Consider the following 57,671-nt stretch of genomic DNA (forward strand, 5'->3'; position numbering starts at 1 on the left):
CTTTAAGCGTCACAGTCCTGGCGGCGCCTTCGCCGGCCGGTTGTGGGTGAGCTGAGGCCGCACCGGCCCCGAGGGAGGCCGCCGCGACCATCGCGAGAACCGAAGTGCCGAGGAGAGTCGTCGTGTTTCGCTTCATCTGAGCTCCTGAGTTGTGACCAGGGAGACGATCTCGCTGGTCTACTGGGAGTTCGTAGCCGCTCGCCGAACGGACTGGAGAGGCGTCGGAACCGGTTTGGCCAGGCACTGCGGCGCCGGGACACAGACGGCCGCATGCTGGGCCGAGTCGACCTCCGACGACAGGCAATCTCACGTGAGGTGATCCGCTCATTTCCCGAACCTCAAGTCCACGAGGCAATGAAGGTGGACTTGGACGACCAAAGCCTGTCCTCGCAGGAATGGCCGCACGCGTCTCGCGGTCCACCGGACCAGCCGACGCCGGACAGTTCCACGCCCTGTTTCAAATGTTCGGAAGGAACGCAAGTACCGGTAGGTCCCGCTTAGTGGAACATCGAATACTCGGCTGTTGAACCGCTGTGCCCGCGCCGCACCCGTTCACCCCGCGGTACCCGGCTCTAGGCGGTTGGAACGCCGCCCCGCCGCTCTCGACCGGTCGAGATTTCCTTTATAAAGCTTGATAAAAATGGGGCGGGTGGGGAGGGGTCCTGTCGCCGGCTCGGTCTCGGACCAGAACGGGTAACCACTCGTGGGCGCCGACCGGATGGCCTGTCCGAGCCGCGGGTGCGCTCGGACCAGATTCGCCATCGCTCGGCTCAGCCGCTCCGCGTCTACCGACCCGTCGAACCGGAAGCAGTGGTCGACGCTGTAGCCATTACCGCCGATGAATTGATCATGCAGCCAAAGGTCACGTTCGTAGGGAGAAAGATAGTTGCGCGCCGGCTCCGTGGCGTCGATCGAGGTGGCCAGGGGCTCGATCACCGGGCGTTCGCCAGCGGCAACTCGGCGATCAGGTCGATGCCGACGGACGGATAAACTCGTTCACGGACGAGCCGCAGGCGATCGACGGTGATCGGCACCTCAAACTGGGCTTGTTCAACCTGATCGAGCAGCTGGTGCGGCGCTGACAACGCGCCGCGGTACCGGCCGAGCGTCAGGTGGGTCAGCTCCGGAACCGGACCGAAATCAAGGCCGAGGGACTTCGTCAACGATCTCCGCAGCTCGACTGTCGGCGGGGAATCCACTGCTACGGCGATCAGCGCGGACCTGGTCGCCACAAGCGAAGTCAGTCGAATCTCATACTGCGAGTGCCGCCTGATCTCAACCTCTGCCAACTCGTGCCAGCGGGCTCCGTTGATCTCCCAGGCGCGTTGCTTGGCGCCCATGTCCGGGTCACGGACCGGCAGCAGATTGAGGACGGACAGGTGGTACGTCATCGGCGGGCAGGCGAGCAGAGCCGGCTCGGACGCCACGATGTCCGACACCACCTCCCAGAGGCGTTGGGCCGGCTCCGGCGCGACGGCGATCTGCAGGTTGTACGCCAGACAGGGTTGAAGCCACAACGGGTCTGCCTCGACCTGGTCCTGCCGTGCCGCCTGTCCGTCGTCGAACAGCCCACGTACTCGGGTTCTACTCAATGTGGATCCCGTCCGAGACGGCCACCGCGGCGACCTTGACGCCGGTCGAGGTCATGGCCCGGGTGACGTAGTCGAGCCGGGCGTCGTCACAGATCGCGAAGCACGATCCACCTCGAATGCGGGCGCCAGAGGTCTTGACTGCCAAGGCGCCCGACCGCATGGCTGCTGCCATAGCGGCCGTCATGACTGGGTCGAACGGTCCCAGGAACTTCTCGGCCAGCCGATGACCTTCGCTGATCAGGTAGGTCAGATCGGCGACCGACGGCAACTCGGGCACGGCTTCGATCAGTTCGTCGCAGGTGCGCCGGTATGACTGCAGGGTCGTGTCCTGTTCGGCGTGACGTCGCAACAGCCCCGGTAGCACCGACTGGAGGAGGCAGGATGTGGGCGACGCACCGACGACGACTCGTAACCCGGGCGGCCAGGCTCCGTGGCCGACGGTCGGAGGAATGCCCTGACAATCGAGCCAGGACAGGCCGCCATGGGTGATGGCGTATTGGTCCATCGGCCCGCAGAGAACCCCGCGATGACGCTCGGCTTCGTAGGCGAGCTGCGCCAGCTGATCCGCACCAGTGCTGCGCTGGCAGACCCTGCCGGAGACCACGGTGACTCTCAACCGTCGCCTCGTGGGGAACACCGCGACTTGGACCGGCCAGGTCACCATCCCCGCCGCCGATGGAGAGCTGCGCCTGTTGATGGTCGAAGATGAGCGGCTGTACGCCGACGGGATGGCGGAGCAGGCGGAGGCGACGATCTCCCGGATCGTCTACGCCGTATCTGTGACGGTCTAAGTACCGTCTCGGCGGAGGTGCCACCAATGGAACGACGAGGGCCCATGCCAGCGCAGCTGATTGATCGCAGGCGAACTGTCTGACTCAGAGAGCCGGCGTCAGCTCCACTAGGGCCACGCCAAACGACGCCGCCAGCTCATGAATTGCAGCTATGACAGCCGCCACCTCAGCCGCCACGGTGCCCGCCGCGAGCACCTCAGGCGCGAGGGCAACCAGAATCGTCAGGATTCCGGCAACCAGGCGAAACTGGTTGAAGTACCGGACGTAGTCACCACGTAAACAAATCCGATAGAGAATCATCCCTGGTGCAGGACGCCGCGGTTCAATGAACACCTCCAGCTGACCGCCGCCGCCTTCGGTGAACGTGAAGCGTCCCAGCAGAATCTCCTTGCTCGGCCGGTAAACTTTCCCGAGACCGTAGGGCAACGTTAGGGCGTAGTTGACCTTGAGCCGGGCAGCCTTCTGCATCCAATCGACCAGACCGCTTGGCGTGAGCGGTTTGGTCTCATACCACGCCTTCTCATCCCCACGATGCCGGATGATGTCGGGCCGTACGCTCGCCGCTACGGCATCGATAGCGGGCCCGGGCACGCCAGGGTTGTGCTGGGTCAGAAACTGCTCGTAGAGAGAGGAGTCGTTGGCCAGATCGAAGAAGTCGAACCCCGTGCACGGCCCGACAAGTTGGCAGTAGTCATCCATAATCTTGGGATCGACCAGCTTGCCCAGGACGCTGGCCACCTGGGGGCCGACGAGCGGCGACAGGGGCAGGCAAAACTCATCTGAGAGCTCGAAAAACTGAAGAATCTTATCGGGGATGCCGAGATCCGGCCGCAACTGATCGAGGCGTCCTGCGATCAGCGGATCCCGCGCCAGCACGGGAGGGTCGGTGAATGCTGGGTCCACTGACGCAAGCTCCACAGCGGCTTGGTCGAGGGCCACGCCTTCCATAAAAGCGACCTCGCGGTCGAGTCTGGTCGTGGTGCCGGGACCAACGACCGGGTCGTTCGGCACGAGCCCGCGGTCGGTCTTGAACGCCACGACCGCGTCACCCGTCTCAGTCCCGAAGCTCCCGTCGGGGCCGCTGTCAGGCAGCGAGTAGCCCAGTACAAGAAGCGCCTGCTGGATGCGCAAGACGGCATCGGACTGCTCCGGGGCCATGATCCTCACGCCGCCCTCACCCGCTTGGACAAGCCGATCGCTGCCGCCGATCAAGCTAGACAAGAGCACGGGCCACCTCAAAACTGCGCTCGGGTAAACCAACCAGGTCGTCCATGTTGTGGACGACACGACAGATCATTTCGTGGCTCGCACGCTACTCCGTCACACAAGGGCCGCCTCGACGTCGACAGGTTCTGGCGCCAGCCCTGACCGCCAGGGCAGTTCGCCCCTATTCGGCGATCTGTGCGGATCTATCCGCCTGGAGTTGCAACACGATACCCGCACGCATCCCGGTGTCGAGCAGCAGCCGGATGATGGCGGTGTCACGACGGTTCTCGAAGGTGTTGCCCTTACAAGTCCCCAGCAAGGCAGCCAGAGCCGCGTCGTCGAGGATCGGTACCGGCTGCTCGGGCACCGACGGCGGTGACATCCGCTCCATCGGCGAGCGGTCGATCTCGCCGTCATCGGTCAGCCACTTGAACAGCTGCTGCAGTGAGCGATAGTGCTTGGCCACTGTCGCAGGCGACAGGCCGCGATCGCGCATATCCGCCAGGGAGTGCTCAACATCCTGGCGCGCGATCTTGCCGGCCTGGGTCGACAAACCTTGCACGGCAAGATAGGCCACGAAGGACTTCCCCACCGTGAGGTAGGACGCGATGGTCGCCGGCGATCGGCCGCTTGCCCGCAGCGAAATCTGCCAGTCCGCCAGCAGGCTCGTTAGGGAGCGAGAGCGTTCGGGTCTGCGGTCCGGGCCTTTGCCATGCATCGAGTGTACTCGTCTGTAACACCTTTATGCGGGACTGTTCCGGCTTGTGGATAGGCTTGCAGCCCCCGTATTTGCTGGGAAAGTGGAGGTGGTGGGACGGTACTCGAACTTTCCACTACCCCTGTTATCCGGGCAAACCGACCGCCTGAATCAAGGCGTGGCCGCATTAGAACTACCCAAATCACCCACACCTCGCATCCATGCCGTCCACCGTCGACTCTCTCCCGACACCATCCAGCAGCTCATCACCGACTACCAAGCCGGCACCCCCTCCACCCAGCTCATGCTCACTTACAACATAGGTAAGGGCACCGTTCTGCGCCTACTGCGCGAGCATGACGTCCATCTTCGCCGCCAACGGATGAGCCCGAACGAGATAACCCAGGCCATCCAGCTGTACGGCCAGGGCCTGTCAATCGCAGCTGTCGGTGCCCAGCTCGGCTATGGCGATGGCACTATCTGGCGGGCCTTGAAGCGAGCCGGCGTATCGCGGCGAGACAGTCACGGGCGGTTCTGCTGACCACGCTGCCGGTGCTTGGGCCCGGGCGCATGGCCATGAGGTGTCCGACCGCGGACGCGTACCAGTCTCCGTCCAAGAAGCCTATAAAGCAGCGCAGGCTGTTCATCACGACCGCTAATTGGGATTTAGCCCGGCCAGGATGAGAGTTTCCAGATGGGACATGCGCGCTCGCATCTTCTCGATTCCGCTGCTTACAGAGCTAAGGTATGGATCGCCGGCCTCTGTTTGGGTATCGATAGGCCGAAGCAGGATTAGCGGCATGGCGAGGTCTGAAATGGCCTGTCTAACCGCTTCGTATGCCTCACTCACCGATTTAACACCAATTCGCACCACAGCGATGTCGATCTGGATGTCTCGGAAAGATTCCCAGAATTCTCGATCCAAGGTTTCAAGATTCTTACCTGCTGGGCCCAGTTCACTTCCGGAACCTGAGATACGTAGAAATACAATTTCATCGGCTCGGTAAGACGCAGATTTCATCCAAGAAAGCAGCGCCTCATAGTCCGGACGAGTGCGCTCTCGGAGCTCTTTCTGGTTGGCCTGCTTACGATCGGCTCGGCCCTTGACGAGATTGAAGAGCTCAGTCAGTACGACACCTGCCACAACACCGACAACGCCTACCCACGCGGCGGCTCCGTCGCTCATAGACGGGATGCTATCGGTCTGTAGATTTTTGATGCGGGCGGGCAGCCGCAGCCGACGGGCGACCCCCCGAACTACTGAGAAACCTGGTCAGTGTCCCAGCAGCAGTCGGCGATACTACCGACGAGCCGGGGCTCGTCAGCATGGGCTCAACCACCCGATCTACCCGGAGGGCCGGTACATAGTGACCGGAGCCCCGTATCGTGTTGACATGCCGTTTTTATCTGCTGACGAGGCTCTCGAAACCTTAGAGACGGGTCTACGCTTGGTCATCAAAGAAGTAGTGGGCGAGGACTGGGTCAGCCAGGTCAAAGATGCCGAGAGCTTAGCCGGGCGTGTCACGACGGAGGAACATCAGCGAGACGGGGTTATAACATCGACAGACCCCATCGACTACACCATGTTCTATCAGCTCCTCGGCATGATCAAGTCTAACTGGCAGAAATTTCAGCCGGTTTTTCTCGACCAAAAGCGTTTCGAAGTTTGGATGAAAGAGGCCGATCACGTACGAAATGCTATAGCTCATCAGCGGCCCTTGGTCAATCATGAGCAGGATTTGATTTCCGGCATCTCGCTGCAAATTCGAAATCTCATAACGCTATTCCGGACGCGACAGATGAGCTCCAACGAGTACTACCCGGTAATCGAATCTGCCAGGGACAATTTTGGCAGGGACGGGCACTCAGATGACGATATTATATACACGAAGGTTAAGGGCGACGCACCACCAATTCGAATTGACGTGGGTCAGACCGTCATCGTTACCTGCGTTGGTTCCGATCCTCGGGAAAGAGATTTGGAGTGGATTTGCCGACCAGACTTCGCATTTAAACCCGTTGAACCAGACAAAGGGTAGCTCTGTATTGGACTCCTACAATCGATGACGTGTCCGAAGATGTGGAATTACGCGTTCAGTTGAGAGTTAAGGACTCGGCTTATCACCGTAAACGCAATCTCATGAACTGGCCCGTAGATGATGCACGGGTCTTTACCTTTGCCGTCAACCCGCCAATCTCACAACAGTGAGCGCTAGACGACAGCACAGTTGCGAAACTGCTGCCCGACATCAAGCTGGTCTGAGCCCGGGTTGTCGTCATAGTCATGTCGACTGGCGGCCACCAGAGGCGTCGTTGAGCTCGATCAGCTCACGTCATCGTGCACTGTGCGATGTAACAGCCGGGCGAGCAGGCGGGACATCATAAACGAGGGTGGCCCTTCGCCACGACGGTGCCAAAGAGGAGACCGCATGTTAGATACCAGCGTGGCACCGATCGGTGAACGGCGGCTGCAGGCCATTCTTGATGAGGTCATCCGTGGTGGTGACGCTGCGGAGACGGACTATCTTGAGGCCAAGAGCGACGTTGACCTTCAAGACCCCCTTGGTTTGGCGAAGGTCGCCAAGTTCATCCTTGGTGCGGCGAATCGTCCACCGGCCAAGGCGCAGCGACACTTCCGCGGACACGCGGTGATGGTTATCGGTGCCCATGCGGGCGCGGCACCCGGCGTCGCCACTGGTTGCGAGTGGCACGAGCTCAGCGACAAGCTCGGAAGGTACCTGGGGCGGCCTGGGCCCGCGTTCGATCTTGCCAGACTGCCAGCCGCTGAGAATCGCGAGGTTCTGTTCATCATCGTCGATCCACCCGAGCAAGGGCAGCTTGGCTTTCCCTGCCACCGCGACTTCAACCCTGCGAACAAGGCCGATAGCAAGCATGCCATGCGCAACGGCGAGCTCTACATTCGCACCGCCACTAGCACCCGCGCTGCGCGGGCCGAGGAGGTGCACGCCCTGTTTCAGCGCGCCCTAGCCACCTCGACGGCAGCGGTCGACCTAGCTGTGTCGGTCAGCGGTAACCCGGCCCGCGTCGACCGGGCTGAGGAGTTTCGCGACAGCGTCATTGCGTGGGCCGCGGAGGAGTACCAAACCCGCTCATCCACCCTGAGCGCCGGCCCACCGTGGCCTTCGGCGGCTATGGGCAAGGTACCTACCTCTCGTCGCTCGCCCGAGGAGATCCAATTGCGGATCGACGCCTTCACCGCTGACATCAAGCAACGGTGGCCCCAGCCAATGAACTACCTCATTGGGTTCATGGCGGGCGGGCTGGGCTTCACCATCATCAATGAGGCCGGCTGGCTGTCCAAACCACGCATTGACCTAACGTTCCACGGCTGCTACGGCGTCGACTGGCAGGATCCTCAGTACCCCGAGTTCGACGAAATCACTCCGCTCGTTGATCCGGTGTGGGACGAGTCTCATGTAAGTGGTCTCAATTTGCCGATGTTCCGCCGCACCCACCCAGTGTCGTGGAAGAACACGGCAGAAGCGCTTCATGTGATTGTGAGCATTCCGGAGCTGCGTCCAGGTGTGCCATGGGTCAGCGATGACAATGACGTGGTCGCCGTCGCACGCGACTTGAACTGCGAGCAGGTCCGGGTGACGTGGGTTGCCACGGCTGAAGGCGTGGGTCAGCAGTACACGGGTGAACTCACCGTGCACACCGGGCCCGTCATTGAAGCCTCTGAGCTATTTCGAACCCTGAAGGCCCAGGAGTAGATGACTAATTCAGTCTTGTTCTGCCCGTAGAGGCTTGCCTGAGTTAGACAAGCAAAACGGTTAACCCAGCTGCGAATGGTCAGTCGGAGACGATGCGAGGCTAGGAGCCATGGTGCCGACACAGAGCGTCGCATCCTGCCCTTGCTCCGCACCGCCCGGAGGAGGGAGATGGAGCCGTCCGCAGGACGCGCTTCACAGAGAGGCTTCCGTTATAGACGTCATGGCTGCCTAAGCGATCGGAATATCGAGCGGTACAGCGATCGTCACCTGGGAGGCGGCGGGGACTGGAACCCACGACCCAGGGATTATGATCTTTCGCTCGCACCGCCGCCAGCCACCTACGCCAATGGCAGAGCCTTAGAGATCTCGGACGTCGGTGGGTCGGCGTGATCCCCGACCGTCGGCGGAGTCGGCCATCAACACTCTCATTGTTGCTAGGCCAGTCGTCCAGCTGCCGTCAGCGTGTTTCTCCCACCCAGTGTCATACCCGTATTCGGTCACATCGGCCAACAGCCGCGTGGCGTCCCGACCAAGAGCATCCATGTTGCACCGTGCCCGAGTATCGATATACAACTCTGCGCGGCCCGTCGGCGTAACGCGCAGCAAGGCGCAAAATCTTAGGTCATTGTCTCGCCGGCGCAGGCGCGGACGCTCATCCCACAGCCGAACGTCCCCGTCGAAGTCCTGGATTTTGATAGGAGCGGGTTGGCGTCTGGCGGTGCTTATCTCGGTGGCGAAGCGCTTGCCGTCGTGATGATCCTTACCGAGCAAGACCACACGCTCCGGATCACCTCCGACGGACGGCGGCATTTCCCACCACGGGGTTACGACCGAGCCATCGGCTCGGTACAGCGTTCGTGCGTCGAAGGCGACGCTGGTGGTTACCACTACGATCTGAGTGCCCGATGCTTGCGAGAGCCTGCCTAACACCCGCCCACCGTGGGGTGGATCCGGCGAAGCGCTCGGTTTCCGCTGAAGAACAATTACGAACTCCGCCGTGCCAGGCCCAGCGGTGGGCGCGCGCCGAGCTTCCACTGATGGCGGAGTTGCAAACAATCCCAACTCTGCATCGGGAAATTCCACCGCGAACAATGGCCGCCACCCGTTGATCCAATAGTCGGGCGATCTCCATCTGTCCAATGCCTGTCGGTCGCCCGGACGAACGTCTGGCCGGACCTTCTCTGTCGGCCCGTACTGAGCGGAACCGTCAGAGTGCAGGCTTACTTTTAGGCGGCCAGCTTGGGATCGCGGCGCGACGTACGCCTCATCGGTCGGGCGACCCGGCCGGCCCGTCCACACGCGCCATTCAGACGACCGTCGGCCGTCGAGCGCGGTTACGACGAAGTAGAGGACTGCAGCGTCTCGCACTGGGTGAATCGCCCCATTTCGCCGATACCGTACAGCAACCACAATAGGGCCGTTTGCCGATTCGACGACGACGGCAACCGCGTAACCGTCAGCTGAGACGCCCTCACCGCACCATACGACGAGATCACCGACGCCTCTTGGCGTCTACTAGGACACAAAGACCTAGCGGCCGGAACCGGTCACTCCGGTGGCGCGCAACGATCATCGAAGCTTGTCACGCGGTATCGTCACAACCCATGGTTTCGCATCGGTCGGAGGCGCCGAACTCTGGCCAAACCTTACAGTCCCCAGCCTAGATTCACTTCACTTCGGGCTAACGGCGTCGAGGTGGGGGACGAAATTGGTATGCAGGGCGCGCTTACCCTTAGCTCGTGACCGCCCCGGCCCGATCTTATGTGCGTTACGAGCGCGATGCCGCGACGCTCGACACCACGAGCTCGTTCTGGATCGCCTGCGACGAATCAGGTCAGGACGGGGAGACCCTGACCTCCACTCGGCCGGTTATGAGCCACGGAGCCGTGCGGCTCGACGACGACGCAGCTGACGCCGTCGTCCAGGACCTGCGCCAACGCCTGCCCACAGTGTGGGCAGGCGAGCTGAAGTTCAGCCGCTTCGACTCCCCGAGAACGGTCAGCGTGCTCACCACGGCCCTGAGGGATCCGCAGCTGCTGGCCACCCGGTGCAGCGCCTACATCGTCGACAAACGCTACATGGCCGTCGCCAAGACCATCGACCTGATCATCGAGGAGTACGAGCACGAACGCGGCAACGACATTTACAGCACCGGAGAGGCGGCAGCCTTAGCGACCGACCTCCTCGTCCGTGGACCGACGGTACTCGACGCCGATCTACTCGACACACTCCTGAGCCGCTTCGTGAGCCTGTTCCGGATGGGTGAGCCTGGTGGCCGGCCCCGCGCCACCGTCGACGAACTGTTCGAATCAGTTGCGGCCGCCAAGACCGCCGCGCGGGACCAGCGGGTGCGGTCCATTCTGAGCCGAATCGCCGCAGGACGCGAGCAGGTCGACTACTTCATCACCCACATTCGCGGCAGCGGCGGGCTTCCTCACCTGCAGCCGCTAATCCCCGCCGTCATCGAAACCATCCGGGACTGGTACCGCCGCGTACCAGGGGTGCTGATGGTGCTGCACGACCGTCAGAATCTACTCAGCGACGAGATGATCGCCGACATACGACGCGGGTTGTGCGAGCCGTCCCCGCTGATCAGCGTGATGCCGGCCCCTGTGGTGCTAGGCACGTTCGTCCGAGGCGATAGCGCCAGCCACAGTTCGATTCAGCTGGCCGACCTAGTCGCCGGTGCCGGGCGGGTGGCCGGCGAGTACGCCATGGGCCGCAGAACCGACCCGGTCGCACATCAGCTTTCGCGGGCGATGCGACCCTATATCACCGAGCACAGCCTGTGGGGCGACCCCAAGACCTGGTCGGTGCTCACCACTCCGCGCTACTGAACCCGAGCCACTCGACACCGCAAGTCTGCGCCCGAGCCAGCAGCTCAGCCACCGACCAGCACCAGCCGGCCTCGCGGGTGATTGCAGCAATGGCGATCACCGCGCTCTATGTTCCTGTCGAGAAAGTTCGGCCGCCGCTGGTGCAGGCGCGGGTTTCCGACATGACCGCGGAAGCAGCTACGGCAGGGGCGTGTACGCCCCTGATGCGGCAACTTCGTTAAGGGGCTGCGATCGGACCTCGTTTGATGGTCAACTACCGACGTCGCAGTGGCCACTAACCGCTCTGAACTCATACGAGTTCGACTTCGCAGCCAATGGCGCACGACGCAATCGGGGTTTAGTTTCCGAAAATGCCACTGCTGTCCATCACGCTGTGGAGTGCGTCACGAGCAGTTCCGGCAACTGATGCAGGTCGTAGATCACGGTGGTCCCGTGGAGTTCGGCGAGTCCTTCCTTGTTTAGGTGGTGCGCCCACTGGCGTTCGGTGACGACTACATCGCAGTAGACGACCGCGCCCGAAAGTGCGTTTACGTCGTTGAGGTCACTGTCGGTCCAGGGCTGCTGGGGATTGCGGTGACGGACTCGGCGCATCTCGCGCACAACCCACTTACTCGGGACTTGCTGCAGGAGCCGCTCGACAACCTTGATGTCCCTGAACTGTTCGGGCTTCAGCAGAAATCCACGTTCAGCGCAGGCGCGGGTGAACAGCGGCATGATGTCCATGAGGTCGAATCTGCTGAGTCCCTCCTCTCTGCGGTGACTCAGCCCCTGCTTCTTGATGCCCTCGGCGTACGACCGCTGACCGTCTGCGAACCTGCGGTCGATCGTGCCCATCTGTGACCGCACCTGAGCGGCGACCTGCTTCGCCCGCTCAGAGGCCTCGGTACGTGCGAGCACCGCCAGTTCCGCGGCGTCAACGAGCCCTCGAAGTACCAGGTCGAGCATTTCAGCGGGCATGTGTACGGCACGGAGTTCTTCGACGTTGACCAGGCCGGTGAAGGTGCCCGGGTCAGCGCCCAGGGCGTGCGCGGCGCCAATGCCGAACGCTTGGACCGGCTGTGTGGGTCGTGAGCCTGGGACGATCTTGGCGACGGCAGCCTCGACCTCAAGCGGCACGAGGGTGTTTGGGCCTGCGATGGCGTGCATGTGCGACAGCTCGGCCATCGTCGCCGCAAGGTTCCACCGGCTCTGCTGATTTACGCGCTTGTTCGTCTCGTAGTAGTGGATGGCCGACAGCGGGAACGACAGCAGACCTCGCTCGACTCCACTCGTGGCGAGATGCCAAACGCCTGCTAGGTCATCGGTAAAGCCGGTCCTACGTGAGCGCGACAGCTCGACCCACTTGTTCTGATCCAGATACACGCGCAGCACAGATTGATTATCCCAGCGCCCGTCCAGCCACTTCGCTCGTGTCAGCACTGACCCAGGTCTCGTCGACTGCTGGACCGCGTCGTGAGAGCCCACGATGCTCCGCACAAATCGCCGCCGGCGACGGCCCGTCCCGCCTCTACCAACACTGCGGGCGACGTCCCACCAACAGCGCTGGAAGCCGCCTACTACCGTCACTACAGCCCTAGCAACCCGCTGAGTTCTCAAACCAGTAAGTCTCCGGACACCCGCTACCGTTCAACAGTCGGCGCAGCTCTTGGGGTTGGAAAATTTGGTATCGAGGCCTCTCGTTGCACTCTCTCGCACCCATCTGCCAGGCCTTGAAGCGGGCCGGTGCGCCGCGGCGAGATAGTCACCGCCAGCAGCGCTAAGGCGCGGCTCATCCCGGCAACTGCCACCTAGGTCGGGTTGGCCTGGCGGGAACCCTCAGGAGGGCCGTGGCTGCACCCCGGTCGGCCCGTACAAGGCCTCGACCCGTTTACCGGGTTTCTTCCTGCCTATCCAGGCATCACCCGCCGAGCTACCCGCGCCCGTCAAGGCCCAACTGGCCGATCTCCGTAGCCGTTTCGGTACCCAAACTTCTATGGGTCCAATGCCGCGAACGAGAGATCATGCCGACTACCACATCGGCTTACTAAGGCCTACGGAAACTGCACAATCGTTCCATCGGGAAACCGGTTCTTTTGCCGCTGATTCGGGCTCGTGACCAGGCTCGCTCGCTGCATCGGCGCGAGTGTCAATTTCTTGACGTGGCTGCTTGTGTACGGGGTGGCAACGATCACGTGGTCAATGATTGCTTGGATAGTGACCGCTTGACCAGCGAAGCGCTGTAATAATTCCTTTTGAAGTGGTTCGGTGTCAACTTCGGTACCGAAGATTACATCTTGCCCGACAAACAAGTCGCGGAAACTGAAATCACCCGACGGCGCAACTTTCCACATCGCCGCTTTCATGCGGTCCAAGCCGATCGGCTCGCGCGTGCAGTAGAACAGGTCATAAACTCGTTTGCCGCGATCATCATACATCGCAAAACTTTGGATGTACGGAAATCGGCAGAGTTCGTGGAGCTGCCGCTGATACAGGTCATGGAGGAATTGACTGCGGTGTGAACCGGAGAGGGTACCCGCGCCCTTGTATTCATCCGTCCCGAAGAGGTCGGTCAGACGCTCGTCAATGATGCCGGCGCCAGACCAACGGACGACTGCATCGTGTGCAAAGTAGACCAGTAGCTCAGCCTTTGGATAGTTGGTGAGCCGTTGCAGAACATTCATTGGCGTGGCCTTGACCCCAACTGGGTCAACGAAAGCGAATGTTGGAGCCAGACGGACACTCCGGCTGTCGAGATCATCGACGATATCGGTCGTCAAGTCGATGAAGGTCGCGTTGCTGACCTCGACTTTGACGTTAGCTGGCCAAGGCTGATGCGCCTGCTTGAACGCTGCTACTTCTAGTTCGAGGTGAGCAGCGCACGCTGCATCCTGCTCGTTCAGGATCATCAGGAACTCGGTACTGGCCATGGAAGTCTGCGCAGCGTGGTTAAGCAACACGTCGAGCGCAATGATCGGCGAGCCGGGTTCTCCGTTCTTGTAACGTCCGGGTCCTGAGAAGGCATCGTAGTAAACCACTCGACCATTGAATTTCGCGATGATGGGGAACCAAGCGCCTAGGTAGCTGCGCAGCAGGGCGTGCTTTGCGCCGGTGTGCGGCGGCTGCTCATGCAACTGGACTGGCTTCAGCTTTGCGGCCACTGGCTCGTTTCCCCGCTTCGTAGATGATCAGCCCATGCATCCTAACAATGCTGGTCGCAAGATGTGAGTTAGCACGTTGGAGGACCTGTGTCGACGAGTGGGGTCGTACCCAGGTCATCGACTGGACGACTGGCGGGGAGTGGCGGATCTGCTGGAATGGTGAGCACCCTCGCCGCTACGGCAGGTTGGCTCACTAGGGTAGTTGGTCTTAGGGGCTGCCCATGGCATGCCTGTGCCAGGTCCACCGACCGCCGGATGAGGCGACAGAGAGCGCGCCGGCCAGGGGAGCATAGTGCAGGGGGCGTTGTGGCCGGCCGAAGAATGAGCACGTCGCCACGCCGCGAGGATGATCTTTCGAACATACATTCGAAGCGCTAACCTGAGACCATGTCGGATAAGAGCGCCATCGAATGGACCGAGGCCACCTGGAACCCGACTACGGGTTGTGACCGCATCTCGGCTGGATGTGACAACTGTTACGCACTGAACCTCTCGAAACGGCTCAAAGCGATGGGAGTCGTTAAGTACCAAGCCGATGGCGATCCTCGCACCAGCGGTCCAGGCTTTGGCGTTGCTATCCACCCGGATGCGCTCGCCGCTCCCTACGCGTGGCGGCGGCCGAGACTGGTGTTCGTAAACTCGATGAGCGACCTGTTCCATGCTCGTGTGCCGACGGCCTTCATCCAGGAGGTGTTCAAGGTGATGCGGGAGACACCCCAGCACACGTACCAGATTCTCACTAAGCGCAGCACGCGGCTAAGGCGCATTGCACATGCTCTGGACTGGCCAGCAAACGTCTGGATGGGTGTGAGCGTTGAATCTGCCGACCAATACGATCGGGTGCGTGACCTCGTGACCGTACCGGCAGCAGTGCGATTCCTATCCTGCGAGCCGTTACTCGGACCCCTGTCTGGAGTACCACTCGATGGAATTGACTGGGTGATAGCCGGCGGAGAGAGCGGCGCCAACGCTCGTCACGTCAATCCGGAATGGATAAGAGAGCTGCGTGATTATTGCGTGGCATCTCGGACGCCGTTCTTCTTCAAGCAGTGGGGCGGGGTTCGCGCCAAGAGCGGCGGCCGAGAACTTGATGGCGAGATCTGGAGCGAGATGCCCCAGATCATGGTCGATGAACCTGAATCCGCACTCCCAGCCAGTAGATGACGGCACGGTGGTCGGCAACAATCACAGCCGGCGACGTGGTCCGATGGCTAGCCGAGGCTAATGGGCCCTACGGAAGGATGACTAATGACGGATGACACGCTCGCCAACACGTGGGCGACCATCGACAGGCCGATTCTTCGTGCCGCAGTTCAGCTCTTCCAAGAGAGTCCTGGCATGCCGCCCGGCGCAGGAGACATCCAGCGAGTTACCGGGCATTCCAACCAAGACCTCACTGCTGCAATGATGCGCCTCGACGGTCCGTACCTTGAGGTCAACTGGTTTAATCATGTTGCCCCAATCTTCAAGGTAATTAACGTCCATGAACGCGCATTGGTCGAACTAGGAGTTTGGCCAAGTGCCGCCTCACTCACTGACGAACTCATGGAACTCATTGAGCAGCGTATAGCTGATTCTCTCAGTTCCGAAGAGCGCAACCACTGGGAGAAAATGCACGATGGCATAGGCGGGGGGGCCAAGGATCTCTTCATTGGTGTGCTCGGAGCGGTAATCAGCCATCAAATTACCGGCAGTTGAGGGTGCCAGGCCCAGAAAAGTGATGACCTAGTCCAGCTGGGCGCTTTGCTCTATTGCCCGCACGACTAAGTGCTCGAGGCCCTCCTCCAACCTGAACCAGGTGCGTGGTACACCTGAACGCAGCTTCTACGACTCCGGAGCGTGATAATTGGCCACCGAGACAACACCCGTTGATCGACGACCTTGACGGCAGCGAGGCTTAGTGCACCTTGACGGCAGCGAGGCTTAGTGCACCGTGACCTTCGCCTGGGACGGTCGAACCTACGAGGTCGACCTGAACAAGAAGAACCCCGGGTCGGTGAAGAACGGCCGAACCATGACCAGGCCGTGCTGGCAGCCCGTGCAGACGCTAATTCCGGTGGGCAGCGCCCGGCCGTTGTACTCAGGAACTCCATGCCAACCTGACAAAACAACTCACCAAACTGGAAGCCCGCGAGGAACGCCTCATCGACTTGGCTGCTGACGGGGCGCTCACCCGGGCCAAGATCCAGCAGCGCAGTAATGCCATCCAACACGAACGGGCCCGTATCCAGAGCCAGCTCAGCGACACCAGTGAGCAACTGGCCCTCGGCGCGCAGCGGCTCCGGGAAGCACTAGACCTGGTAGCCGACCCGGCCCGGCTCTACCGCACCGCCCCAGACGACACCCGCCGACAGCTCAACCAGACCTTCTACCGGCGCTTCTACCTCGACGATGACAACAGGGTGACCGTCACCAGCGACGTCCTGAACCCGCCCTTTGACGAAATACAAGAAGCTTCCTGGGTCTACCAACGACAGAAGGACCTCGCCCTCGGTCCCCAAACCTCAGTAGACCAGCTGCCGGCGAGGACAACCAAGCTCACAAACGAAAACAGGCCCGGTCATAAGACCGGACCCGTTCAAGATCACCAAACACCCGTACTCGCTGACATTTTTCAGGTCAATGGTTCGAGTAAGCGTGTCATGGTGGGGCGGGTGGGGCTCGAACCCACGACCCAGGGATTATGAGTCCCCTGCTCTAACCAGCTGAGCTACCGCCCCTCGCGCCCGTCCGATCATCACCCGGCGCAGACGAGCGGCCGCGCCGGCCGGTGACCCGGCAGGAGCACCGATTGTCACACGCTCACACCCCCGGCTCCGCGCCGAGGTGCCTAGGACGCGCGCCGTCAGCGCCTCACTCGGCGAACCGGTTGAGCGCCCGCAGCGACAGCGCGCTGAGGGCCAGCCCGGTCAAGACAATGGTCAGCACGCAGGCCCCCAACGAGCCCCAGTGGATGTCGGGGTAGAGCACCAGGTCACGCAGGCCGATGATGACGTAGCTGACCGGGTTCAACTGGGCGAGTGTTCTGAGCGGGGTGGCGAGCAGCTCCAGGGGCACGAAGTTCGGGGTCAGGAACAGCAGCGGGAAGAAGATGATGAACGACGCGTTGGTGGTCTGAACGTTCTTGGTCTTCAACGCGATCGCGATGGCGATGCCGGCGTAGGCCACCCCCCACAGCGCGGCCAGCAGGATCAGCAGCACCACGCCGACCAGGCCGGAACGCACCCGGGCGCCGAAGGCGAAGCCGATGAGCAGCACCAGGGTCGACACCGTGACCCCACGCACCAGGTCGGCCGCCAGCCGTCCCCAGAAGATCGCGGTGCGCTTGATCGGGGCCGCGAGCAGTTTGTCGAGGTAGCCGATGTCGATGTCGGTGACCATCGCCAGGCCTGAGGTGGCCGAGCTCACCGCGAACACCAGCGACACCGGCACCTGGAAGGCCACGTAGTGCTGGCCCTCGAGGAACGGCGTGCTGGACGGGAAGATCCGGTTGACCTGCCCGATGTTGACCACCATGAAGAACACCGGGATGAACACCGCCGGCAGGGTCGCGGCAGGCAGCCGCCAGACCTCTCGAACCGCCCGGCGGGCCAGCAGCAGGGTCTCTCTCATGCCGCCGCCTCCGGAGCGCCGCCCTCGATGCGCCGGCCGGTGGAGGCCAGGAAGACGTCATCGAGGGTCGGTCGGGACAGCGCCACCGTGCCCGGCCGGATGCCCGCGTCCACCAGCAACCGCACCACGTCGGCCACCGCGGCCGCGCCGTCCTGCACGTAGACGGCCAGCCCCTCGCTGGCGTCGGTGACGTGGTCCAGCCCTGGCAACGACGCCAGGGCCGCGCGCGCCGCCTGGTGCTCGTCCGGTCGCAGGCCGATGGTGATGACGTCACTGCCCAGCTCTGCCTTGAGGGTGTCCGGAGTGCCGGCTGCCACCAACCGGCCGTCGTCGATGATGGCCAACCTCTCGCACAACTGGTCTGCCTCTTCCAGGTACTGAGTGGTCAGGAAGATGGTGGTGCCGGCGGCGTTGATCCGGCGGACCTCGTCCCAGACCGTGGCCCTGCTGGCCGGGTCGAGCCCGGTGGTCGGCTCGTCGAGGAACAGCACCTCAGGCTCGTGCACCAGAGCCGTCGCCAGGTCGAGCCGGCGTCGCATGCCGCCGGAATAGGTCTTGACGGTGCGGTTGGCAGCCTCGGACAACCCGACCAGCCCGAGCAGCTCCGCGCAGCGGCCGGCCGGATCGGGCACCCGGTACAGCGCGCACTGCAGTTCCAGCAGCTCGCGGCCGGTCTGGGTCGGGTCGAGCCCGACCTCTTGCAGGGCCACCCCGATGTGGCAGCGCACCTCGGCCGGGTCCTGGCGCACGTCCACCCCCGCCACGGTGGCGTGGCCGTCGCTGATCGGCAGCAACGTGCACAGCATCCGCACGGTCGTCGTCTTGCCGGCTCCGTTCGGGCCCAGGAACCCGAACACCTCGCCCCGCCGGACGGCCAGGTCGATGCCGCGGACCGCCTCGATGTCGTCCTGACCGCGGCTGCCGCGGTAGCGCTTGACCAGCCCGCGCACTTCGATCGCCAGCTTGGCATCGACCTGTCTGACCACGTTGCCCCATTCCCCGACACCCACGCCGTGCCGGCTTGGCCGGCTGGCACGCTTGATCGTCGCATCCGGCCCCGACAACCGGCGCGACGGCGCCGACCACGCGCAGAGTCTGGCAGTGCTCGCTCCGGATCACCTCCGAATTGTTGCCGGCCGACGTCGCACGCACCTGGCGCCCACGCCCAGGACGCACCGCCGGGTCCCGGCAGGGTAGAAACATCGGTGTGCAGCCGAACCCGGACGACCAGTCGCAGGAGAGCTGAGCCGTGGACCTCGATTCCGCCGCTGAGGAGCTCTACGGCGTGCCCGCCGACGAGTTCGCCGAGCACCGCACCCGGCTGGCGGCCCAGGCGAAGGCGGCCGGTGACAAGGCACTGGCGGCCAGCATCGGCAAGTTGCGCAAACCGGTGCTGGCGGCGGCGCTGGTGAACGAGCTGGTCCGCGGCGAGCCGGCCGAGCTGCAGGAGCTGACCGAGCTCGGCGAGCAGATGCGCAACGCGCACCGCAACCTGCTCGGGCCTGAGCTGCGAGCCCTGTCCGAGCAGCGCCAGCAGCTGCTGCAACGGCTGACCGAACTGGTGCGCGAGACCGCCGAGCAGACCGGCCGCACCGTCACCGAACCCGTGCTGGCCCAGGTGCGCAGCACCTTCGAGGCCGCCATCGCAGACGAGGCGGCCGAGGCCGCGGTGCTGTCCGGACGGTTGACGGTGGTGCTGTCCTACACCGGTTTCGGTGAGGTGGACGTCACCGACGCGGTGGCGGCGCCGGTTCGCAGGCGGCACCTGCGGTCGGTGCCGGCCGGCGCCGAGGTGTCGGGCAAGGCCGACCCGGAGACCGGCGACGAGGGCACCGCGGAGCCCGCGACGAAGAAGGCCAGCAGCGGACGCGCTGCGACCACCGGCAAGGCAGCCGCCTCCGGCAAGGCAGCCGCCTCCGGCAAGGCAGCAGCCCCCGGCAAGGCAGCCGCCGAGAAGCAGGCCGCTGGACCCGCCGGTTCGGCCGAGCAGGCCCACCAGCGGCGCCTGCAACGCCAGCAGGACCAGTTGCGGCGGGCCGAGGCCGAGCACGCCGACGCCGCCCGGGTGCTGGAACAGGCACAGGACGAGGCCGCCACCGCCAGCCAGCGCCATCAGGAAGCCACCGCGCAGGTGGAGCGGTTGCGCGCGCAGCTGGAGGAGGCCCAGGAGCTGGCCTGGGAGGCAGGTCAGGCCCGCCGGTCCGCCGAACGGGCCCGGCTCACCGCCGAGGAGGAGGCAGATCGGACCGCGGCCGCTGTGCAGGCAGCCCGCCGCCAGCTGGCAAGCCTGGAATCGGACCGGGAGTCGGATTAAAGAGTCGGACTAGGAAATCGGATCAGCTCAGCCGAGCAGCGCCAGCTGCCGGGACTGCGCCACCAGCCGTCCGGTCGAGTCCCAGATCTCGAAGTCCTCCTCGTGGTAACCGTCGATCAGGTAGTTGGTGCTGACCCGGCAGGCCAGCCAGCCCGGCGCCGGCCGGGCCCGGACGTGCACGCTCAGCTCGATCGTCGTCGAGAGGTACTGACCGAGCTCGAAGACCGCCGGCGGCGCCATGTCGACCAGTCCGGGTAGCGCCATGGTGTCGGCCTGCCGGCCACCGGCCAGCCGCATCCAGAACTCGGCCCGCGCCTGCCCGCTCGGCGAGCCCTGACGCCAGCCGGGCAGCTTCGGCGTCCGGCAGTCCAGCCGGCCGGTGATGCCGGGCGCCACCAGCTCCGACTCTCGGGGCAGCTCGCCGCTGAACAGGTCGAGACAGTCCTGCGGAGGAGGCAGCACCGGCGCGCTGCCGGACACGAGGGTCGGGCCGCTCGCCTGGGACAGGTCGGCGAAGCTGGCCACCACCCGGACCAGCTCCTGGCCGTCCTGCAGCAACCGGGCCTCACCGGTGGCCAGCCGCCGGCCGGAACGCCCGGTGTCGACCCGGATCTCGGCCGGGCCGGGCGTAACCCGGCGCTGGAAGAACGCCGAGACCGCCAGCGGGTCGGGCTTGCCCAGCACGCGCTCCAGGGCACGCAGGCAGACGCTCAGCACGTAGCCGCCGTTGGCGTGCGTCTCACCGACCGCCCACCGGTCACTGATGGTGGCCTGGAAGACGGGCTCGGAGCCGGTCACGGCGGTGTCGGCGTCGAACGGATGCTGATCGGTCACGAGCGCCGACGCTGCCCTAGGCGGTACCGGCAGGCAAGGCGATGTCGATGTGGTGTGGCCCACCCTGAAAGGATGTCGGTATGGAGATGACCGGGTGGATCAGCGGACAGGTGTTCTTTCAGACCGTCGACCAGGGTGAGGTCGAGCAGATCAACGCGTTTCTGAATTCGCGTGGGATCATCTCCCAGGTGCTCACCCAGAGCGAGCACATGATGCTCGACCCCGCTGACCCGTCGGTCGGGGTCACCTCCGAGCGGTTCAGCATGGCCATCCAGCTCGGCGGCTTTCCGCAGGTGATCGGGCCGGTGCTCAACGAGCTGATCCAGCGGGCGCACGGCGGCGGTTGGGAAGTCGAGGACAGCGCGGGGCCGGTCGGCGACTGAGCCGGGCGCTGTTCAGCCGCGCGGCGCAGTCGCCGCCCGGTTCGTCCAGACGTCGATGGTGAAATCGGAGTCGGTGACCTGGGTCTGGCGTGGCAGGCCGAGGATGCTGTCGAGAACCCCGTGCAGCGTCTGGGTGTTGAGGATCCGCTCGGCGAACTCGTGCCGGTGGTGACAGGCCAGCACGGTGGCATCGCGCCCCAGGCTGTTGCGGGCCGCGGTCGCCAGCGCCGCCCACGAGGCCAGGTCGAGGCGGTAGCCGACCTGGTGCAGCACGATCAGGTCGAACCTCTCCTCCGTGGGCCACTGCTCGGGCAGCCGCATCCACTGCAGATCGACGTTGGACAGGTGGGCGGTACGGGCCCGCGCCTGCGACAGCGCCGGCCGGTTGTCATCGGCGGCCAGCACCCGGTCGCTGCGCCGGGCCAGGCCGGCTGTCAGCTCACCGGCGGCGCAGCCGGGCTCGAAGGTGTTGCCGTACCGGGGGTGGTTCAGCGCGGCCAGCAGCAGGTCCCGGCGGCGCTCGGCCTGCCAGCCGCTGCGCATGTGCCACGGATCCTCGCTCATGCCGTACAGGTCGTTCAGATGCTCAAGGTCGCTCGGGCTGGTCATCATCAGGGCACCCCGCTGCTCACCGGGTTCGGCAGCGCCTCAACGGCAAGGCTGCCGAGCCCGGACCTGACGGCTTGCTTGCTGAGCCGCTTCGAAACTAACAGGCATTTCCCGATCCGGCCTGCTGTGAGCGTTCAGCCGCGTGGCGAGCGGCGGCGTCCAGCGCCGGCTTGTCAGCCAGTACCCGGCGTCAGCGTAGGTTGAGCCGTGGCACGCCGACGACCTCTGGAGACCACCCATGGCTGTGACCGCTTTTCAGGACCTGCCGCTAGCTGACTCCGACTACTCCTGGGACGGCGCCGCCGCTGAGAAGCGGGTGCGCGCCTGGGCCGGCGCGCAGGACGAGCCCAACCCGCGCTACCGCGACGCCCATGCCTGGTACGACGCGGAGAAGAAGGCAAACTTCACCGCCTACAAGCTGCTGATCGCCGACGTGCTGGACGGCAAGCTGGTCGCGATCCCTCGCGCGGTGCACGCGGCGGCGGCGGTGCTACAGGGCTCGCGTGGCGGAATCAACCTGCCGGACAAGGACATCGCCCGGGTCAAGAGCCACCTCGCCAAGTACTACGCCAAGCTGGCTGAGACCCCACCCTGGCAGTAATCCGCAGTCATGCAGGCAGCGGGGCCAGGCGGTCACCCTGGCGGTGGGCTCCAAGCCGGCTTTGGCGGCGTAAATGATCATCGCCAGCGGCGCTCCATGACCTCTGGGTCATAAACCCCCATGCCCTGGTCTGGAAGGCGGGCCCTCATCCGAGGGAACCAATGACCTCCGCGGATCGAACGCTGAGCAGTGGAGACTCGAAGGTGGTGAGTAGCCGACCCGGGAAGTGCCGGTCATACCACTGCTTCTTCGTCTCCCACCTGTTCTGGTAGGCCGCATCGTCGAGCATGCCGACGTGCTCCCAGTACCACACTTCGCCCCGTGCTGTGATGGTGAAGTCCGGCAGGACGTAGGTGCCGTCGGGAGCATAGAGGGGCATTTCATAGACGAACGGTATGTCGCGTTCGAAAAGCATGTTGGCGATGATCACCTCACTCTTTGAACGAACCATATACGTGGTGAGAGTGGAGTGGATCTTGCCTTCCTCGTACCAACCACCAAGCTTACGTAGCTCTTCGGGAACGGGGTTGAAGCTGAAGAGCGATGCATTCACAGCCAGCAGTCGTGACTGCTCAAGGCGTCGCATCGACAATAGTGGGGAGATATCCTCCTCGATGAGGAGCGTGCAGTGCCTGGCCGCTCGAGTCAACCCCGTGTAGAACAACTCACGCGAGAGCAGGGCCCTTCGATGCTTGGGAACCACGAAGTAGATCCGATCGAACTCACTACCCTGCGCCTTGTGAATCGACACTGCGTAGGCGAGTTCGAGATTTTCCTCGACGGACTCCTGGGGGCGCCACTTGCCGTCCGGCGTCTTGCCGAGATCCTTCCCGTAATCAACTCCGAGATGGGGTTTCGTTGAGAACCCCACGCGGAAATGCTGAGGACGGAACCCGGAAGAGTGCAACTTCTTGGAATCGAAAGGGTGCGGACGGGTGAACCCCATTTCTCCGTTATAAACCTCCACCCGCTCGTTAACCCGTGTCTCCTGGTTGTACGCCCAGATGCTGTCAGATCGCGGCCTGTTCCTGATCTGGATGACTTTGTCGTTGAGCGCGATCCCATCTATCTCGCGAAGGTCCGCGGCAGACCGACCGTGGACGAATTGCTGGAATGCAGCGTTCAGCGCCTCGGTACCGTGCACTTCCCCGCGGTAGGGAGAGAGCACCTGCATCCGCTCGGGCCTCAGGTAGTCGCCGAACGCGGTCTTCCAGAATCGCCACTCCGCCATTCCGTCCTTGACCACACCCGTATCGGTCTCAATATCCGATACGACTTGGTTGACCAGCTTCCCCGTCAGGTCCTCCTGTCCGCTCCAGTACAGGACTCTCAGATCCTTATCGACTTCGCCACCCTCTTGAACGCGGGCCAGGATGTCTTCGGCAGGCGCGGTATCGGCAGCCTCCACCGACATCGCCGGGCTGCGTCGACGGTATGCGTCGGCCAGGTCAAGGATCCCCGTGCCCTGGTCAAGCGCCCGATTCTCCATCTGGCGCATGTTGACGCTGAGTTCACCGACAGCGCCCAGCGGCTGGAGCCAATCGATGATGTCGGCGAACACTCGGCCCCGCCCGATTGGCGGAAGCTGGCTCGGGTCGCCAACAAGCACCAAGCGACGGACTGAGTTCCAGTTGATCGCGCGGAACAGGGTTGCCAGCAAATCCAGGCTCAGCATCGAACACTCGTCGATGACGTAGGTGGTGAACGCGTCCTCACGTGCGCCACCCCGTCGCTTGAAAGTGAAATTAGCGTTCAGCCACCCCTTCTTGGCCAGGAAAGAATGAACCGTGGACGTCTGTTCCCGGCGGCCGGTGCGTTCGCGTAACCTCTCCGCGGCCTTTCCCGTCGGAGCCAACAGTTGCACGCTTGCGCCGGCGCCTTCGGTGCGCTCGATCGCATCCAGCAGAGACTTGACCACCGTGGTCTTGCCAGTGCCCGCCTCGCCCGCGAGCACGCACAGCGCCTTTGGAAAGATGCCGAGGCACACTTCGGCCTGGCCTACTATCGCGGCGTTGTAATCGTCGGCGACGCGTGCTGCTAGAGGGCTGTTCGGGTCACGAAGACTGCCGCGCCAGCGCTCCTCAGTCATCGGCACCTTCAGGACGATGCTGGGCCGCTCCTCAAGCCTGCGCAACTGCTCCTCAAGTAGGCGCTCATCCTGGTAGGCATCTTTGAGGTACACCCATGGCTCCCCTTGCTCCGCTCGGATGATCAGAGCGCCTTCGAGTTCATCTCGGTCCGCTTCAAGGTGCTGAGGAGTGAATTGATGCCGCTTCCAGTCGGGATACCCGCTGAGGCGCTCGTTGACTTCGTGGATCAAATTCGCCCCTGCGATGAACACGTCCGCCTGCTCATTGCGCAGCCGCTCAACGCATAACGATCGCAGCCTCCTCGGGTCGTCAGGATCTGCCAGCGCGGCTCCTCCCAGCTCAGGAGAGGGCAACATCCCGTGGTCGATCTTGGTGAAGCTGATCGTGTCGTCGGCGCCATCCCCGACGAACTGCTCAGCTAGAACGTAAGGATTGGCGGCCACCTCGGCCGCAGTGGCGGTGAGCCCATAGGATTCGGGATCAGTTCCCAGGATCTTTCTGAGTTGTTGCCCCGGCAGGTCAAACCGCACTAGGACGTCGGCCAACATCAGTCGCTGGCTGCTGTCCATGAGGTTCCACCGTCGGCGAACGGCCTTCACCTCCGGATCGCTGAGGTTGGCATCGGCGAGTGACCCTGTCCCGTCAAGGAAGGCGAAGATCGCCGACTTGGCCTGGTTGCCGGTTCCCTTTTCAGCCTCGGCCTTGAACCACGAGATCAAAGCCGGCGCCTGAAGGTGATCCAAAACCCCAGCCATCCCCGGATAGAGCCCCCGTGCGTGCCAAAGGAACCCAACCTGCGAGTGCAGCCACGCGAGCCGCCGAGGCCACTCCTCCGTACTGTCGCCCATCTGCTGCAGTTCGGTCACCGACTCGATCAGGCGCTCGACGATCTCCAACGCCTCGTCATCTCCGAAGAGGCGAGTGGCGTACTTGAAGTTGCGTGGATTCGGTGGAACGACCAGAAAGCGTTCCGCCTTCTCGGGTTGATCCTTGTAGACGTGATACGGCAGGCGCAAACCTTCGTCCGGGTAGTGCGACGTGAGGTCTACTGCCCATACGAAGCCCCCGCCGTAGTCCTTGCGAGCTTCGGGTGTCATGCCGTCGTAGTTCCGGATCCGAGACAGGCGCTTAACGCGGGAGGCACCAACGATGACGTACTTGGGCGAGTCCTCCCGACTGAAGGGGTTGCTGTAGTTGGCGTAATAGAAGACGAGGCTGCTCTCCGGCTGTATCCGGTTCAGATAGTCCTCGGCATACTGCCTTCGTTTGTCGTAGTCGTATTGGCGCTTGCCGCCCCATGCCCGCACTTCTTCTCGGTACATCTCCTCGAACGGCCAGATGCACACCGTCGATGCGGGCATCTCCCAGGTGATCCGTTGCTCAGCCGGGTACCAGGATGGGGGGTCCGAGAAGCCGGTAATCGAGCTGTCACCAAAAGCGTTGATCGAATAGACACAAGGAGGAATGCCGTCCAGGCCATCGCAATGCCTGCCCGCGTTCGACTGCTCCCACGGGAGATCGCGGGACTCTCGGATCGCCTCGCCTGGAAACGAATGGGCTCCCACGCAGTAGGTGTTCGTCGCCGGCTGCTGGCACACCCGCCCGTTCCAGCCGTCCATGTGCCAGGCGATCCGTGCCGACAAATGATTGGTCATCCGTAGTCCTTCGTCGATTGATCCGTGTCATGCAGTGGGACAAAGAAGTCAAACTACAGTCATTTCTCGGAGCCGGCCCGGCCAGACTGGAGTATCAGGAGGTCAGCACTGCGAGCGCATCCACAGCAGGCGGTCTGGCGGCGCCTTCGTCATGAGATCAGGTCGAAAGCGCAGAGACCGCCGCTGGCGGCAGCCAGCTTGGCATCGCAGGTGAGGACCGGAGCCGCCAACCGTTCGGCGAGCGCGACGTAAGCGGCGTCGTAGGCCGTGACGTTGTCCCGAAGCGCCCACATCCGATCGAGCAGTGGAGCCAGCGGCATCCGCCGGACCGGCAGGCGCGCGAGATGTCGCAACGCGGCAGGCGTCGCGCGCTGGAGCGCCGGATTGGCCCGCGCGAGACCGCGGAGAGCTGACACGACCTCGGCATCCAGATGAGCCGGCGCGTACAGCGCATCACCGGCACTGAGCCGAGCGATGACCGCGTCCCGGCGCGGATCCGCGGTCAGGTAGAACACCGCCAGTACAGAGGCGTCGATGATCGCGAGACTCACGAGGCCTCGCGTACCTCACGAACGGCAGTGACCGCGTCCTCCAGCGTGACCTCGCTGCCTTCGGCGGGCCGGTACTCGGACAGGTAATCGCCCATCTGCGCAGCCTGGGCGGCCTCAGTCAACCGGTCGACCACGTAGGCGTTCAAGGACTGACGACTCACGGCCGCCGCCTCGGACAGCGCGGCGTAAACATCGTCAGGGACGTCACGAAGGTTCATTCGCTTCATGGTGCCATATTGGCACCATCGGTAGGACACATCCAACTCAAGCTGTGGAAATTCCCGGGCAATGTTTTCCGATGACGGCGCAAACTGGGACACGACCGCGGCGGTGTCAGCCAGCCGCGACCAGGGCGCGCAGTTCCTCGATGCGGGTGCCGGGATCGATGAAGTGGCCGCCGTCGGGGTCCACGACCACCTTGGCGTCGGGGATGTGCGCACCCAGCCAGGTGCCGTGACCCGGCGAGATTTCAGCGTCCCGGGCGCCGTAGCGGAGGGTGACCGGTACCGCGATCTCGTCGAGGGAGAAGCCCCACTCGGCGAGGACCGCCAGGTTGTCGTCGACCCGGCCCCAGATTCCGGCGGTGAACCCGTCGCGCATCGCGTTCACGAACTCCCGCACGGCATCGGGACGGGCAAGCTCGGCGCCGGCCTGCTCGTCCCGAGCGGCATGCAGGTTCGCCCGGTCCAGCGCCATCCCCGCCAGCTTTTCCTCCGCCAGCCGCATCAGGTTCTCGTGCAGGGCACGCTCACCATCGAGCGCCCAGCCGAATTCCGCGACGCCCTCCGGGCTCATGCCGGCCCACCAGTCCAGACCCTCGGCCCCGAAGGGAGCGGAGCCGCCCTGGCTCTCGGCGGCCGTCACCCGGCCATCGAGGCAGGCAGCCACCGCCAGCGCGTGCGGTCCCCCGCCGCAGAAGCCGGACACCGCGAACCGATCCAGGCCCAGCGCATCGGCGATAGCGGCCACGTCCTGGGCGCAGTCGACCACCCGCCGGCCAGGCTGGCGGTGCGAGACGCCGTAGCCCGGCCGGTCGTAGGTCACCAGCCGCAGCCCCGCGCGTTCGATCGCTTCCTCGTCCCGAGGGCGGACCAGCCGGGAGCCTGGAATGCCGTGCAGGAAGAAGACGGCAGAGCCGTCCGGATCGCCCCACTGCGCCACCCCGAGCGTGCGTCCGTCGGGTGCCGAGACCTCCGTCAACAGCTGCGTCATGCGGAGGATTCTGCCTGACCGTCCGGACCCGGCCCAGCGTCGGAGCGGCGAGTGTGGAAGTGCGGGCACTGCCGCAAGCAGTACAGCGTGCCTCGGTGACCAGCGAGGTACCAGAAACGACTCAGGGCCTCCGCGCGAACGCTGGAGGCCCCGGAATCCTTGCTCCCCCGACTGGACTCGAACCAGTAACCCTTCGATTAACAGTCGAATGCTCTGCCAATTGAGCTACGGGGGATTGGCGAGCCGTCCGGCCGGCCGGGTTGGCCGAACAGGCAGCGGGTAGAAGAATAACTCATCGCCCCAGCCGTCGCGGCGCCCCCCGACGCAGGGCACACTGGGGAGCCAGAGATCACCGCGGGCGAAAGGCAGATGAGGATGAAGTTCCTGCTCGGCATCGCTGTCGGCTACGTGCTGGGCTCACGAGCCGGACGTGAGCGTTATGAGGACATCGTGGCGCTGGGGCGCCGGGTCGCCGGCAGCCAGACGGTCCAGGCCACCGCGGGCGTCCTGCAGGCGCAGGCCGCCGGTGCGGCCGAGCGGGCCAAGAGCCGGATCGGCGGGCGGGTGCTGGCCGGTCAGCGGTCCGGCGCCGGCAGCGGCGTCAACGGCCACCGGCACTGAGCGGTGCCAGCTGGGCACTGAGGCCAGGCCTGCTGGGCGCCGAGCTTAGGTTAAGCCCGGTCGCGCGGAAGCCGGACTCAGATGCTGTCGAGGACCTGTGCCCGTCGGGTCTGGTACTCGTCCGGGGTGATCAGGCCCCGATCCCGCAGGTCGGTGAGGTCGGCCAGCCGGTCGGACGCGGAGCGCACTTCAGGCCGCCCTGCCTGCCCACGCAGGTACCGGACCGCGAGCTGAGAACCCACGGTGCTCGGATCGACGCCGGCCTGCCGCAACACCCGGCGGTTGCGAACCGTCGACACCGCTGCCAGCACGAGGATGCACACCATGACGGCCACCGTTACTCCGACGAACCACAAGAAGGCCGTCGGGATGTCGCCGAAATCGTCGCCTGAGTTCCCCATGCGGCTATTATGCCCGAACCGTCCTGAAGTCAGCGGGTAATTCAGCTCGGAATCGGCTGGTCGGACGTCTGCCGGGCGACCCGGTCCAGATAGTCGAGCAAAGCGGCGCGGGCGGTGTCGGAGTCCGGCGTGCCGGAATCCAGCCGGGCGGTCCAGAGCAGGCCGTCCATGCCGGTCCTGCGCCGGGCCACCACCCGGCCGGTGCCACCCGGCACCCGAACCTGCTCCCAGCGGGCGATGCTCGCCTCGACCCGGGTCTTGACCACCGCCGGCAGGTTGCGCGGCTCGGCCAGCCGCAGGGTCAGCGCCGGCAGGTCGGTGACCACCCCCGCGTCATCCAGCACTCCCTCGATGACCTGCAGGCCGTCCTCACCCCAGGTCGCCTTGACCACGTGCTCCCAGCCGATCCGCCGCCATCCGGGCGCGGCGCTGGCAGGCTCAGCCTGGTCAACGACCGGTTCGACAACCACCGACCCCGGCCCGACCGGTTCAGCAACCACCGACGCCGGCCCGACCGGCAGCCACAGCCCGAACTGGGTGGCCGCCACCGCGGCGGGGCCGTCCTCGGCCATCGCCAGCAGCCGCTCGTCCGGAGCCAGCAGGCCGCGCAGGCCGGCCGGCACTCGCAGCCGCCGACCGAACAGCGCCATCAGGACTCGCCCCCGATCGCCCGGGACCGCAACGCCCGCCGGCGCTGCTCCAGTTGCATCAGTTGGCCGAACAACCTGCCCTGCTCCTCCGCGTCGCCGACGGCGTCAAGCCGCTGCACCTTCGACTTCAACTGTGCCACTTCTCTGGCGACCACCTGCTCGGCCAGGTTGACCACCATCGCCTCGGCGTAGCGGGGTTGGGCGTCGGTGCCCGAGCGCAGCGGCTCGACCGCGAGCGCGTTGACCGCCGCGCGCGCCTCAGAACCCGGCGGCAGGTGCTCCGACACCCGTTCCACCCAGGCCGGCCCGGTCTTGCCCGTGGTGGCGCCGCCGGCCGCCGCGATGGCGTTCTGCAACTGCTGGTGCACGGCGGTCAGGAACGCCTGCGGGCCCAGCTGGTCGAACTGCTCGGCCACCACCTCGGGCAGTTGCAACGCCGCCTTGATGACCTCGCGTTCGGCCTGGCCGACCTTCGGCGGCACCCCTGGCACCGATCCCGGCTGGCCGGCAGGGGTGCCCGGCTGGGGACGCTGGTGGTGGTTCTCAGCCGCCCGGGCCATGCCGCGTACCCGGCTCAGGATCTCGTCCGGATTGGCCACCCCGCTCAGCCGGGCCAGCTCGCGGGCGTACTCGAAGCGGTGCGAGGGGTCCTTGATCTGCGCCACCAGCGGCACGGTGAGGTTCAGCGCCGCCACCCGGCCCTCGACGGTGTCGACGTCGAAGCGCTTGATGATGGTGCCCAGCATGAACCGCAGCATCGGCACGTTGGACTCGATCAGCGCCCGCACCGCCGGATCGCCGCCGGCCTGCCGCAGGTCGCACGGGTCCTTGCCCGCCGGGTCGATCGCGACGAAGGTCTGGGCGAGGAACTTCTGCTCGTCCTTGAAGGCCCGCTCGGCCGCCTTCATGCCGGCCGAGTCGCCGTCGAAGGTGAAGATCACCTTGGTGGTGGCCTGCGCCTCCTCTGCGCTGTTGCTCGACCACAACCGCCTGATCACGTTGACGTGCTCGCCGCCGAACGCCGTGCCGCAGGTGGCCACCGCGGTCGTGACGCCGGCCAGGTGACAGGCCATCACATCGGTGTAGCCCTCGACGATCACCGCCTGGCCCTGCTTGGCGATCTCGCGCTTGGCCACGTCCATGCCGTAGAGCAGCTGGCTCTTCTTGTAGATCGGGGTCTCAGGGGTGTTGAGGTACTTGGCCTCGATCTTGTCGTCCTCGTGGATCCGGCGAGCCCCGAAGCCGACCACCTCACCGCCGAGGTCCTTGATCGGCCACAGCAGCCGGCGGTGGAACCGGTCGATCAGCGAGCCGCGGCCGGACTCCCGGGACAATCCAGCCAAGGTCAGCTCGGCCGAGCTGAAGCCGCGGCCGAGCAGGTGCTTGGTCAGCGAATCCCAGCCCGCCGGGGCGTAGCCGCAGCCGAACTGGTTGCCGGCCGCCGCGTCGAAGCCCCGGCTGGTCAGAAAGTCCCGGGCCGGCTGGGCCTCGGCGGTGGCCAGCTGCTCCTGGTAGAAGGCCGCCGCGAGAGTATGCGCCTCGACCAGCCTGGCCCGCTGCCCGGACGGCCGGTTCGGGCTCGGGCCGCCGTCGGCGTAGCGCAACTGGACGCCGGCCTTGCTGGCCAGGCTCTCGACCGCCTCGCTGAAGGACAGGTGCTCGATGCGCTCGACGAACCGGATCACGTCGCCACCGGCCGAGCAGCCGAAGCAGTGGAACAGCCCGCGGGACGGTGACACCGACAGCGACGGTGACTTCTCGTCGTGGAACGGGCAGATGCCCTTGAGGTTGCCGCCGCCGGCATTGCGCAGCTCGACATGCGCGCCGATCACCTCGGCGATGTCGGAGCGTTCCCGGACGGCGGCGATGTCCTCGTCGCGAATCCGTCCTGCCATGCGGGGAGTCTATGTGTAAGTGTGACAGCCGGGTGGCCCCGCTGAACGTTGCAAGAGCTAGCCGCCGGCCACCAGCCGCCGGTGCCAGGCCAGCGCCGACGAGTCGGTCAGCTGGGCGACCTGGTCGATCACCACCCGCAGCCGTTCGGACTCCCCCTCGGCCTGCCGCCAGCTCTCCCGCAAGGTCTGTGACAGCGCCGGCTCGCCCCGCTTGAGCAGCAGCTCGACCAGCTCGATCAGCACCCGCCGCTGCTCGGACTGCGACTGCTCGACACCGTCCCGGCGCATCACGTAGCGAAACGCGATCGTCTTGAGCAGCGCGCACTCGGCCCGCACCCGGTCCGGCACGATCAGCTCGGCCCGGTAGCGGCCCAGCGGGCCGTCCGGAAACCGGTCCCTAGTGGCCCGGACGGCAGCCGTGACGAACCGGCCGGTCAGCTCGCTGGTGGCCCGCTTGGCCATCGCCTGGGCGGCGTAGGAGCCGTCATAGCCAGCCAGGTCGGCCAGCGCCGGCAGCCGCAGCAGCTCATCGAGCAGCGGCTGGAGCTGCGAGCCGGTCAGCGGCGAGTAGAACTGGCCGGCCTGCTCGCACAGGGCCTGCCGTTCGGCCTCCGTTGCCAGCGTCGCGAGCCGGATGTGCCCGGAGTGCACCCCGTCCTCGACGTCGTGCACCGAGTACGCGACGTCGTCGGCCCAGTCCATCACCTGCGCTTCCAGGCACCGCTCACCGTCCCGGCGGCCCGCGCGCAGCCAGTCATAGGCCGGCCGGTCGCTGGCGTAGACACCGAACTTGGCCCTGCCCTCGGCCGCGGGCCACGGGTACTTGCACACCGCGTCCAGGGTCGCCCGGGCCAGGTTCAGCCCGGCCGAGCTGCCGTCGGAGGTGACCGCCTTGGCCTCCAGCCTGGTCAGGATGCGCAGGGTCTGGGCGTTGCCTTCGAAACCACCGCAGTCCTGCGCGGCCTGGTTCAGGGCGGTCTCGCCGTTGTGGCCGAACGGCGGATGGCCCAGGTCGTGCGCCAGGCCGGCGGCGTCGGTCAGGTCGGGGTCACAACCCAGCGCGGCGCCCATCTCGCGGCTGATCTGGGCGACCTCGAGGGAGTGGGTCAGCCGGGTGCGGGGGAAGTCGTCCTGACCGGGTGAGACGACCTGGGTCTTGTCGGCCAGCCGCCGGAACGAGTAGGAGTGCAGCACCCGGGCCCGGTCGCGCTGAAAGGCGGCCCGGTCCAGCGGCGGCTCGGCCGAGGGCTGGGCGCGCTTGTCGCTCTCGACCAGCCAGCGGGCCCGGTCCTCGCTGCTGTAGGGATAGCAGTCGCTGCCGGCGCTCAGACGTGCTCCTCGGTCCAGTCGGCGAACTGCTGCAGGTTCTGCAACCACATTCCGACCGTGAACTTCAACTGCTGCCGGCTGATCCCGCCCTCGAAGTCGAAGGCCTGCTCGGCGCAGATCCCGACCAGGCCGTCGTCGGGAAGCACCGTGTACGCCTTCGGGAACAGCTTGCTGCGGTTCCAGTCGTCGAGCACCAGGGCCAGCGTCGGGCGCAGCTCTACCTCGAACCTGCGGTTGAGGTAGAGACGGGCCTGCAGCACCTCTTCGTCCTGGCCGTAGTGGAAGAAGTAGATGCTGAAGTTGTCCCAGCGCACCGCCAGGTCGCCGTCGTCGTCGATCACCGAGCGCAGCGAGTACTCCTTCAGGATCGCCTGCAGCACCTTGTTGCTGGGCAGCACCGTGGGGCCCTCGCGCCGGCCGATCGGAGGATCGGCCGACCGGCGCTGCTCCACGCCCGCTTTCGCCGCTGCCACGGCCGAGGCGGCGATGTTACGTAGGCGACCAGGCACGCCTCCGAGGCTACCCGGACTGCCCGCACCGATCAGCGCGAATCCTCACTCGGCGCCCGGTTGGCCCGGCCGGCCTCCAGCCGCGCCACCGGTACCCGGAACGGCGAGCACGAGACGTAGTCCAGGCCCACCTCGTTGAAGAAGTGCACCGACTCCGGATCACCGCCGTGCTCGCCGCAGACCCCGAGCTTCAGGCCGGGCCGCTTGGCCCTGCCCTGCTCGACGGCGATCCGCACCAGCGCGCCGACCCCCTCCCGGTCCAGCGACTCGAACGGCGACACCCCGAAGATGCCCTTCTCCAGGTAGTGGGAGAAGAACGCCGCCTCGACGTCGTCGCGGGAGAAGCCCCAGGTGGTCTGGGTCAGGTCGTTGGTGCCGAAGGAGAAGAACTCGGCCGACTCGGCGATCTGGCCGGCGGTCAGCGCCGCCCGCGGCAGCTCGATCATGGTCCCGACCAGGAACTCCAGGTGCACCCCGGTCTCGGTGCGCACGTCCCGGGCCACCTTGATGATGTCGTCCTTGACCGACTCGAACTCCTGCACGGCCCCGACCAGCGGCACCATGATCTCGACCCGGGGCACGCCGCCGGCCTTGACCCGCTCCGCGGCCGCCTCCAGGATCGCCCGAGCCTGCATCGCGAACAGGCCGGGAATGACCAGGCCGAGCCGGACGCCACGCAGCCCCAGCATCGGGTTCTGCTCGTGCAGCTTGTGCACCGCCTGCAGCATCCGCAGGTCGCCCTCGCGCGGCTCGCCCCGGGCCTCGGCCACCGCCACCCGCACCGACAGCTCGGTGATGTCGGGCAGGAACTCGTGCAGCGGCGGGTCCAGCAGCCGGATGGTCACCGGCAGCCCGTCCATCGCCTCGAACAGGCCCTTGAAGTCCTCGCGCTGCAGCGGCAGCAGCTCGGCCAGTTGCCGGTCGCGCTCGGTGTCGGTGTCGGCCAGGATCAGCGCCTCGACCAGCGACCGGCGGTCGCCCAGGAACATGTGCTCGGTGCGGCACAGCCCGATGCCCTGCGCGCCGAAGCGGCGGGCCCGGGCGGCGTCGGCGTCGGTATCGGCGTTGGCCCGGACCGCCATCGACCGGCCGCCGTCGGCGACCCGCATGAGCCGGTGCACCGCCCGGACGAGATCGCCGTCGTCTTCGGGTCCCACGTTCTCGGGGTCGATCTCGCCCTCGAAGTAACGGACCACCGGCGAGGCCACCACCGGCACCTCGCCGAGAAACACCTCACCGGAGGTGCCGTCGATCGAGATGACGGTGCCCTCTTCATAGACCTGGCCGTCCGGGGTGCTGAAATGCCGGGCCTTGGTGTCGACGCGCAGTTGCTCGGCGCCGCAGACGCAGGTCTTGCCCATTCCCCGGGCCACCACCGCGGCATGGCTGGTCTTGCCGCCCCGGCTGGTCAGGATGCCCTCGGCGGCGATCATGCCGTTGAGGTCATCGGGGTTGGTCTCGCGCCGCACCAGGATGACCTTCTCACCGCTGCGGCTCCACTTCACCGCGGTGTAGGAGTCGAAGACCACCTTGCCGACCGCGGCGCCGGGCGAGGCGTTCATGCCCTGGGCGATCTTGCGGTGCCGCGTGGTGTCGTCGAAGTGCGGGAACATCAGCTGCGCCAGCTGCGCCCCGTTGACCCGCTGCAGCGCCTCCATCTCATCGATCAGGCCCTCGTCGATCAGCTGGGTGGCGATCCGGAAGGCGGCCCCGGCGGTGCGCTTGCCGACCCGGGTCTGCAGCATCCACAGCTTGCCCCGCTCGATGGTGAACTCGATGTCGCACAGGTCGCGGTAGTGCCCCTCGAGCTGGGCCATGATGCCCATCAGCTCGTCATGGCTCTTCTTGTCCAGGGTGGCCAGGTCAGCCAGCGACAGCGTGTTGCGGATGCCGGCCACCACGTCCTCGCCCTGGGCGTTCTGCAGGTAGTCGCCGTACTCGCCCTTGGCGCCCGAGGCCGGGTCGCGGGTGAAGGCCACTCCGGTGCCGGAGTCCTCGGACAGGTTGCCGAACACCATCGAGCAGATGTTGACCGCGGTGCCCAGGTCGGCCGGAATCCGCTCCTGCCGGCGGTACAGGATCGCCCGCGGCGCGTTCCAGGAGTCGAACACCGCCCGGACGGCCAGGTCCATCTGCTCCCGGGGCTCCTGCGGGAACTCCCGGCCGGCGTACTCGACGACCACCTGCTTGAAGGTCTCGACCAGCTTGCGCAGGTCCTCGGCGTCCAGGTCGAGGTCGTTGGTGGTGCCCTTGGCGGTCTTGGCCTCGTCCAGCGCGGACTCGAAGTGCTCGCCCTCGATGCCCAGCACGGTCTTGCCGAACATCTGGATCAGCCGCCGGTAGGAGTCGAAGGCGAAGCGCTCGTTGCCGGACTGGGCAGCCAGCCCGCGTACCGACTGGTCGTTGAGGCCGACGTTGAGGACCGTCTCCATCATGCCGGGCATCGAGAACTTCGCCCCGGAGCGCACCGAGACCAGCAGCGGGTCATCGGTCTGGCCCAGCTTCTTGCCCATCAGTGCCTCGAGGGCGGCCAGGTGCTCGCTGACCTCGGCCGACAGCTCGGCCGGCTCGCGGCCGTTGCTCAGGTAGGCCTTGCACGCCTCGGTGGTGATCGTGAACCCCGGTGGCACCGGAAGCCCCATGTTGGTCATCTCGGCGAGGTTGGCCCCCTTGCCGCCGAGCAGATCTTTGAGGTCTTTACTGCCTTCAGCAAAGTCGTAGACGAACTTTGTCATCGCGCACCACCACACTGTGAGACGGACATACGTTCTGCCGACCATAGGGGGCGTAAGCGATTGCGGTCAGCAGGCACCGCAATCTGGAGGCCAACGCCACACCGGCTCACTCCTTGATCCTCTCCTTGACCTGGCGAACCCGGACCGGCTCACCCGGCATCCCGCCGGGCCGCGACACGTACTCGCCGACCCCGACACAGGTGAACAGCAACGTCACCAGGTCGCCGGACTGGCCGAGCAGGGCCGGCACCTCGCTGTCGGCGAACGTCATGCCGGACGCGGTAGCCCCGAGCGCGTACGCCGCCAGGTGCAGCCGTCCCTCGACCAGGCCGGCCGCCAGCTGGGCGTCCCGGTAGCCGCGGTCGTCCAGTTCGGCGCCGTCGATCGCGCCGATCACCACGTAGCCGGCGTCCGCCGCCAGGTACTGGTCCAAGCCCACCCGCAGCAGCTCGTCGCGCAGCTCGGCCTGCCGCTGCGGGGTGTCGAGATCGGGCCACCGGTAGATGCCCGGGACGGTGTCCTCCACGCCGTGCACCACCACCCAGTGCGGCACCTCGATACCGCGCATCGCCGCGCGCATCGGCCAGTCCAGCAGCCGGCGCGGCAGCTTCACGTTGCGGTCCATCAGCCGCTGCGAGCCACGCCGCAGGATCACCTCGTCCAGCACGGGTGAATCGGGAACGTCGGCCAGTACCGGCCCGACCGGCCACGCCGGGCCGGGTTCGTCGCTGTCACCGGCACGTTGGGCTTGGGTGCACAGCGGGAACTCGACCCCGGGCAGGCTTCCCCGGATGGCCGGAGCGCCGGCTTCGATGGCCGGCGTTCCGTCGCCGAGGGTGAGCAGCGCGAGCGGAAACTCGTGCACGCCGTCGGCGCCCACCAGGCCGGCGACCGCGGCGTCGGCGAACCGCGACTGGAGCCGGGGCCGGGCGCCAGCGCTGTCGGCCGCGGCGATCAGCTGCGACAGCAGGGTTCCGGCGTCCCAGTACAGGTGACGCCAGCCGCGCTCGGCGTAACGCCAACCGGTCCGCCACGGAACCCCGGTGACGACCAGCGTGCTGGCCGCGCCGCCCGCCACCGGCCCGACCTGCACCAGGGCATGCTCGACGGGGTCATACCAGTGCACCCCGTCCGGCACCCCCTCGACGCCTCGGGTGCTGGCATACACCTCCAGCGGAAACCGGGCGCCCGCCGAGCCGGCGGCCCGGAACAGGATCTGGCGTCCGGGGCGCTCACCGGTCCGGACGACACCCGCGCCGAGGTAGAGGATCCGACCGAGCTGCGCCGCGTCCAGCGGCCTGCTCGGGACGGGGCTGCCTGCCAGCACAGCGGTGGCGCTGACCCCGGGATCCGGCAGCTCGCGTGGCAGCGGCGTCACCGGCAGGCCGGCGTCGTACTGCTTGACCGGCGGCGGGAGCGTGGCCAGGTCGTTCGGAATCAGATCGTGCCGGACCCGGGGGTCATCCACCGGCTCGTCCCAGTCCTGATCAGGGGTGTATGAGGTCAGCCGGTGCAGCAGCCCGGCTCCGCTCTCAAGATCCATGCGCAACAGCGTGCCAGGTGCCCGGCCGTGACCGGTACCGATCAGCCGCCGGAATCGGCCAGCTCGGCCCCGAACGGCACCGCGCGGGACTCCCGGTCGGCCAGCCAGCCCTCGGGCAGCGCCACCTTGCGAGCCCCTGAGGTGCGCCCGCGTGGCCGGCCGAGCACCTCGGCGGGAAACGGCTGGCTCTGGTCAAGTTGGCCGAGCAGTTCGGCCAGCTCGGCGAGCCCGGACGCCAGCGCCAGTGCCCTGCGCAGCTCGCTGCCCACCGAGAAGCCCTTGAGGTACCAGGCGACGTGCTTGCGGAAGTCGGTGACGCCACGCTCCTCGCCGAGCCAGTCGGCCAGCAGCTCGGCGTGCCGGTACATCGCCGCGGCCACCTGATCCAGGCCCGGCAGGGTGAGCTCGCGCCGGCCCGCGAACGCCGCCGCCAGGTCGCCGAACAGCCAGGGCCGGCCCAGGCAGCCCCGGCCCACCACCACGCCGGCGCAGCCGGTCTGCTCCACCATCCGGACGGCGTCGGCGGCCTCCCAGATGTCGCCGTTGCCCAGCACCGGGATGTCGAGCAGCGCGGCCAGCTCGGCGATCGGCTCCCAGTCGGCCTGGCCGCCGTAGAAGTCGGCCGCCGTCCGGCCGTGCAGGGCGACGTAGCCGACGCCGGCGTCCTGGGCGCGCAGCGCGGCCTCCCGGTAGGTCAGGTGGTCGGCGTCCACGCCCAGCCGCATCTTGACCGTCACCGGCAGCTGCCCGTCGGCGGCCCGCACCGCCGCGGTCACCAGGTCGGAGAAGAGGTTGATCCGCCAGGGCAGGGCCGAGCCGCCGCCGCGCCGGGTCACCTTGGGCACCGGGCAGCCGAAGTTCAGGTCGACGTGGTCGGCCAGGTCCTCGGCCACGATCATCCGCACCGCCCGGGCCACGATCTCGGGGTCGACCCCGTAGAGCTGGATCGAGCGGGGCGTCTCGTCGGCGGCGAAGCTGACCATCCGCAGCGTCTTGGGGTTGCGCTCCACCAGCGCCCTGGACGTGATCATCTCCGAGATGTAGAGGCCCGCGCCGTACTCGCGGCACAACCTGCGAAACGCCACGTTGGTGATGCCGGCCAGCGGCGCGAGCACCACCGGCGGGTCGACCACAACGGGCCGGCCGGTGCCCCCGCCGATCCGCAGCGGCGCGGTGACCGGTGCCGCGACCGGCGTCAGCACGCTCACGGTGTCAGCAGCCGATCAGCCGGGTCGCCAGGTAGTCCTCGACCTTGTCCAGCGCGACCCGCTCCTGGGTCATCGCGTCCCGTTCGCGGATGGTCACCGCCTGGTCGTCCAGGGTGTCGAAGTCGACGGTGACGCAGAACGGCGTGCCGATCTCGTCCTGGCGGCGGTAGCGCTTGCCGATCGCCTGGGTCTCGTCGTACTCGACGTTCCAGTGCCGGCGCAACGCCCCGGCCAGGCCACGGCCCTTGGGCGAGAGGTCGGCGTGGCGGGACAGCGGCAGCACGGCCACCTTGACCGGGGCCAGCCGCGGGTCCAGGCGCAGCACGGTGCGCTTGTCCATGCCGCCCTTGGTGTTGGGGGCCTCGTCCTCGACGTAGGCGTCCAGCAAGAAGGCCAGCGTCGCCCGGGTCAGGCCGGCGGCCGGCTCGATGACGTAGGGAAGGTAGCGCTCGCCCTTCTCGCCGCGGCTGGCGTCGAAGTAGCTCAGGTCGACCCCGGAGTGCTCGGAGTGCGTCCGCAGGTCGAAGTCGGTGCGGTTGGCGATGCCCTCGAGCTCGTCGAACTCCTTGCCGCCGAAGCCGAACCGGTACTCGATGTCGACGGTGCGCTTGGCGTAGTGCGACAGCTTCTCTTTCGGGTGCTCGTAGAACCGCATGTTGTCCGGGTTCAGCCCGAGGCCGACATAGAAGTCCCAGCGCGCCTGCAGCCAGTACTCGTGCCACTGCTCGTCGGTGCCGGGCTCGACGAAGAACTCCATCTCCATCTGCTCGAACTCCCGGGTCCGGAAGATGAAGTTGCCCGGCGTGATCTCGTTGCGGAACGACTTGCCGGTCTGGGCGATCCCGAACGGCGGCTTCTTGCGCGAGGTGTTCATCACGTTGAGAAAGTTCAGGAAGATGCCCTGCGCGGTCTCGGGCCGCAGGTAGACCAGGCCGGACTCGTCCTCGACCGGGCCCAGATGGGTCTTGAGCATCCCGGAGAACTGCTTGGGCTCGGTCCAGATGTCGCGGTTACCGCAGTTGGGGCAGCTGATGTCGGCCAGGCCGCGCTCGGGCGGCCGGCCCTTCTTGGCCTCGTAGGCCTCTTCGAGGTGGTCGGCGCGGTAGCGCTTGTGGCAGCTGGTGCATTCGGTCAGCGGGTCTGAGAAGGTGGCCAGGTGGCCAGAGGCGTCCCAGACCGCCGGCGGCAGCAGCACCGAGGAGTCCAGGCCGACGATGTCGTCGCGGCCGGTGACCATCGACTTCCACCACTGCCTGCGCAGGTTCTCCTTCAGCTCCACGCCCATCGGGCCGTAGTCCCAGGCCGACCGGGTTCCGCCGTAGATCTCGGCAGCCGGAAAGACGAAGCCACGGCGCTTCGACAGGCTGACGACGGCGTCATTGCGATCAACGGGCACAGCGGAACTCCATCAGGAACGGCTCGGGGACGATCCGTCCAGGGTATCGGTAGCGGCCATCGGCTTCTCGCCAGCGCCGGACGGGACCTCGCGGTGGGAACCGGACTGCTGGCGGTCCGAGCCTGCCTGCCGGCGGCGCTGCCACCAGGCGAAGCCGATCGTCACTGCTGCCGTGACCGCCCAGCCCAGCAGGATGTCGAAGACGTAATGCTCAGCCGAGTACACCAGCGCGAACCCCATCGCCAGCGAGTAGGCGGCCAGCAGCGGTCGCCAGCGGCGGCGGACCCGGGGCCAGAAGAACACCGTGAGCAGCCCCGCGACGGCCGCGTGCAGGGATGGCACCGCCGCGACCTCGTTCACACCGGCCTGGCCCTCGTCGATGAGCGCCTTGGCCTGCGGGATGCCCAGCCCGTTCCAGCCGCGGGTGGCGATCCGCTCGGCGTACGGCGCGGCGCCGCCATGGCGCGGGTCCACCTTGCCCAGCATGCCGCCGGAGGTGATCGTGCCGACCTTCTCGTTGATGCAGCCGGGATTCGACGGGCCGCCCACCACCTCAGCCGCTGTGCACTGCGAGGCTGCCCAGGGCGGCGCTGCCGGATAGGCGATGAAGCAGGTCAGGCCGATGAACGAGATTCCCACGAACTGGACCGCGAACTCGCGCCAGGCCACCCGGTCCCGCAGCCACAGCAGGCCGGCCACCGCCCACGGCAGCAGGAAGTAGGAGACATAGACCAGGCTGACCCCCACTTCCCACCACGGCGGAAAGGGCTCCTTCAACTGCGACTGCAGCCAGACGGTCGGCTGGACGCCGAACATCCAACGGTCGACGTCCAGTGGCAGGTGCCATTCGGTGGGACGGCCCAGCGCGTCCGCAGCGCCCCGGGTGAGGTCATAGACGACGAGGGTCGCGGCGAACGGCAGCCAGTCGCGCAGGACGCTCAGCGCGCCCCGCCGTCCGATGCTGGCAGCGAGCAATCCGCCGCAGACGTAGATGATCAGGGTGTTGCGGTCGAACGTGAGCCCCACCCGATTGATCCAGTAGAGCATCGCCACGGCCCACACCGCGATGGCGGTCCAGCGCACCCTGGCCAGCGTCCGATCGGAGAGCAGTCGGGTTCTGCCCGATGCGCGGCGGCCGTCGCCGGCCGGGTCGGGGTCGGCGCCTGCCGTGGCGGCCGTGCCTGCCGTGGCGGCCACTTCGGACTCGGTTGCCGCCAGGATGCTCACCTCACCGCGCTCGTCAGGCCACCTGGGCCGTTTTCCGTGATCTGCTGCCAGGCGACCAATCTACCGATCCGGCGCCGAACGCGATCCGGCCACGCCAGCGCCGCTCAGTTGCCTGCCAGCCGGCTGCCCCAATCGGCGTCGGCGGCGCGGTCACTGGCTCGGGCCGTCTCCTGGCCGCCCGGCTCGATCCGCAGCAGCTGCTCGTACGCGCTGGGCTGGTCCAGCGCCTGGGACAGCAACGGGGTGGCCCTCAACTTGACCTGGTAGCCGCCCAGGCCGCGGCGGTAGGCGCCGACCGACTCCCACTCGGTCAGCAGCAGCCAGCTGCCGGCGTCATCGGTGGCCCGGCCCAGTGAGCCCCGCACGAAGCCCGGACGCTCGGCCAGCAGCCGCAGCGCCTGCTCGGCCTCGGCCTGAAACCGCTCGGCCTGGAACTCCTCGGCGTCGTCGTCTGGCCGGAACTGCAGCAGCGCGATCACGAGGCGCCGCCAGGGCTGCTGGCGTCGGCATCTCTGGCGCCGGCGTGGCTGCTGCTGCTGCTGGCGTTTCTGGCGTCGGCGTGGCTGCTGCTGGCGTCGATGGCGGCGCCGAACCGGCGGTCCCGGGAGGCGTAGCTGGCGCAGGCCGCCCAGAAGTGCCGGCGGTCGAAGTCCGGCCACGGGGTGTCGAGAAACATCAGCTCAGCGTAGGCCGACTGCCAGAGCAGGAAGTTCGAGGTGCGCTGCTCCCCGGAGGTGCGCACGAACAGGTCGACGTCGGGCAGGTCGGGCTCGTCCAGGTAGCGGGCGAACATCTTCTCATCGATCTTGGCCGGGTCGATCTTGCCGGCCGCGGCCAGCTCGGCCAGGCGGCGGGTGGCGTCGACCACCTCGGCGCGTCCGCCGTAGTTCACGCAGAACTGCAGGGTCAGCCGGTCATTGCGCTCGGTGAACTGCTCGGCGTCCTCGAGCTGGCTGATCACGCTGCGCCACAGCCGCGGCCGGCGGCCGGCCCAACGGATCCGGACGCCGTAACCGTTGAGCTCATCGCGCCGGCGCCGGATCACGTCCTTGTTGAAGCCCATCAGAAACCGGACCTCGTCGGGTGAGCGTCGCCAGTTCTCGGTCGAGAACGCGTAGGCCGACACCACCGGCACGCCGATCTCCATCGCCCCGAACAGCACGTCCATCAGCGCCGCCTCGCCCGCCCGGTGGCCCTCGGTGCGCGGCAGGCCCCGGCTGTTGGCCCACCGGCCGTTGCCGTCCATCACGATCGCGACGTGCCGGGGCAGCAGGTCGGGCGCGATCGCCGGTGGCCGGGCGCCGCTGGGATGCGGCGGCGGGTCCGGCCAGGACGGGCGGCGGGCGGGCATTGGGTCACCGTAGTACGCCGGCTCGGCGCGGTGGCGATGGCTGGCTGGGCGCTCAGCCGGTTAGCGGTCCACCAGCGGCAGCGACCGGATGCCGCGCTCCAGGTGCCACTGCAGGTGGGCGGCGATCAGGCCGCTGGCCTCGCGGCGCAGGTCCAGCGCGGTGGCCTCGGCGCCGGTCCAGTCACCTGACAGCAGCGCCGCCATCAGGCTCAGCGAACCGGCCTGGGGGCGGACTGAGCCCGCCGGGCGGCAGTTCGGGCAGACCGCGCCGCCGGCCGGCACGTTGAAAGCCCCGTGCGGGCCGGTCGCCGAGCAGACCGCGCACTCGGCCAGCGCCGGCTCCCAGCCGGCCAGTGACATCGACCGGATCAGGAACGCGTCCAGGATCAGGGTGGCCTCGTGGTCGCGGTCGGCCAGGGACCGCAGCGCGCCGACCACCAGCAGGTACTGCCGCAGCGCCGGCTCGCCCTCTTCGGGGGTCAGCCGTTCGGCGGTCTCGCAGATCGCCACGGCCGCTGTCCAGCCGGGGTAGTCCGAGGCCAGCCGGGCGCCGTAGTTGTCGACCGACTCGACCTGGGTAACCAGATCCAGCCCGTGGTGTCGCGGGTGCCCGCGCTCGGCGTCCGGCACAGCCGTCCGGGTGTGAAGTTGCACGTCGATGTGGCTGCCGGGCTCGAGCCGGGCGCCGTAGCGCGAGGTGGTGCGCCGCACGCCCTTGCCGACGGCCCGGATCCGGCCGTGCCGGCGGGTGAGCAGGGTGACGATCCGGTCTGCCTCGCCCAGCTTGTGGACGCGCAGCACCACGGCTTCGTCACGGTAGAGCGGCACCCCTCCATCGTCCCAGACTTGTCGACTGCGCGACGGTGGCTGGCCGTCGACCTGATCACGGAGTCAGCATGCCCAACTGCGCGAGTCGGACGCCCGCCGCGAACCGCGAGGTGACTCCCAGCTCGCGGTTGATGTGCGCGACGTCGTAATGCAAGGTACGCAGGCTGATGCGGAGTTCGGCGGCGATTTGCTGATCCGTACGGCCTCGCGCCAGGGACTGGATGACTCGGTGCTGTCGCGGGCTGAAGGCCGGTGCCACCTCCGCCGTCTCGGCCTCGGGCAGCTCGATGGGTGTCGCGGTGCGCTGGACGGTCCGGAAGTACCGCAGCGCTTCAACGAGAACCGCACGGTCGGTGACCGCGATGACCGTGCGCTCCCCGCGCACCGGCGGGATCTCCATCACGACGCAGCGGCGGTCATAGATCTTGAGCTGGACGCGGGAAGAGCAGTAGTAAGAATTGCCCCATCCGCGACGGCGCAACAGCTCGGCGTGCCCATCCTCGTCAGTGCTGTCGTAGTCATAGAGCGAGATCAGCGGAGTGCCTGAGGTGAGGAGCCGGTAGTCAGCGGCGTGGCAAGCGTCGAAGCTCTCGGCGGTGCTATCGGTGCCGATGGACAGCAGTTCGCGGCAGGTCCGGTTTCGTAACGATCGCCGAATGGCGCCCAATCCGATTCCGACGACTTCAACACCGGCCACCGTGGGATGCCCGCGCGCGTTCAGTGACCCAGCGAACTTGCTGCGGGCGGCAAGGAAACCCAATGACGCGTCCAGATTGGCTCGTTGCAGAGTTGCCCAGGCACTTCTCTGGGCGAAGTGGATCGACCTCGGTAATTCTGATTCCAAGTTCGCCACTTTCACCCCCTTAATAAAGAAGTACTGCAACGTGCCCTGTTAATACGCAAAGAACCCAGCAGCTGTTGCATGGGAAAGCGGCGCCGAGCGGGGCCGCGGGAAAGGTGAGGACTCGACGCCCTCGCAGGAAAGGTGAGGACTCGACGCCCTCGCAGGAAGTCGCGAGGCCTCGCTGATCGCTGGTCCTACTGGTCGCTGGCGCGTGCTGCCTGGCTGCGGCGCAGCCGGTTGCGCAGGGCCCGGCGGGCGACCGGGCCGAGGTCATCGAGCACCTCGGTCAGCACCGCGACCTGGGCCAGGGCGTCCAGGGCGTGCTCGGAGGACTCCGGGTCGGCCGCCTCGTACAGCTCCAGGCCGATGAACGCGGCCGCGAGCCCGCGGGCCAGGCCCGGGATGTCCAGGGCGGCCTTGATCGGGCTGTCGCTGAGGATGCGTTGCAGGGTCTGCTCGATCTCGTTGATCCACAGGTTCAGCGCCTGCCTGGCCGCCTCGGCGAGGATGGCGTTCTGCTGCGCGGCGGCCAGCACCTGGGCCAGCACCTGGGTGTTGCCGGCCGCCCGCTCGACCTCGTGCAGGGACCGCCCGACGGTGAGCAGCTCACGCAACGAGGTGACCTCGGCGAACTGGTCGGAGTACAGGGCCACCCGCGCCTGGGTCGCGCTCTGGCAGGCGGCGATGATCAGCTCGTCCACCGATCCGAAGTGGTAGAAGACCAGGGCCTGGTTGACGCCCGCGGCCGCGGCGATTGACCGGGCCGACGTGCCGGCGATGCCCTTGTCCCGCAGCGTCGCGATGGCACCTGCCAGCAGCCGTTCACGGGTGTCACCGCTCACCGGGCGGCGCCGGTGACTGGTGGGACCGAGCCCAAGTGGTCCCGTATCCAGGACCGGCCGAGGTAGGACATGATCGCTAACGGTACCGCTGCCGCGGCACCGCCAGCGATCAGCCGAGCCGGGCACCGGGCTGCTCACCTCGCTCGCGTTGAGTGCCGCCGCCAGACCACCCGTGAAGCCGAGAAGGCCATCCATGGACGACGAGCGGGGTCAGCAGCACCGCGGCGTAGGCGCCCAGCACGGCCAAGGCCTCGGCTTGGGCATGGCCGAGGTGCAGGCCCCACGCCTCGCTGAAGAAATGCGCCTTCACCAGCGGTATCGCCGCCGCGACGCTTGCGGTGATCAACCGCGCTCGGCGCATCCGCTGAACCACGCGCCGGCCGCTGAGGGCCAGCGCCAAGCCGGCCGCCAAGCCGAGCGCTGCTCCGACGACAGCTCCCCACTCCATGGCAACCAAACCTGCGATCGCGAGAAAAGTCACCAGTTGCCCGACATCCCTGCTGGCCGTCGTCGAGGCGAGACCGAAAAGCGCCACCGTGGGCAGGGCGACAAGGACGCCGAGCGTCCCGCCTCCGACGGCGCCCCAGCCCAGTCCCCGGACGATCAGCAGGAAGGGGTTCCACTTCGTGGCCGCCTCGCTCAGGCCGCTGTCCAAGGACGGCATCGGTGCTCCCGGTGGTATTCGAGGCGGCATCGGCACGGGGGCGTTGACGGCCGGCGGAGGCCCGTTGACGATTCGCGGGGTCAGCAGCACCGCGGCCACGACGGCCACCGCGGCCACGCCGGCCGCTATGACGTAGCCCTCCGTCGGGCGGGCCCGGTCCAAGCAGTACGCCAACGGTGCCGCTGCCGCGGCGCTGCCGGTGACCAGCCGAGCGCGGTGCATCCGACGGAGGTCGCTCCGCCCGCTGAGAGCCAGTGCCAGACCGGCCATCAAAGCGACGCTTCCCGCGACCAGACCGCCGATCGCACCGGCGAGCGGGAAGAACATCACCGCCCAGATGAGTCCGCCCAGTACGAACTTGCCGACGTCGGGGGGTCTTCCCAGGTCCGGTTGAGCGAGGACGCCGAAGCCGATCCAGCCGGCCAGGGTGACCTCACCGAGCACCACACCCCAGAGAACGCCCAGGTACAGCCCTCGCCCGATCATCAGGAACCGGTGCCGCAGCGTGCCTATGTCGTCCATGCCGTCCCCCAACCCTGTCTCGGCTCGGGTCAGGCCGGAGCTTTGCCGCCGCCCATATACGGATTCGGCTCCATCGGCGGGTCGTCGCCGGGCTGCTTGTCCGGCGGCGGTGGCAGCGTCTGGCCGTTGTCGTCTGTGGGGTCGGGCTGGATCGGCTCACTCATCAGAGGCTCCTTTGGATTGTGGTGGTCTTCGGACGTGACGTCGGCTCGGATGCTTGGCACCACTTTGAGCGACTGCTCAATTGAACCATTTCTTGAGCACTCGCTCAAGAGGTTCGAGGCATAAATTTGAGCGACTGCTCAGAACGCTCGGCGAGCTGGTCAGGGTCAAGGTCCGGCACGTGCGACGACCACGCGCGTGCCGCGCACGGTCGGCACGGTCGGCACGGTCGGCAATAAGAGCTAGCCGACGAGTACGCGGAGCTGCCCGGCAAGCACCGCCACGCTTGTCCTCAGCTGACCGGAACCGCCGGCGCGTCGGCCACCACGCGGCGCAGCCGGGCCGCCAGCAGCATCGCGAACGCCGCCGAGGCCAGCGCGCAGCCGGCCGGCACCGAGAACGCCAGCCGGGCGCCGTGCTCGTCGGCGATGCCGCCGACCACCGCCGCGCCCAGGCCGTACCCGACCGACAGCCCGGTGCCGATCCAGGTCAGGCCCTCGGTGAGCGAGTTGGCCGGCACGATCGAGTCCACCAGGCTGAACGCGCCGATCAGGGTGGGCGCGATCCCCAGCCCGATCACCCCCGCGATCAGCGCCAGCACTCCCACGCTGGTCGCGGCGAACAGCAGCAGGGGCATCAACCCGAACAGCACGGCGCTGACGGTGAACCTGCGCAGCAGCGACGAGCGCCAGTGCCGGCCGCCGTAGACCAGGGCCGACACCGCGCTGCCGGCGGCGAAGCTGGCTATCACCCAGCCGGCGCTGGCCCGCTGGCCGTACTGGCCGCAGAAGGCGATCATCGTCACCTCGACGCTGCCGAAGACCGCGCCCATGAACACCATGCACCCGGTGATCAGCGACATCCCCCGAAACCGCAAGGCGAACTCGTGTCGCTCGCCGGCCACTCGGATCCGCACCGGCGGCTCGGTGGACCGCAGCGCCGCCAGCCACATGGTGCCGATGCTGATCACCAGCAGCGCCAGTCCCAGAGTCACCAGCGGGTGGGTATGGATGGCCAGCACGGTGGCGACCAGCGGCCCTAGGACGAAGATCACCTCGTCCAGGGTGGATTCGATCGAGTAGCCGGTCGAGCGCTCCGGGGCCTCGCCGGGCCAGATGTAGGACCAGCGGGCCCGCACCAGCGCGCCGATGTTGAGCATGGTGATGCCCATCAGCACCGCCGGCGCGACCAGCGTCCAGAGCGGCGCGTGCACCGTGATCAGCGCGCCGAACGCCGCGGTGGAGAGCAGGTGGCCGATCAGGAACCATGGCAGCACCCGGTGCTGCCCGAGCTTGTCGACCAGCACCGCCGCCACCGGGTTGCCGACCGCGCCGCCCAGGACGTAGCACCCGCTGACCACTCCGGCGAAGCCGTAGGAATTGGTGCGCCCCGAGATGATCAGCACGATCGCGATCGGGTAGATGGCCAGGGTAATCCGCGCCAGGAATCCGGCGGCGGAGAATTCCACCGTCCCGGGTATCGCAAAGGCGGCTCGGTAGCGGTTCAGCACGGTCTAGAAGCCGAGCCGATCGAGCTTCTTGGGGTCGCGCTGCCACTCGCCCATCACCGCGACGTGCAGGTTGAGGTTGACCCGCCGGCCCAGCAGCGCCTCGATGCCGCGCCGGGCGTCGGCGCCGATCCGCTTCAGCCGGCTGCCACCGCTGCCCAGGATGATCGGCTTCTGGCTGGAGCGCTCCAGGTGCAGGGTCGCGAAAATGTCGATCAGCGGCAACCGGCCGCCGGCCGCGCCGCCCTCGCGCGGGTTCATCTCCTCCACCGTGACCGCGATCGAGTGCGGCAGCTCGTCGCGGACGTCGGTCAGCGCCGCCTCGCGGATCAACTCGGCGATCCGGCTCATCTCGCTCTCGTCGGTGGTCATCTCCACCGGGTACAGCTGCGGGCCTTCGGGCAGCCGCGCCATCAGCAGATCGGCCAGCAGGCTGACCTGGTCACCGGCGCGGGCCGACACCGGAACGATCTCGACGAACTCGCCGAGCTTGCTGATCGCCATCAGCTGCTCGGCGACCCGTTGCTTGTTGACCGTGTCGGTCTTGGTGACGATCGCCACCGCCGGAGCTTTCAGCGCCTGCAGCTCGGCGGCGATGAACCGGTCGCCGGGGCCGATCTTGTCGTTGGCCGGAATGCAGAAGCCCACCACGTCCACCTCGGACAGCGCCTCGCGCACCACGTCGTTGAGCCGCTGGCCCAGCAGCGTCCGGGGCCGGTGCAGGCCGGGAGTGTCGACGATCACGAGCTGGCCATCCGGCCGGCTGAGCACCCCGCGGACGGCCCGACGGGTGGTCTGCGGCTTGTCACTGGTGATCACGATCTTGGAGCCGATCAGGGCGTTGGTCAGCGTCGACTTGCCGGCGTTGGGACGGCCCACGAACGCGCAGAAGCCAGAGCGGTAGCTGGTGGAAGACCCGGTCACACCAGCCATCCTCCCAGCCTTGCCCGGGTCCCGAGAACCACGGGTCGGCAGGTCGACCCTCGCGCCGAGCACTTGACAAGGATCAGTCCGGTAGCCGTTTCCAGCCGTGCGCAGCAATCGCAGCCACCGATACGGCTGTACCTGTACTTGATTACTCACACAACGCATGACACAATGCGTTGTGTGAGTACAGCTCCGCCTCGGCTTGCGCCGATCTTCCGCAGCGACACGCAGCTGCACATCCTTGGCGCCACTTACCTAGAGCCAGAGCGCCACTTCACGATCCCTGAACTCGTCGAGCGATCCCGCCGTCCGCAGCCTACAGTCGCGCGCGAGGTCGAGCGGCTCGTCGAGGCCGGCCTGCTCGAGACCGAATTGCGCAGCGGCCGACGCAGCGTCTGGGCAAACACGATCTCTCCCATCTTCAATGAACTCCACTCGATCCTGCTCAAGACCATCGGACCGAAGGCTGTCCTGGAAACCCAACTTCGCGGGCTGCTCGGTGTCGATCGCGCGCTAATCTACGGCTCATGGGCGCGCCGTTACCACGGCCAACCAGGCCCACTTCCCCAGGACGTCGACCTCATGGTCGTCGGCAGCGCAGACGTTGACGCGATCCGCAGGGAAGCCGACAGCGCCTCCCGCAAGCTCAGCCGTGATGTCAACGTCACGGTGCTGACCGCGGACGAGTGGGACACCAGCCCGACCGGATTCGTCAGGCACCTCCGGTCCGAGCCGCTGGTCGAACTGGACCTGCGGGGATGACGCTGCCTCCGCCCGTCGCAATGCTGATGACCGCGCGGCGCGGCTTGATTCGAACGCGACGGCGCTTCGGCTCAGCGCATCTTGAACGTGAAGCCGCCCCCGGCCGGGAGTGGTGTTTCCGGGCGATTGACCGCTGACCTCAGGCAGGCAGCCGGCCGCGCTCGTCGACGGCGTACACGACCGCCGCCGGCGTCAGCTCGGCCACCGCCGCGGCACCGGCCGGGTCGCCTTCGGCGCCGGCGGACAGCACCACCGCTGCCTCCAGGCCCGGCGCGCCGGCGGAGACCGCCATCGCCACCGCCACCTGCAGCGCCGACAGCCGAAGCGAGGGCAGCGCCACGCTCGCCGCCGCGTAGGTGCGCCCGTCGGTGTCGCGCACGGCCGCGCCCTGGGCCGCGCCGGTGCGGGCCCGGGTGGCGCGGGCCAGGGTCACCAGCTTGGCGTCCTCGCCCTGCAGCGAGCCGTCCTCACCGACCGGCGCCTCAAGCATCCTCATCCTCGCGATCCTCGACCTCTTCCACCCTGCGGGCCAGCACCGTGTCGATCCGGTTTCGGCGCCCGCCCACGCTCTCGGCGGTGAGCTGCAGGCCGTAGGCGGTGGCCGACGAGCCGGCGATCGGCACCCGGCCGAGCAGCTGGGCCAGCAGCCCGCCGACCGTCTCGACATCGTCGCCGCGGGGCAGCTCGACCCCGAACAGCTCGCCGAGGTCCTCCACCGGCAGCCGGGCGGTCAGCCGCAGCGAACCGTCATCCAGTTTCTCCACCGGCACCCGCTCGACGTCGTACTCGTCGCGGATCTCACCGACGATCTCTTCCAGGATGTCCTCGATCGTCACCAGGCCGGCGGTGCCGCCGTACTCGTCGATGACGATGGCCAGATGCTGGTAGTGGGCCTGCATCTCGCGCAGCAGCTCATCGACCGGTTTGGACTCCGGCACGAAGGTGGGCGGCCGCATCACCTCGTCGAGCTTGGTCTGCCGGGCCCGTTCCTGGTCCTGGGCGCGGCGCACCAGGTCCTTGAGGTACACCATCCCCACGACGTCGTCGACGTTGTCGGCCACCACCGGAATCCGGCTGAAACCTGACCGCAGCGCCAGCGCCAGCGCCTGCGGCACGGTCTTGGTGCTCTCGATCCAGACCACCTCGGTGCGCGGCACCATCACCTCGCGGGCGATCGTGTCACCGAGGTCGAAGACCGACTGGATCATCTCCCGCTCGCCGCGCTCCACGACGCCGCGCGACTCCGCCAGGTTCACCAGCTCGCGGATCTCGACCTCGGAGGAGAACGGGCCGTCACGCAGGCCCTTGCCCGGGGTGAGCGCGTTGCCCAGCAGGATCAGCAGCGAGGCCAGCGGGCCGAAGACCCGGCCCAGCCAGAGCACCGGACCGGCGCCGGCCAGCGCCACCGGATAGACGTGCTGACGGCCCAGGGTGCGCGGGCCCACCCCGATCAGGACGTAGGAGACCACCACCATCACCGCGACGGTCAGCAGCACCACCGGCCAGTTGGTGCCCCACTCCGAGGTGGCCACCACGGTGGCGAACACGGTGGCGGTGAGCTCGGCCGCGACCCGCAGCAGCAGGATCAGGTTGGTGTGCCGGGCCCGGTCGTTGAGCACCTTGGACAGCGACACCGCGCCACGCCGGCCCTCGCGGACGTACTCCTCCTCGACCCGGGCGACCGACACCCGGGCCAGCGCGGCGTCGACCGCCGCCAGGGCTCCGGCAACCGGCACCAGCAGCAGCGCCACGATCAGCAGCACCAGATAGAGCCCGCTCATGCCAGCAGCCCTAGCCGCGTTTCTGGCCGGCGGTGCCGGGCAACGGCGTTCGGATCGGGCCGCGGCCGGTGGCCTCGGCCCAACCGGTGACCAGCCGGGACTGCAAGTCGAACATCTCGCGCTCATCCTCGGGCTCGCCGTGGTCATAGCCGAGCAGGTGCAGCACGCCGTGGGTGGTCAGCAGGAACAGCTCGGCGTCGGTGCTGTGCCCGGCCTCCTCGGCCTGCTTGGCCGCGACCGACGGGCACAGGATCACATCGCCGAGCAACGACGGGCCGGGGTCGGTCTCGAGCCCTGGCTTGTCGTCGAGGGTGTCCATCGGAAAGGCCATCACATCGGTCGGGCCGTCCAGGTCCAGCCACTGCTTGTGCAGCGTCGACATGGCTGCCTCGTCGACCACCAGGATGGACAGCTCTGCCAACGGGTTGATGCCGAGGGAGTCCAGCACGTACCGGGCGGCCGAGCTGATCGCCCGCTCGTCGACACGCACGCCGGACTCGTTGTTTACCTCAATGCTCATGAACGCTCATTCGCCACTCGGCTCGACCGCTCAGGCTCGGGTGAGCCGCTCATCGGCGTCAGCCGCCCTAGCTCGCGTCGTCGTATTTGGAATACGCCTCGACGATGTTGCCCACCAGCTGGTGGCGCACGACGTCCTTGGAGTCGAGATAGGCGAACTCGATGTCCTCGACGTCGCTGAGGATGTCGCGGACCACCCGCAGCCCGGACTTGGAGCCGTTGGGCAGGTCCACCTGGGTGATGTCACCGGTGACCACGATCTTTGACCCGAAACCGAGCCGGGTCAGGAACATCTTCATCTGCTCGGGCGTGGTGTTCTGGGCCTCGTCCAGGATCACGAACGCGTCGTTGAGGGTGCGCCCGCGCATATAGGCCAGCGGCGCGACCTCGATGGTGCCGGCCTGTAGCAGCCGGGGCACCGACTCGGGATCGAGCATGTCGTGCAAGGCGTCCATCAGCGGGCGCAGGTACGGGTCGATCTTGTCGTTGAGGGTGCCGGGCAGAAAGCCCAGGCGCTCGCCGGCCTCGACCGCCGGCCGGGTCAGGATGATCCGGTTGACACGCTTGGCCTGCAGGGCCTGCACCGCCTTGGCCACCGCCAGGTAGGTCTTGCCGGTGCCGGCCGGGCCGATGCCGAAGACGATGGTGTGCTCGTCGATGGAGTCGACGTAGCGCTTCTGGTTCACCGTCTTGGGCCGGATGTTCTTGCCGCGCCGGGACAGGATGTTCAGGCTGAGCACCTCGGCCGGCCGCTGCTCGGTGTCGGCCTGCAAGATGCCGAGCGTGCGGCCCACCGAGTCCGCGGTCAGGTCGTGTCCGGACTGCATAAGTTGAACCAACTCCTCGAAGAGCCTGATGGCCAGAGCGTTGTCGCCGGGTTCACCGGTCACCGTGATCTCGTTGCCGCGCACATGGATCTCGGAGTCCAGTCGCGCTTCCATGAGCTTCAGGAGCTCGTCACGCGGTCCGAGCAGGCCCACCATCGACAGCTTCCCAGGGACCACGAACGGAGTCTGGACGCGTTGGCGTGGCCGTGCTGGTGTCGGTTCCGACAAGTGCTTCTGCGCTGCTTTCTGTCTCTGGAGGACGCTGAGAGCCTGGTGCCTTCTACTTTACCCGTACCTTGCTATAACCAAACTGTAGTTATGCCCGGGTCTATTCCATCCTAAGCCGGGCCACAACGGCCCGGTGCCTCCCGGCTCAGCCCGGCGGCCAGCCCAGGTCGCGCCCGCCGAGCACATGGGCGTGCGCGTGAAAGACCGACTGGCCGGCCGCCGCGCCGGTGTTGAACACCGTCCGGTAGGCCGACAGGCCCAGATGCCGGGCCACCGCGCCGATGCCGGCGACCACCGCCGCCGCGACCGCCGGGTCGGAGCCCAGCTCACCGATGTCGGCCAGGTGCCGCTTGGGCACCACCAGGACGTGCACCGGCGCCTTCGGCCCGATGTCCTCGAAGGCCAGCCAGTCGGCGCCGGAGAGCACCACGGTGGCCGGCACCTCGCCGGCGACGATCTTGCAGAACAGGCAGTCTTCGACCATGGGCAAGACGCTAGCGCGAGCGCCCGACCGCGTTGGGCTCAGCCCCACCGGCTCAGCCCCACCGGCCCAGTGCCACCGACAGCACCGCCAGCGCGGCGGCGCCGGCGGTCGAGGTCCGCAGCACCTCCGCCCCCAACCGCACCGGCCGACCGCCGCGGCCGGTGAACAGCGCCAACTCGTCCGGCGTCAGGCCGCCCTCGGGACCCACCACCAGCAGCAGCTCGCCGCCGGCCGGAACGCTGAGACGGCTCAGCGGCTCATCCGCCTCCTCGTGCAGCAGCAGCGCCAACCCGGCGGCAGCGACCCGGTCGGCCACCTGGTCGCTGCCGGCCAGTTCCGACACCTCGGGAATCCGGGCCCGGCGGCTCTGCTTGGCCGCCGCCTGCGCCGCCCGCTGCCACTTGGCCAGGCCCTTGGCCACCCGGTCACCCTTCCACTGGCCGATCGAGCGGGCAGCCGACCACGGCACGATCTCGTCCACGCCCAGCTCGGTCAGCAACTCCACCGCCAGCTCGGCCCGCTCGCCCTTGGGCAGCGCCTGCACCACCACCAGCCGCGGCTCAGCAGGGGGCAGCGAGGTGCGCGACAGCACCTGGAACACCACCCGGTCAGAGCTCACCTGGCTGGCCCGGACCTCGGCCAAGCCACCGCGGCCATCGGCCAGCAGCGCCTGCTCCCCCACCGCCAGCCGCTTCACCGTGGCCGCGTGATGAGCCTCCGCGCCGCTCAGCACGATGGTGTCGCCGTCGCCGAGCCCGGGTACCAGGAACAGCGGCGGCGTCACGGCGCGGACGGCCGGCTCAGCGGGTGCCGAAGGCGTCGCGGACCTTGGAGAACAGCCCGCCGCGGTTGCCGCCCATGCCGATGTCCTCGTTGCGCAACTCGGCGAGCTCGCGCAGCAGCTTCTCCTGCGCGTCATCGAGCCGGGTCGGGGTGCGCACCTCGACGTGGACGTGCAGGTCGCCCCGGGTGGTGCTGCGCAACCGGGGCACTCCCTTGCCACGCAGCGTGATCACCGCTCCGGACTGCGTCCCGGGCCGGATCTCGACCCGCTCCTCGCCGTCCAGGGTGGTCAGGGTCAGCTCGGTGCCCAGCGCCGCGGCGGTCATCGGCACCGCCAGCGTGCAGTGCAGGTCCGAGCCCTCGCGGGTGAAGGTCTCGTGCGGCTGCTCGGTGACCTCGATGTAGAGGTCACCGGCGGGACCGCCGCCCGGGCCGACCTCGCCCTGGCCGGTCATCCGGATCCGCATGCCGTCCTCGATGCCGCCCGGGACGTCGACCGAGATGGTCCGGCGGGCCCGCACCCGGCCCTCGCCGGAACAGCTCAGGCAGGGTGACGGGATCTGCTGGCCGGTGCCGCCGCAGGTCGGGCAGGACCGGCTGGTCATCACCGGCCCGAGCAGCGAGCGCTGCATCGACTGGACCTCGCCCCGGCCACCGCAGGTGTCACAGGTCCGCGGCCGGGTTCCCGGGGCGCAGCCGTCGCCATGGCAGGTCTGGCAGGTGACCGCCGTCTCGACGGCGATGTCCTTCTGCACGCCGAAGGCCATGTCGGCCATGCTCAGCTCGATCCGGAGCAGCGCGTCAGCACCCTGGCGCACCCGGCTGCGCGGGCCGCGGGCGCCGCCGGCCGCACCCCCGAAGAAGGTCTCGAAGATGTCGCCGAAGCCGCCGAAACCGGCCCCGAACGGGTTGCCGTTGCCCGCGCCGGCGGTGGCCAGCGGGTCACCGCCCAGGTCGACGATCCGGCGCTTCTCCGGGTCCGACAGCACCTCGTAGGCGGTGGTGACCTCTTTGAACCGGTTCTGCGCCTGCGGGTCCGGGTTGACGTCAGGGTGCAACTCACGGGCGAGCTTGCGGTACGCGCGCTTGATCTCTTCTGCCGTCGCGTCGCTGCCGACGTTGAGCATCCCGTAGTAATTCCGGACGGTACCTGCCACCGGTGCATCCACCTCAGTCTCTACTGGCACTCAGCAACCCTGAGTGCCAAACACTCAGGTCGAGTGTACGGAAAAGTGCCGGCCGGCTCGCCGCGCCGGCAGCAGATCAGCCCTCGGCCAGCAGATCCCCGACGTAGCGGGCCACCGCGGCCACCCTGGCCATGGTGTGGGCGTAGTCCATCCGGCGCGGCCCGAGCACTCCCACCCCGCCGAGCGACATGCCGCTGGGGCCGTAACCCGCCGACACCACCGAGGTGGTCTGCAGCCCCTCGTAGCTGTTCTCGCCACCGATCCGCACCAGCACCTGGCCGGTGGTGCTGGACTGCTGGTCCAGCAGCCGCAGCAGCACCACCTGCTCCTCCAGGGCTTCGAGCACCGGCCGGATCGCCGGGAAGTCCAGCGAGCGCTCGGTCAGGTTCGCCGAGCCGGCCAGCACCACCCGCTCGGACGGGTGCTCGACCAAAGCCTCCAGCAGCACCGCGCTCAGGATGCCCACCAGGCCGCTCAGGTGCCCCGGCACCGCGGCGGGCAGCTCGGACACGATCGCCGGCGCCTCGGCCAGCCGCTTGTCACGCAGCTTGGCGTTGAGGGTGGTGCGCAGCTCGGCGACGTCGTCGGGCTCGACCGGCCCGGGCAGCTCGACGACCCGCTGCTCCACCCGTCCGGTGTCGGTGATCAGCACCAGCATCAGCCGGGACGGGCTCAGCAGCACCGTCTCCATGTGCCGGACCCGGGAGCGCGACAGCGACGGGTACTGCACCACGGCCACGTTGCGGGTCAGCTGGGCCAGCGCCCGGACCGCGTTCTGCAGCACCCCGTCCAGATCCACCGCGGTGTCCAGGAACTTCTCGATCGCCCGCCGCTCGGCCGCCGACAGCGGCTTCAACGAGGTCAGCCGGTCGACGAAGATCCGGTACCCGGCGTCGGTCGGCACCCGGCCGGCCGAGGTGTGCGGCTGGTGGATCAGGCCCTCGTCCTCCAGGGCCGCCATGTCGTTGCGGATCGTGGCGGGCGACACGCCCAGGTTGTGCCGGTCGACGATCGCCTTGCTGCCGACCGGCTCGTTGGTGGCGATGAAGTCCTCGACGATCGCGCGCAGCACCTCGAGTTTGCGTTCCTCTACGTTCATCTCATCGCCTCCTCACACCGATCCGGCCTCCAGCTTAGTTGGACCGGGCCCGCCAGGGTGTGACAACCGTGCCGAGCTGCCAACACGTCACCGTCGCCGGGGTGACAACGGTTAGGGTGCACAACGGTGTTCGCGCAGAACACGCGCTCGAAAGCGGAAGGTGCGCCACGTGATCTTCAAGGCGGTACGGGACAGCAGGCCCTACCCCGACCACAAGTTGTCCACCCGCGACTGGGCGAACGTCGCGCCCAGGCCGGTGCGACTGGACGAGCTGACCACCACCAAGCGCGAGTTGGCGCTGGACAAGCTGCTCGACGAGGACTCCACCTTCTACGGCGACCTGTTCCCGCATGCCGTGCAGTGGGACGGCGAGCTCTACCTCGAGGACGGCCTGCACCGGGCGGTCCGGGCGGCCCTGCAGCAGCGGCACACCCTGCACGTCCGGGTGCTCGACCTGGACGAGCTGCGTCCCAAGAAGCGCCCCTGAGGCCTGGGCCGGCGGTTACCGCTGGAGCACGTCGAGCAGGTCGCGCACCACGGCGTCGGCCAGCAGCCGGCCGCGCTGGGTGAGCACCAGCCGGCCGCGGGCCAGCGGCTCGCGCTCGGCCAGCCCCCAGCTCAGGCACTGCTCGGCGTGCCGGGTGGCCGCCCCGGGCAGGGTGTCCAGCCGCAGGCCCTGGACCATCCGCACCTGGAGCATCAGCCGCTCGGTCAGCCGGGCCCGCTCGTCCAGGGTCTCCCGGCCGGCTGCCGGGCTGCGGCCGGCGTCCAGCGCCGCGGTGTAGCGGGAGGGGTGCTTGACGTTCCACCACCGGGTGCCGCCGATGTGGCTGTGCGCGCCGGGACCCGCTCCCCACCAGTTCGCCCCGGCCCAGTACAGCTGGTTGTGACGGGACCTGGCCTCGGACGTCCGGGCCCAGTTCGACACCTCGTACCAGCTGAAGCCGCCGGCGGCCAGCGTGTCATCGGCTTGCAGGTAACGATC

Annotated in this window: 59 protein-coding genes and 2 tRNA genes (1 of these 61 running past the window's edge); 14 read left to right on the forward strand and 47 right to left on the reverse strand. The window is 67.2% G+C overall.

All coding sequences use genetic code 11. The features are described from left to right. Positions 1-552 precede the first annotated feature (552 nt). The 3 genes from VF557_15180 to VF557_15190 form a co-directional block, all read right to left on the reverse strand. A complete protein-coding gene (locus tag VF557_15180; GenBank protein HEX8081553.1) occupies positions 553-936 on the reverse strand; it encodes a hypothetical protein in 384 nt (127 codons plus the stop codon). After that, positions 933-1,427 carry a 2'-5' RNA ligase family protein gene (locus VF557_15185; protein HEX8081554.1) on the reverse strand — a complete coding sequence of 165 codons (495 nt, stop codon included), beginning with the start codon at positions 1,425-1,427 and terminating at the stop codon, positions 933-935. The genes VF557_15180 and VF557_15185 overlap by 4 nt, the downstream gene beginning before the upstream one ends. A gap of 157 nt (positions 1,428-1,584) precedes the next feature. Next, positions 1,585-2,208, reverse strand: coding sequence for a hypothetical protein (locus VF557_15190; protein ID HEX8081555.1), 624 nt, complete (start codon positions 2,206-2,208; stop codon positions 1,585-1,587). Positions 2,209-2,218: 10 nt separating this feature from the next. On the opposite strand from VF557_15190, the gene VF557_15195 reads away from it, so the two are divergent. After that, positions 2,219-2,383 (forward strand): hypothetical protein, encoded by a 165-nt coding sequence (locus tag VF557_15195; GenBank protein HEX8081556.1) that lies wholly within the window; start codon positions 2,219-2,221, stop codon positions 2,381-2,383. Between the two features lie 84 nt (positions 2,384-2,467). On the opposite strand, the gene VF557_15200 is transcribed toward VF557_15195, so the two are convergent. Together VF557_15200 and VF557_15205 are read right to left on the reverse strand one after the other, a co-directional pair. Next, positions 2,468-3,604 carry a peptidoglycan-binding protein gene (locus tag VF557_15200; GenBank protein HEX8081557.1) on the reverse strand — a complete coding sequence of 379 codons (1,137 nt, stop codon included), beginning with the start codon at positions 3,602-3,604 and terminating at the stop codon, positions 2,468-2,470. 166 nt (positions 3,605-3,770) lie between these two features. Beyond that, entirely contained in the window at positions 3,771-4,307 is a 537-nt protein-coding gene (locus VF557_15205; GenBank protein HEX8081558.1) for a phage integrase N-terminal SAM-like domain-containing protein, read from the reverse strand. A gap of 91 nt (positions 4,308-4,398) precedes the next feature. Here VF557_15205 and VF557_15210 point away from each other — a divergent pair, with 91 nt between their 5' ends. After that, positions 4,399-4,827 carry a hypothetical protein gene (locus VF557_15210; protein HEX8081559.1) on the forward strand — a complete coding sequence of 143 codons (429 nt, stop codon included), beginning with the start codon at positions 4,399-4,401 and terminating at the stop codon, positions 4,825-4,827. Positions 4,828-4,941: 114 nt separating this feature from the next. On the opposite strand, the gene VF557_15215 is transcribed toward VF557_15210, so the two are convergent. Further along, on the reverse strand, positions 4,942-5,472 hold the full coding sequence (locus VF557_15215; GenBank protein ID HEX8081560.1) for a hypothetical protein: 531 nt from the start codon (positions 5,470-5,472) through the stop codon (positions 4,942-4,944). 208 nt (positions 5,473-5,680) lie between these two features. Between VF557_15215 and VF557_15220 the strand changes: the two genes are divergently transcribed. The 4 genes from VF557_15220 to VF557_15235 all read left to right on the forward strand — a co-directional run bounded on the left by VF557_15220 (position 5,681) and on the right by VF557_15235 (position 10,857). Then, positions 5,681-6,325 carry a Swt1 family HEPN domain-containing protein gene (locus tag VF557_15220; protein ID HEX8081561.1) on the forward strand — a complete coding sequence of 215 codons (645 nt, stop codon included), beginning with the start codon at positions 5,681-5,683 and terminating at the stop codon, positions 6,323-6,325. A gap of 29 nt (positions 6,326-6,354) precedes the next feature. Further along, positions 6,355-6,495, forward strand: coding sequence for a hypothetical protein (locus tag VF557_15225; protein ID HEX8081562.1), 141 nt, complete (start codon positions 6,355-6,357; stop codon positions 6,493-6,495). Positions 6,496-6,715: 220 nt separating this feature from the next. After that, positions 6,716-8,020: a hypothetical protein gene (locus VF557_15230; GenBank protein HEX8081563.1), complete on the forward strand. Its 1,305-nt coding sequence runs from the start codon at positions 6,716-6,718 to the stop codon at positions 8,018-8,020. Between the two features lie 1,739 nt (positions 8,021-9,759). After that, entirely contained in the window at positions 9,760-10,857 is a 1,098-nt protein-coding gene (locus tag VF557_15235) for a hypothetical protein (GenBank protein HEX8081564.1), read from the forward strand. Between the two features lie 366 nt (positions 10,858-11,223). Here VF557_15235 and VF557_15240 read toward each other — a convergent pair whose 3' ends face one another. Next, positions 11,224-12,228 carry a hypothetical protein gene (locus VF557_15240; GenBank protein HEX8081565.1) on the reverse strand — a complete coding sequence of 335 codons (1,005 nt, stop codon included), beginning with the start codon at positions 12,226-12,228 and terminating at the stop codon, positions 11,224-11,226. A gap of 659 nt (positions 12,229-12,887) precedes the next feature. Further along, entirely contained in the window at positions 12,888-13,994 is a 1,107-nt protein-coding gene (gene tcmP, locus VF557_15245) for a three-Cys-motif partner protein TcmP (protein HEX8081566.1), read from the reverse strand. 387 nt (positions 13,995-14,381) lie between these two features. On the opposite strand from tcmP, the gene VF557_15250 reads away from it, so the two are divergent. Both VF557_15250 and VF557_15255 read left to right on the forward strand, forming a co-directional pair. Further along, on the forward strand, positions 14,382-15,158 hold the full coding sequence (locus VF557_15250; protein ID HEX8081567.1) for a phage Gp37/Gp68 family protein: 777 nt from the start codon (positions 14,382-14,384) through the stop codon (positions 15,156-15,158). 84 nt (positions 15,159-15,242) lie between these two features. After that, positions 15,243-15,692 (forward strand): hypothetical protein, encoded by a 450-nt coding sequence (locus tag VF557_15255; protein HEX8081568.1) that lies wholly within the window; start codon positions 15,243-15,245, stop codon positions 15,690-15,692. A 593-nt stretch (positions 15,693-16,285) separates the two neighbouring features. Here VF557_15255 and VF557_15260 read toward each other — a convergent pair. From VF557_15260 to VF557_15275, 4 genes are all read right to left on the reverse strand, one after another. Next, positions 16,286-16,444, reverse strand: coding sequence for a hypothetical protein (locus VF557_15260; GenBank protein HEX8081569.1), 159 nt, complete (start codon positions 16,442-16,444; stop codon positions 16,286-16,288). A gap of 193 nt (positions 16,445-16,637) precedes the next feature. After that, positions 16,638-16,714, reverse strand: a tRNA-Ile gene (locus tag VF557_15265). A gap of 133 nt (positions 16,715-16,847) precedes the next feature. Next, entirely contained in the window at positions 16,848-17,606 is a 759-nt protein-coding gene (locus VF557_15270) for an ABC transporter permease (protein HEX8081570.1), read from the reverse strand. Next, positions 17,603-18,616, reverse strand: coding sequence for an ATP-binding cassette domain-containing protein (locus VF557_15275; protein HEX8081571.1), 1,014 nt, complete (start codon positions 18,614-18,616; stop codon positions 17,603-17,605). Before VF557_15275 ends, VF557_15270 begins: the two co-directional genes overlap by 4 nt. Positions 18,617-18,855: 239 nt before the next feature. Here VF557_15275 and VF557_15280 point away from each other — a divergent pair, with 239 nt between their 5' ends. Further along, a complete protein-coding gene (locus tag VF557_15280) occupies positions 18,856-19,920 on the forward strand; it encodes a hypothetical protein (GenBank protein ID HEX8081572.1) in 1,065 nt (354 codons plus the stop codon). Positions 19,921-19,947: 27 nt separating this feature from the next. On the opposite strand, the gene VF557_15285 is transcribed toward VF557_15280, so the two are convergent. Further along, positions 19,948-20,754 (reverse strand): thioesterase family protein, encoded by an 807-nt coding sequence (locus VF557_15285; GenBank protein HEX8081573.1) that lies wholly within the window; start codon positions 20,752-20,754, stop codon positions 19,948-19,950. Between the two features lie 80 nt (positions 20,755-20,834). On the opposite strand from VF557_15285, the gene VF557_15290 reads away from it, so the two are divergent. Continuing rightward, positions 20,835-21,137, forward strand: a complete 303-nt coding sequence (locus VF557_15290) for a hypothetical protein (GenBank protein ID HEX8081574.1) — start codon at positions 20,835-20,837, stop codon at positions 21,135-21,137. Between the two features lie 12 nt (positions 21,138-21,149). Here VF557_15290 and VF557_15295 read toward each other — a convergent pair whose 3' ends face one another. Next, positions 21,150-21,746 carry an SAM-dependent methyltransferase gene (locus VF557_15295; protein HEX8081575.1) on the reverse strand — a complete coding sequence of 199 codons (597 nt, stop codon included), beginning with the start codon at positions 21,744-21,746 and terminating at the stop codon, positions 21,150-21,152. A gap of 238 nt (positions 21,747-21,984) precedes the next feature. Between VF557_15295 and VF557_15300 the strand changes: the two genes are divergently transcribed. Further along, on the forward strand, positions 21,985-22,347 hold the full coding sequence (locus tag VF557_15300; GenBank protein ID HEX8081576.1) for a hypothetical protein: 363 nt from the start codon (positions 21,985-21,987) through the stop codon (positions 22,345-22,347). Between the two features lie 145 nt (positions 22,348-22,492). Here the strand turns inward: VF557_15300 and VF557_15305 are convergent, their stop codons facing one another. From VF557_15305 to VF557_15325, 5 genes are all read right to left on the reverse strand, one after another. Further along, positions 22,493-26,092, reverse strand: coding sequence for an AAA family ATPase (locus tag VF557_15305; GenBank protein HEX8081577.1), 3,600 nt, complete (start codon positions 26,090-26,092; stop codon positions 22,493-22,495). A gap of 149 nt (positions 26,093-26,241) precedes the next feature. Continuing rightward, positions 26,242-26,643: a type II toxin-antitoxin system VapC family toxin gene (locus VF557_15310; protein ID HEX8081578.1), complete on the reverse strand. Its 402-nt coding sequence runs from the start codon at positions 26,641-26,643 to the stop codon at positions 26,242-26,244. Next, the gene (locus tag VF557_15315) at positions 26,640-26,963 is read right to left on the reverse strand and encodes a hypothetical protein (GenBank protein ID HEX8081579.1); all 324 of its coding nucleotides are present in this window, start codon (positions 26,961-26,963) and stop codon (positions 26,640-26,642) included. Before VF557_15315 ends, VF557_15310 begins: the two co-directional genes overlap by 4 nt. A 13-nt stretch (positions 26,964-26,976) precedes the next feature. Next, positions 26,977-27,855, reverse strand: a complete 879-nt coding sequence (locus VF557_15320) for an alpha/beta fold hydrolase (GenBank protein ID HEX8081580.1) — start codon at positions 27,853-27,855, stop codon at positions 26,977-26,979. A gap of 162 nt (positions 27,856-28,017) precedes the next feature. Beyond that, a tRNA-Asn gene (locus VF557_15325) sits at positions 28,018-28,090 on the reverse strand. 140 nt (positions 28,091-28,230) lie between these two features. On the opposite strand from VF557_15325, the gene VF557_15330 reads away from it, so the two are divergent. Beyond that, positions 28,231-28,476: a hypothetical protein gene (locus VF557_15330; protein ID HEX8081581.1), complete on the forward strand. Its 246-nt coding sequence runs from the start codon at positions 28,231-28,233 to the stop codon at positions 28,474-28,476. Between the two features lie 77 nt (positions 28,477-28,553). On the opposite strand, the gene VF557_15335 is transcribed toward VF557_15330, so the two are convergent. The 19 genes from VF557_15335 to era form a co-directional block, all read right to left on the reverse strand. Further along, entirely contained in the window at positions 28,554-28,877 is a 324-nt protein-coding gene (locus VF557_15335) for an SHOCT domain-containing protein (protein ID HEX8081582.1), read from the reverse strand. Between the two features lie 41 nt (positions 28,878-28,918). Next, positions 28,919-29,527, reverse strand: a complete 609-nt coding sequence (locus tag VF557_15340) for a hypothetical protein (GenBank protein ID HEX8081583.1) — start codon at positions 29,525-29,527, stop codon at positions 28,919-28,921. Continuing rightward, the gene (gene dnaG / locus VF557_15345) at positions 29,527-31,422 is read right to left on the reverse strand and encodes a DNA primase (protein ID HEX8081584.1); all 1,896 of its coding nucleotides are present in this window, start codon (positions 31,420-31,422) and stop codon (positions 29,527-29,529) included. Before dnaG ends, VF557_15340 begins: the two co-directional genes overlap by 1 nt. Before the next feature lie 57 nt (positions 31,423-31,479). Next, positions 31,480-32,799 carry a deoxyguanosinetriphosphate triphosphohydrolase gene (locus tag VF557_15350; protein HEX8081585.1) on the reverse strand — a complete coding sequence of 440 codons (1,320 nt, stop codon included), beginning with the start codon at positions 32,797-32,799 and terminating at the stop codon, positions 31,480-31,482. Further along, a complete protein-coding gene (locus tag VF557_15355) occupies positions 32,748-33,224 on the reverse strand; it encodes a YbjN domain-containing protein (protein HEX8081586.1) in 477 nt (158 codons plus the stop codon). Before VF557_15355 ends, VF557_15350 begins: the two co-directional genes overlap by 52 nt. Positions 33,225-33,292: 68 nt before the next feature. Further along, entirely contained in the window at positions 33,293-35,995 is a 2,703-nt protein-coding gene (gene ppdK, locus VF557_15360) for a pyruvate, phosphate dikinase (GenBank protein ID HEX8081587.1), read from the reverse strand. 106 nt (positions 35,996-36,101) lie between these two features. After that, positions 36,102-37,538: a hypothetical protein gene (locus VF557_15365; protein HEX8081588.1), complete on the reverse strand. Its 1,437-nt coding sequence runs from the start codon at positions 37,536-37,538 to the stop codon at positions 36,102-36,104. Positions 37,539-37,579: 41 nt separating this feature from the next. Next, positions 37,580-38,746, reverse strand: coding sequence for a tRNA dihydrouridine synthase DusB (dusB, locus tag VF557_15370; protein ID HEX8081589.1), 1,167 nt, complete (start codon positions 38,744-38,746; stop codon positions 37,580-37,582). A 4-nt stretch (positions 38,747-38,750) separates the two neighbouring features. After that, positions 38,751-40,142, reverse strand: a complete 1,392-nt coding sequence (locus VF557_15375; protein ID HEX8081590.1) for a glycine--tRNA ligase — start codon at positions 40,140-40,142, stop codon at positions 38,751-38,753. Positions 40,143-40,154: 12 nt separating this feature from the next. Then, positions 40,155-41,369: a phosphatase PAP2 family protein gene (locus VF557_15380; GenBank protein ID HEX8081591.1), complete on the reverse strand. Its 1,215-nt coding sequence runs from the start codon at positions 41,367-41,369 to the stop codon at positions 40,155-40,157. Between the two features lie 104 nt (positions 41,370-41,473). After that, positions 41,474-41,848 (reverse strand): antibiotic biosynthesis monooxygenase family protein, encoded by a 375-nt coding sequence (locus VF557_15385; protein ID HEX8081592.1) that lies wholly within the window; start codon positions 41,846-41,848, stop codon positions 41,474-41,476. Beyond that, complete coding sequence (locus VF557_15390) at positions 41,845-42,720, reverse strand: isoprenyl transferase (protein HEX8081593.1); 876 nt, start codon at positions 42,718-42,720, stop codon at positions 41,845-41,847. Before VF557_15390 ends, VF557_15385 begins: the two co-directional genes overlap by 4 nt. A 60-nt stretch (positions 42,721-42,780) precedes the next feature. After that, positions 42,781-43,548 (reverse strand): DNA repair protein RecO, encoded by a 768-nt coding sequence (gene recO / locus VF557_15395; GenBank protein ID HEX8081594.1) that lies wholly within the window; start codon positions 43,546-43,548, stop codon positions 42,781-42,783. A gap of 55 nt (positions 43,549-43,603) precedes the next feature. After that, entirely contained in the window at positions 43,604-44,401 is a 798-nt protein-coding gene (locus tag VF557_15400; GenBank protein ID HEX8081595.1) for a LuxR C-terminal-related transcriptional regulator, read from the reverse strand. A gap of 185 nt (positions 44,402-44,586) precedes the next feature. Beyond that, positions 44,587-45,234, reverse strand: coding sequence for a TetR/AcrR family transcriptional regulator (locus tag VF557_15405; GenBank protein ID HEX8081596.1), 648 nt, complete (start codon positions 45,232-45,234; stop codon positions 44,587-44,589). A gap of 109 nt (positions 45,235-45,343) precedes the next feature. Continuing rightward, on the reverse strand, positions 45,344-46,420 hold the full coding sequence (locus VF557_15410; protein ID HEX8081597.1) for a hypothetical protein: 1,077 nt from the start codon (positions 46,418-46,420) through the stop codon (positions 45,344-45,346). A 29-nt stretch (positions 46,421-46,449) separates the two neighbouring features. Beyond that, on the reverse strand, positions 46,450-46,584 hold the full coding sequence (locus VF557_15415) for a hypothetical protein (protein ID HEX8081598.1): 135 nt from the start codon (positions 46,582-46,584) through the stop codon (positions 46,450-46,452). 290 nt (positions 46,585-46,874) lie between these two features. Continuing rightward, positions 46,875-48,050, reverse strand: a complete 1,176-nt coding sequence (locus VF557_15420) for an MFS transporter (GenBank protein ID HEX8081599.1) — start codon at positions 48,048-48,050, stop codon at positions 46,875-46,877. 45 nt (positions 48,051-48,095) lie between these two features. Continuing rightward, a complete protein-coding gene (gene era, locus VF557_15425; GenBank protein ID HEX8081600.1) occupies positions 48,096-49,013 on the reverse strand; it encodes a GTPase Era in 918 nt (305 codons plus the stop codon). 183 nt (positions 49,014-49,196) lie between these two features. Here era and VF557_15430 point away from each other — a divergent pair, with 183 nt between their 5' ends. Next, positions 49,197-49,778: a MarR family transcriptional regulator gene (locus VF557_15430; GenBank protein ID HEX8081601.1), complete on the forward strand. Its 582-nt coding sequence runs from the start codon at positions 49,197-49,199 to the stop codon at positions 49,776-49,778. A 139-nt stretch (positions 49,779-49,917) separates the two neighbouring features. Here VF557_15430 and VF557_15435 read toward each other — a convergent pair whose 3' ends face one another. The 8 genes from VF557_15435 to hrcA all read right to left on the reverse strand — a co-directional run bounded on the left by VF557_15435 (position 49,918) and on the right by hrcA (position 56,686). Then, entirely contained in the window at positions 49,918-50,274 is a 357-nt protein-coding gene (locus VF557_15435; GenBank protein HEX8081602.1) for a cytidine deaminase, read from the reverse strand. Further along, positions 50,261-51,559 (reverse strand): hemolysin family protein, encoded by a 1,299-nt coding sequence (locus tag VF557_15440; GenBank protein ID HEX8081603.1) that lies wholly within the window; start codon positions 51,557-51,559, stop codon positions 50,261-50,263. Before VF557_15440 ends, VF557_15435 begins: the two co-directional genes overlap by 14 nt. A gap of 10 nt (positions 51,560-51,569) precedes the next feature. Next, entirely contained in the window at positions 51,570-52,079 is a 510-nt protein-coding gene (ybeY, locus tag VF557_15445; protein HEX8081604.1) for an rRNA maturation RNase YbeY, read from the reverse strand. Positions 52,080-52,146: 67 nt separating this feature from the next. Further along, complete coding sequence (locus tag VF557_15450; GenBank protein ID HEX8081605.1) at positions 52,147-53,082, reverse strand: PhoH family protein; 936 nt, start codon at positions 53,080-53,082, stop codon at positions 52,147-52,149. A 196-nt stretch (positions 53,083-53,278) separates the two neighbouring features. Further along, positions 53,279-53,617, reverse strand: coding sequence for an HIT domain-containing protein (locus VF557_15455; GenBank protein ID HEX8081606.1), 339 nt, complete (start codon positions 53,615-53,617; stop codon positions 53,279-53,281). A 52-nt stretch (positions 53,618-53,669) separates the two neighbouring features. After that, complete coding sequence (locus VF557_15460; protein ID HEX8081607.1) at positions 53,670-54,401, reverse strand: 16S rRNA (uracil(1498)-N(3))-methyltransferase; 732 nt, start codon at positions 54,399-54,401, stop codon at positions 53,670-53,672. Positions 54,402-54,417: 16 nt separating this feature from the next. Beyond that, on the reverse strand, positions 54,418-55,557 hold the full coding sequence (dnaJ, locus tag VF557_15465; protein HEX8081608.1) for a molecular chaperone DnaJ: 1,140 nt from the start codon (positions 55,555-55,557) through the stop codon (positions 54,418-54,420). Between the two features lie 106 nt (positions 55,558-55,663). After that, positions 55,664-56,686, reverse strand: a complete 1,023-nt coding sequence (gene hrcA / locus VF557_15470; GenBank protein ID HEX8081609.1) for a heat-inducible transcriptional repressor HrcA — start codon at positions 56,684-56,686, stop codon at positions 55,664-55,666. A 169-nt stretch (positions 56,687-56,855) separates the two neighbouring features. On the opposite strand from hrcA, the gene VF557_15475 reads away from it, so the two are divergent. After that, positions 56,856-57,173, forward strand: a complete 318-nt coding sequence (locus tag VF557_15475) for a type II toxin-antitoxin system VapB family antitoxin (GenBank protein HEX8081610.1) — start codon at positions 56,856-56,858, stop codon at positions 57,171-57,173. Between the two features lie 15 nt (positions 57,174-57,188). Here the strand turns inward: VF557_15475 and hemW are convergent, their stop codons facing one another. After that, positions 57,189-57,671, reverse strand: the end of a protein-coding gene (hemW, locus tag VF557_15480; protein HEX8081611.1) for a radical SAM family heme chaperone HemW. It continues 750 nt past the right edge of the window; 483 of the gene's 1,233 nt are visible here — the last part of the coding sequence; its start codon lies off the right edge, out of view — the gene reads right to left on this strand; the stop codon is at positions 57,189-57,191.

Source organism: Jatrophihabitans sp. (assembly GCA_036389035.1).
In the GTDB taxonomy this organism is placed as follows: domain Bacteria; phylum Actinomycetota; class Actinomycetes; order Mycobacteriales; family Jatrophihabitantaceae; genus Jatrophihabitans_A.

Bases quoted from the DNA above. Each gene is read 5' to 3' on its own strand.
- VF557_15250 (HEX8081567.1), top strand. From the start codon at position 14,382: ATGTCGGATAAGAGCGCCATCGAATGGACCGAGGCCACCTGGAACCCG.
- hrcA (HEX8081609.1), bottom strand. From the start codon at position 56,686: ATGAACGTAGAGGAACGCAAACTCGAGGTGCTGCGCGCGATCGTCGAG.
- VF557_15340 (HEX8081583.1), bottom strand. From the start codon at position 29,527: ATGGCGCTGTTCGGTCGGCGGCTGCGAGTGCCGGCCGGCCTGCGCGGC.
- VF557_15255 (HEX8081568.1), top strand. From the start codon at position 15,243: ATGACGGATGACACGCTCGCCAACACGTGGGCGACCATCGACAGGCCG.
- VF557_15295 (HEX8081575.1), bottom strand. From the start codon at position 21,746: ATGACCAGCCCGAGCGACCTTGAGCATCTGAACGACCTGTACGGCATG.
- dnaG (HEX8081584.1), bottom strand. From the start codon at position 31,422: ATGGCAGGACGGATTCGCGACGAGGACATCGCCGCCGTCCGGGAACGC.
- VF557_15320 (HEX8081580.1), bottom strand. From the start codon at position 27,855: ATGACGCAGCTGTTGACGGAGGTCTCGGCACCCGACGGACGCACGCTC.
- VF557_15440 (HEX8081603.1), bottom strand. From the start codon at position 51,559: ATGAGCGGGCTCTATCTGGTGCTGCTGATCGTGGCGCTGCTGCTGGTG.
- VF557_15415 (HEX8081598.1), bottom strand. From the start codon at position 46,584: ATGAGTGAGCCGATCCAGCCCGACCCCACAGACGACAACGGCCAGACG.
- VF557_15270 (HEX8081570.1), bottom strand. From the start codon at position 17,606: ATGAGAGAGACCCTGCTGCTGGCCCGCCGGGCGGTTCGAGAGGTCTGG.
- VF557_15300 (HEX8081576.1), top strand. From the start codon at position 21,985: ATGGCTGTGACCGCTTTTCAGGACCTGCCGCTAGCTGACTCCGACTAC.
- VF557_15390 (HEX8081593.1), bottom strand. From the start codon at position 42,720: ATGCCCGCCCGCCGCCCGTCCTGGCCGGACCCGCCGCCGCATCCCAGC.
- VF557_15230 (HEX8081563.1), top strand. From the start codon at position 6,716: ATGTTAGATACCAGCGTGGCACCGATCGGTGAACGGCGGCTGCAGGCC.
- VF557_15205 (HEX8081558.1), bottom strand. From the start codon at position 4,307: ATGCATGGCAAAGGCCCGGACCGCAGACCCGAACGCTCTCGCTCCCTA.
- ppdK (HEX8081587.1), bottom strand. From the start codon at position 35,995: ATGACAAAGTTCGTCTACGACTTTGCTGAAGGCAGTAAAGACCTCAAA.
- VF557_15435 (HEX8081602.1), bottom strand. From the start codon at position 50,274: ATGAGGATGCTTGAGGCGCCGGTCGGTGAGGACGGCTCGCTGCAGGGC.
- VF557_15455 (HEX8081606.1), bottom strand. From the start codon at position 53,617: ATGGTCGAAGACTGCCTGTTCTGCAAGATCGTCGCCGGCGAGGTGCCG.
- VF557_15290 (HEX8081574.1), top strand. From the start codon at position 20,835: ATGGAGATGACCGGGTGGATCAGCGGACAGGTGTTCTTTCAGACCGTC.
- VF557_15335 (HEX8081582.1), bottom strand. From the start codon at position 28,877: ATGGGGAACTCAGGCGACGATTTCGGCGACATCCCGACGGCCTTCTTG.
- VF557_15410 (HEX8081597.1), bottom strand. From the start codon at position 46,420: ATGGACGACATAGGCACGCTGCGGCACCGGTTCCTGATGATCGGGCGA.
- VF557_15365 (HEX8081588.1), bottom strand. From the start codon at position 37,538: ATGGATCTTGAGAGCGGAGCCGGGCTGCTGCACCGGCTGACCTCATAC.
- VF557_15215 (HEX8081560.1), bottom strand. From the start codon at position 5,472: ATGAGCGACGGAGCCGCCGCGTGGGTAGGCGTTGTCGGTGTTGTGGCA.
- ybeY (HEX8081604.1), bottom strand. From the start codon at position 52,079: ATGAGCATTGAGGTAAACAACGAGTCCGGCGTGCGTGTCGACGAGCGG.
- VF557_15220 (HEX8081561.1), top strand. From the start codon at position 5,681: ATGCCGTTTTTATCTGCTGACGAGGCTCTCGAAACCTTAGAGACGGGT.
- VF557_15330 (HEX8081581.1), top strand. From the start codon at position 28,231: ATGAAGTTCCTGCTCGGCATCGCTGTCGGCTACGTGCTGGGCTCACGA.
- VF557_15305 (HEX8081577.1), bottom strand. From the start codon at position 26,092: ATGACCAATCATTTGTCGGCACGGATCGCCTGGCACATGGACGGCTGG.